The organism is Streptomyces sp. NPDC050164, from assembly GCF_044459945.1.
Lineage (GTDB): Bacteria > Actinomycetota > Actinomycetes > Streptomycetales > Streptomycetaceae > Streptomyces > Streptomyces coeruleorubidus_A.
In genome coordinates this window covers 1-57,671 of record NZ_JBITJK010000033.1, presented here as the reverse complement: position 1 = coordinate 57,671, position 57,671 = coordinate 1, and the positions used below count along the sequence as shown (strand labels likewise).

Sequence of the window (57,671 nt, the reverse complement as noted above, 5' to 3'; positions counted from 1 at the left end):
CGACTTCTACACGGTCATGGCACGCACCGGCGAGGAGGGCCCGCGCGGTATCACCGCGTTCCTGGTGCCCGGCGACGCGCCGGGGCTGAGTGCCGCGCCGCCCGAGAAGAAGATGGGCATGAAGGGCTCGCCCACCGCCCAGGTCCACTTCGACGGCGTGCGCGTCTCCGACGACCGGCGTATCGGCGAGGAGGGGCAAGGCCTCGCGATCGCCCTGACCGCGCTCGACTCGGGGCGGCTCGGCATCGCGGCATGCGCGATCGGCGTGGCGCAGGCGGCGCTCGATCAGGCGCTGGCGTACGCGACCGAGAGGCGCCAGTTCGGCAAGGCGATCGCCGACTTCCAGGGGCTGCGCTTCATGCTTGCCGACATGGCGACGCAGATCGAGGCGGGCCGGGCGCTCTATCTGGCGGCGGCGCGACTGCGGGACGCGGGCCGGCCGTTCGCCATGCAGGCGGCCATGGCCAAGCTGCACTGCACCGACACGGCGATGCGGGTCACCACCGACGCCGTGCAGATCCTCGGCGGCTACGGCTACACCGCGGACTTCCCGGCGGAGCGCTACATGCGCGAGGCGAAGGTGCTCCAGATCGTCGAGGGCACCAATCAGATCCAGCGGATGGTCATCGCCCGCCATCTCGTGGGTCCAGAGGGACGCTGAACTGGTCGAGGCCCCGCCAGGGCGCCGCGAGCCGCATCCACTCCGGGTCGTGTCGGCCCGGGAGTGTGCGGCCGCCCTCGGCCCAGGCCCGCATCAGGTCGCGGTAGATCGGCGGGTCCTGGTAGCGCGGTGCGGTCGGCCGAACCGATTCTGCGGGCGGCGGGACGAACAGGAGGCGTTGACGCCCGGTCGCTGAGGAGATGGGGGTCATACCAGGGCAACGCGGAAGAGGCCGGACAGGTCACCCGCGGACGGAATCGGGCGTGCGTTCAGGGGTGTTGGGGTGTCCGCTTCCGCGTCCGGGTTCCGGCCTGGATCCGGACGCACTGATCCCGCACCACGGCGGACTGCGAGCCGTGGTGCGGGGCAGTCACGGGGATGGAGCGAGCGGGCGAGGAAGGCCCGCGCTCAGGCCGCTTGGCGGCGCATGACGGGGACCCTGATGGGGCGTGAGCCCGGCCCGCCGACGTGCGAGAAGGGCTGGGTCCGCCAGTCGAGCCCCTGAGGGAGCGTCAACAGCAGGGCGGTGTCCTGCTCCTGAGGGTCGACGGACTCGTCCGCGGGACGGGCGTCCGCGGCCCTGCGGCCGGTGCCGGCACAGACCGTGAGTCCGAACGGGTTCCACGGCGAGGCGCACAGCGCGTGCTCCGGCAGGACCTCCTCGTCCGCCAGCAGGGCGATTGGTTGTGCGCAGTCCGGGCAGACGACCCGGTACATCTCGAAGGTGTCGTAGGCGTCGAGCTCGTCGTCGAAGGTGTCGGGTTCGACGCCCTCCGGCTCGGGCTCGACGACGGGCTGCTGTCGCTTGGGTGCGGTGCGACCTGGGCGCTTAAGACTCTGCATTGGGTTCTCCCCCTCGGGCTGGGCCGTATCAGGCACTGCGGCCTCGACCACAGCAAGCACTTCCCGTCCCCCTTGGGCGGTAATCACGAGAACATTACGGAGACTGTTCGAGCCCTGTGGCGTTCGTCACATGCCGCGCGCAGGTGCCCACTGCGGTGGGTTTGTCCCCCTGATGGCTGGCAGTCGCCCGCCGGCCAGATCACGAACCGGCCATGGCCTGGGCCGTTCAGGTATCCGAGGAGATCAACCGCACTGTAGGTTCTTGCGCCATGGAGGAGCTGGACCGACAGATCGTGCAGCTGCTCGTCAAGGACGGGCGGATGAGCTACACCGACCTGGGCAAGGCCACGGGCCTGTCCACGTCGGCCGTGCATCAGCGGGTGCGCCGGCTGGAACAGCGTGGCGTCATCCGCGGCTATGCCGCGGTCGTCGACCCGGAGGCCGTCGGTCTGCCCATGACCGCGTTCATCTCGGTCAAGCCCTTCGATCCCAGCGCGCCCGACGACATCGCGGACCGCCTTGCGGACGTGCCCGAGATCGAGGCGTGCCACAGCGTCGCGGGCGACGAGAACTACATCCTCAAGGTGCGGGTCGCGACGCCGCACGAGCTGGAGGAACTGCTGGCGCGGGTGCGGTCGTTGGCGGGGGTGTCCACGCGGACGACGGTGGTGCTGTCCACGCCGTACGAGGCGCGGCCGCCCAGGATCTGACCGCCGGTTCTTCGGCTGCGGGTTGTTCGTGTCCGGTCTGTGCCCACGCGGCGGAGGCGCACATCGATACAGCCCCGCGCCCCTTTTTAGGGCGTTGAGGTGAGGCCTGTGAGACTGTGCTCCATGAGTGAGTCCACCGCCCCGCCGAAGACCGTCCTGCTCCGTCGTGGAGAGGTGCACAGCCCCGCCGATCCGTTCGCGACCGCCATGGTCGTGGAGCGGGGGCAGGTCGCCTGGGTCGGTTCGGAGGGGGCCGCCGATGCCTTCGCGGACGGCGTCGACGAGGTGATCGACCTGGACGGGGCGCTGGTCACTCCGGCGTTCACGGACGCCCATGTGCACACCACCGCCACCGGCCTGGCTCTCACCGGCCTCGACCTGTCCGCCGCCCCCTCCCTCGAGGCCGCACTGGCCCTCGTACGGGACTTCGCCACCGCGCGGCCGGACGACCCCGTGCTGCTCGGGCACGGCTGGGACGCCGCCCGCTGGCCCGGCGGCCGTCCTCCGACGCGAGCCGAACTCGACGAGGCCACCGGCCACCGGCCCCTCTACCTCAGCCGGATCGACGTCCACTCGGCGGTCGTCACGACGGCCCTGCTCGACCTGGTCCCCGGCGTCCCCCGCGAGGACGGACCGCTCACCGCCGATGCCCACCACGCCGTCCGCGCCGCCGCGTTCGCGGCCGTGACGCCCCGGCAGCGCACCGACGCCCAGCGATCCGCCCTCGCGCACGCCGCCTCGCTCGGCATCGGCACGGTCCACGAGTGCGCCGGCCCCGAGATCTCCTCCGAGGACGACTTCACCGGCCTGCTGCGCCTCGCCGCCGAGGAGCCCGGTCCCCGCGTCGTCGGCTACTGGGCCGAGCAGGACGTCGCCAAGGCCCGGCAGCTGGGCGCGATCGGCGCCGCGGGCGACCTGTTCGTCGACGGCGCCCTCGGCTCGCACACGGCCTGCCTGCACGAGCCGTACGCCGACGCCGGTCACACCGGGACGGCCTACCTGGACGCCGCCGCGGTCGCCGCCCACGTCGTTGCCTGCACCGAGGCGGGTCTCCAGGCCGGGTTCCACGCCATCGGCGACGCGGCGGTGGACGCCGTGGTCGAGGGCGTACGCGCCGTGGCCGAGAAGCTGGGCCTCGCCCGGGTCCGGGCCGCCCGGCACCGGGTCGAGCACGCCGAGATGCTCACGCCCGAGACCGTCGCGGCCTTCGCCGAGCTGGGTCTCACCGCCTCCGTGCAGCCCGCCTTCGACGCCCTGTGGGGTGGCGAGGACGGCATGTACGCGCAGCGACTGGGGATCGAGCGGGCGCGTGCGCTGAACCCCTACGCGGCGCTGCTGCGTGCCGGTGTGCCGCTCGCATTCGGCTCCGACAGCCCCGTCACACCCCTCGACCCCTGGGGCACGGTCCGGGCCGCCGCCTTCCACCGCACGCCGGAGCACCGCGTCTCCGTGCGCGCCGCGTTCACGGCGCACACGCGCGGCGGCTGGCGGGCCGTCGGACGGGACGACGCGGGCGTCCTGGCGCCGGGCGCGCCCGCCGACTACGCGGTGTGGCGCACCGGCGAACTCGTGGTCCAGGCCCCGGACGACCGGGTCGCCCGCTGGTCGACGGACCCCCGCTCGGGCACCCCCGGCCTGCCCGATCTGACCCCGGGCCGTGACCTGCCCGTCTGTCTGCGCACCGTGGTGGGCGGACGCACGGTCTTCGTACGGCCGGGCGAGTGATCTACGGGGGTGGCGCGCATGCGATCGTGCGCCGCGCCCCCGTCGCGCGACCTGCGCATCCTCCGCACTGACCAGGGCTTTGCCGGTATATGCACAGGTCAAACGGCTGTTGACAGGCGGCCGCAGGGGGCCGGTAGGTTCTGCCGAGTCCACCACCGGACGCCCGAGGCGGGGAACGTCCGCGCACTCGCCGCAGCGCCGCCGGGTCAGGGACGGTGTGCCGCACCGGGGCACCGCCACTGGGAGCCAGGCTCAGGCCGGCGCGGCGCCGAGGCAGCGTTCCGGCCGGTCGGGGAGGTGTGACCCGGGTGGGGCCCGGGCGCTCAGTAGACAACGGCTTTCGGTTGATCCGCAGCCAGCGGATCCCAGGTCGGCCCGAAGGGCGCCGGGCCCCCATCCGCCGTACGCTCTCAGCCGAAGGCGCATTCTTACCCGCGTCTTGCTGATTCGACACCACGATTCGAACGTCCTGTCACGTCATCGCAGGCCGGGCCCACTATGGTGGACCCCTGCGTACGGACATGAAGGGGCATCAGTGAACGACGGCGACGGAACCCTCGTGGCAGGAGCCCAGGGGAGGAAGTTCGGCCCGCTCGGCACGGCCTTGGTGATCATCCCGACCTACAACGAGGCGGAGAACATCAAGAGCATCGTCGGCCGGGTGCGCGAGGCCGTCCCCGAGGCGCACGTACTCGTGGCCGACGACAACAGCCCGGACGGCACGGGGAAGCTGGCCGACGAGCTGACCGTCGACGACGACCACGTCCACGTGCTGCACCGCAAGGGCAAGGAGGGCCTGGGCGCCGCCTACCTCGCAGGCTTCCGCTGGGGGCTGGAGCGCGGCTACGGCGTGCTGGTCGAGATGGACGCCGACGGCTCCCACCAGCCCGAGGAACTGCCCCGTCTGCTCACCGCCCTGAAGAGCGCCGACCTGGTGCTCGGCTCGCGCTGGGTGCCCGGCGGCCGGGTGGTGAACTGGCCGAAGTCCCGCGAGGTGATCTCCCGGGGCGGCAGCCTCTACTCCCGGCTGGCGCTCGACCTGCCGCTGCGCGACATCACCGGCGGCTACCGCGCCTTCCGCCGCGAGACCCTGGAGGGCCTCGGCCTCGACGAGGTCGCCTCCCAGGGCTACTGCTTCCAGGTCGACCTCGCCCGCCGCGCGGTCAAGGCCGGCTACCACGTCGTCGAGGTGCCCATCACCTTCGTCGAGCGCGAACACGGCGACTCCAAGATGAGCCGCGACATCCTCGTCGAGGCGCTGTGGCGGGTCACGGCGTGGGGCGTGGGGGAGCGGGTCGGCAAGGTCACGGGCCGCGGCGGCAAGCCGTCGAAGCCGTAGCCGCAGGCCGGGCAGCTGCCCGGCCCGGCCGCTCACAGGAACAGCTGATCGTGGCCTTATCCCGTGCTGAGCCGGGGCCAGGCACACTGGAGGCATGACGACTGGCGCTCAGACTCCCAGGTCCCCCGCCCGGCCCCGGCGCTCCCGGCTGCGCACGTTCCTGCCGTTGGGCATCGCCGCCTGGCTCGTGCTGGAGATCTGGCTGCTGACACTGGTCGCGGGGGCGTCGAGCGGACTGGCGGTCTTCCTCGTCCTGCTGGCGGGCTTCATCCTCGGCTCGGTCGTCATCAAGCGGGCCGGCCGGCGGGCCTTCCGCAACCTCTCCGAGGCGGTGCAACAGCAGCAGAGCGGCGTGATGCCCGCGGCGGCCCGGCCGAACAGCGAGGGCAACGGCCTGATGATGCTCGGCGGACTGCTGCTCATGATCCCCGGCCTGGTGTCGGACGCGGTGGGCCTGCTCCTGCTGCTGCCCCCGGTCCAGAAGGCCGTGAGCCGCTCCGCCGAGCGCACCTTCGAGCGCAAGCTCCGCGAGGCCGATCCGGGCACCCTGGGCGGCGCCTTCCAGCAGGCCCGTATGTACCGGCCCGACGGCAAGGTCGTCCAGGGCGAGGTCATCAGGGACGAGCCGGGCGACACGCCGCAGGAGCCGCGCCCGCCGCTGACCCACTGAGCGTCCCGGCGTCCGGGCGCATTCGGCAGGAGCCGCAAGAGCGCGTGCACGACAAAAACCGCGGGCGCCGTACTTCACGTACGGCGCCCGCGGTCCTTGACGCGCTGTAACTTCGGCCAGGCCCCGGAGGGACTTACGCCGACTTGCGGCTGTCTCGCGGATGAACCGCGATGTTCATCGCACCGGAGCGCAGAACCGCCAGGCGCTCCTCGAGGACCTCTTCGAGTTCCTCACGGGTGCGCCGCTCCATCAGCATGTCCCAATGCGTACGCGCGGGCTTGGCCTTCTTCTCTTCCGGGCCATCGCCGTCCACGAGGAGTGCCTGGGCCCCGCAGACCTTGCACTCCCACTCCGGCGGGATCTCCGCCTCGACCGAGAAGGGCATCTCAAACCGGTGCCCCTTCTCGCATGCGTACTCCACGGCCTGGCGCGGGGCCAGGTCGATGCCGCGGTCCGTCTCGTAGCTGGTCACCACGAGGCGCGTGCCGCGAAGAGCTCGCTCACTCATGAATCGTGCCTCCCGGGCTTGTCGCCCACAGGACAGGTGTCGCTGTCGTCGTCATCCGGTCAACGTCCGGTCGGCGGTAAAGATTCCCGTTCCGAGTCCCGTTCCGGGTCATGCGTCGCCGTCGTAGCCGCCCTTGTTGTACCCACCAGCGCCCGGTTTGTCACATCTACTAGCAGATGTAACCCAGCGTTTCGGCATCTTTGACGCGCAGTAACGGTACGCCTGGCAGGCCAAACGCGTACACTACAGCCCTTTCGCGCCGGATACTAAATCCTGTCGGGAACCGGGTTCCCCGCTTCTTCGATCGCACGCCGCACCGGAACCCGCGCCAGCAGGGCGAACCCGATGACGAAGAAGCTCACCAGCGAGATGATCGCGTCCCGGTAGCTCCCGGTCAGCTGATAGGTGAGCCCGAACAGCAGCGGCCCGAGCCAGCTCATTGCGCGGTCGCTCATCTCGTACGCGGAGAAGTATTCGGCCTCCTTGCCGGGCGGGACGAGATGGGAGAACAGGGACCGGGACAGCGCCTGGCTGCCGCCGAGGACCAGGCCGATGCCGGCGGCCAGGACGAAGAACCACACCGGCGCCCCGGGCGGCAGGAAGTACCCGGCGGCCAGCGTCACCGTCCACGCGACCAGCGAGCCGAGGATCGTGCGCTTGGCCCCGTAGGTCCGGGCCAGCCGGCCCATCGTCAGCGCGCCCGCCACCGCCAGCACCTGCACGAGCAGGATGGCGCCGATCAGGGTGGACTGCCCGAGGCCGAGTTCCTTGGAGCCGTAGACCGAGGCCTGGGAGATCACCGTCTGGATGCCGTCGTTGTAGACGAGGTACGCGAGCAGGAAGGCGAGGGTCAGCGGGTGGCGGCGCATGTCGCGGACGGTCGCCGCGAGCTGCCGGAACCCCGGGAGGGCCGCCCCCCGCGCGGCGGACCTGCGATCGCGCAGCCGTGTCAGCGGGATGAGGGCGAAGGCGCCCCACCACAGGCCGGCCGACGCCAGGCAGATGCGGACCGCCGTGCTCTCGGAGACACCGAAGCTGTCGTGCCCGGTGTACAGGACCAGGTTGGCGACGAGGACCAGCGACCCGGCCGCGTAGCCGAAGGCCCAGCCGCGGGAGGAGACCGCGTCCCGTTGCTCGGGCGGGGCGATCTGCGGCAGGTAGGAGTTGTAGAGCATCATCGCCACGGACTGCGCGGCGTTCGCGACGATCAGGAGCGCCCCGCCGAGCAGGTAGCGGTCACCGTCCAGGAAGAACATGGCCGTCGTGGCCGTGGCTCCCAGGTAGGCGGCGGCCGCGAGGAGGGGTTTCTTGCGGCCGGTGCGGTCGGCGGCGGCGCCCACCAGGGGCATCACCAGTACGGCCACGATCACCGACAGGGACACCGAGTACGCGAAGAAGGACCCGGCGCGCACCGGGATCCCGAGGGGGTGGACGTACCCGTCGGCGTCGGCCGCCGACTCGGCGACCGACGTCAGATACGGGCCCAGGAACACGGTGAGCACGCTCGTCGAGTAGACGGAGCACGCCCAGTCGTAGAAGTACCAGCCGCGCTGCTGGCGTCTGAGCTCAGCTGCCCCGTCGGCCGGCGGTGTCCGCGCGGTGTCGGTACCCACCCGTGCCCTCGCTTCCCCGTGGAGGCGCGGAGGCGCAGGTGCCGGGTCTCAGACCCAGACGCCGCGGTCCTCCATGACCTTGCGCAACGTGTCGATGTGATCGGTCATGATGCCATCCACGCCGAGGTCCAGAAGCCGGTGCATGCTCTCGGGGTCGTTGACGGTCCACACGTGCACCTGGAGCCCGCGCGCGTGGGCGACGTGGAGGAAACGCCGGTCCACGACCTGGATGCCGGACTGGATCTCGGGAACCTGGGCGGCGACCGCCGAGCGGCGCACCGCCGCCGGCAGCCCCCAGGAGCGCAGCCGCAGGTTGAGCACCCCCCGGGTGCCGTACGAGGTGGCCAGGCGCGGGCCGGCCAGCCGCTGGGCGCGCACCACGCGGGCCTCGGAGAACGAGCCGAGACAGATCCGGTCCCAGGAGTTCGTCCGGCCGACCAGGTCGAGGAAGGGCGGCAGGGCGGCCTCGGCCTTGACGTCGACGTTCCAGCGCACGTCGGGGAAGGTCTCCAGGAGCTCCTCGAAGAGCGGCACCGGTTCCTCGCCCGCCACGCGCGCGTGGCGCACCTCCTGCCACGGCAGGTCGGCGATCCGGCCCGCCCCGTCCGTCACGGGGTCCAGGGTCGCGTCGTGGAAGGCGACGAGTTTGCCGTCCCGGGTGGCGTGGACGTCGGTCTCGATGTACCGGTAGCCCGCCTCGACGGCGCACCGGAACTGCCGCGCGGTGTTCTCCAGGCCGGCCGCGGCCCCGCCCCGGTGAGCGAAGGCGATCGGGCCGGGATGGTCGAGGTAGGGGTGGCGTATCCGCGGGGTCACGGACGCAGTATCGCTCCTCGGGGTTGACCGGTGGCAACGACCGCGCTGCCGCCGGATGCCGAGGGGACGGCGAACACGCGCAGGAACAGCTGGGCGAGCGGGCCGATCGCCACCGCGTACAGGAGGGTGCCGATGCCGACGGTGCCGCCCAGGACGAAGCCGGTCGCCACGACCGTGAACTCGATGACCGTGCGCACCAGGCGGATCGAGACCCCCGTGCGCTGGTGCAGTCCCGTCATCAGGCCGTCGCGCGGCCCCGGGCCGAAGCGCGCCGCGATGTACAGCCCGGTCGCGGCGCCGTTCAGGACGATTCCCGCCACCAGCAGTGTCCCGCGCACGGCCAGGCCGTGCGCGTCGGGCACCAGGGCGAGCGTCGCGTCCATCGCCACGCCGATGACCAGCACGTTGGAGATCGTGCCCAGGCCCGGCCGCTGGCGCAGCGGGATCCACGCGAGCAGCACCGCGGCGCCCACGATGGTCAGCACGACGCCGATCGACAGTCCCGTCAGCTCGGCGAGACCCTGGTGCAGCACGTTCCACGGCTCCAGCCCGAAACCCGACCTGACGAGCAGCGCCGAACTCGCGCCGTACAGCGCGAGACCGGCGTAGAGCTGTGTCAGCCGCCGGGCGAGCCGCCGCCGCGTGGCCATGATGTGCCCCCCTGTGGTGTCAGTGGACTGCTGCATGACACCCTGTGGCTTGGATGGAGAGGTCATCCATGGCCAATCCGGGGAAGGTGGACTGATTCTCATGGCGCAGTGGACCTCGGCCGTGGGTGCGGCGCAGCTCGCACGGCTGCTCAACTCCCAGCAGGACCGCCCGGCAGGGCCCGGCACGCGCCGGCCGCCCGCCTACCGCGCGCTCGCCGACGGCGTCCGCCTGCTGGTGCTCGAAGGGCGGGTCCCGGTGGCCGCCCGGCTGCCCGCCGAGCGGGAACTCGCGCTCTCCCTGTCCGTCAGCCGTACGACGGTCGCCGCCGCGTACGAGGCGCTGCGCAGTGAGGGGTTCCTGGAGTCCCGGCGCGGCGCGGGCAGTTGGACCGCCGTACCGGCCGGGAACCCGCTGCCCGCGCGTGGGCTGGAACCCCTGCCGCCCGAGGCCCTCGGCTCGATGATCGACCTGGGCTGTGCGGCGCTTCCGGCCCCCGAGCCGTGGCTGACCCGGGCCGTGCGGGGCGCGCTGGAGGAACTGCCGCCGTACGCGCACACGCACGGCGACTATCCCGCGGGGCTGCCCGCGCTGCGGTCGATGATCGCCGAGCGCTACACCGCGCGCGGGATCCCGACCATGCCCGAGCAGATCATGGTGACGACCGGGGCGATGGGGGCGATCGACGCGATCTGTCATCTGTTCGCCGGGCGGGGCGAGCGCATCGCCGTCGAGTCGCCCTCGTACGCCAACATCCTTCAACTGATGCGGGAGGCTGGGGCCCGGCTCGTGCCCGTGGCGATGGCCGAGGGGCTCACCGGGTGGGACATGGACCGCTGGCGGCAGGTCCTGCGGGACGCCGCGCCCCGGATCGCGTACGTCGTCGCCGACTTCCACAACCCGACCGGTGCGCTCGCCGACGAGGACCAGCGACGGCAGCTGGTCGACGCGGCCAGGTCCGCGGGGACCGTGCTGATCGCCGACGAGACGATGACCGAGCTGTGGCTCGACCCGGACGTGCGGATGCCGCGGCCGGTGTGTGCCTTCGACCCGGCCGGGTCGACGGTGATCACCGTGGGGTCGGCGAGCAAGGCCTTCTGGGCCGGGATGCGCATCGGCTGGGTGCGGGCCGCGCCGGACGTGATCCGCAGCCTGGTCGCGGCGCGGGCGTACGCCGACCTCGGCACGCCCGTACTGGAGCAGCTGGCCGTCAACTGGCTGTTGGGTACGGGGGGTTGGGAGCAGGCCGTGGAGCTGAGGCGCGAGCAGGCGCGGGAGAACCGGGACGAGATCGTGGCGGCGGTGCGGCGGGAGCTGCCCGAGTGGGAGTTCGAGGTGCCGCGGGGCGGGCTGACGCTGTGGGTGCGGACGGGCGGTCTGTCCGGGTCGCGGCTCGCCGAGGCCGGGGAGCGGGTGGGCGTGCGGGTGCCGTCCGGGCCGCGGTTCGGGGTGGACGGGGCGTTCGAGGGGTATGTGCGGTTGCCGTTCACCGTGGGGGGTGCGGTGGCTGAGGAGGCGGCTGTGCGGTTGGCCGCGGCGGCGCGGATCGTGGAGGACGGGGGTGTGGGAGCGGGCGAGTCGCCGCGTACGTTCGTGGCGTAGCGCCCGCAACTGCGGCGATGGGACTGGCCTGACCGACCGCGGCTAGGGCGCCTTTGAGGGTTTCGTCAGTACGGGTACCGGCTTTCGTTCTGCCGGTTCAGTCGGTTCCGTCAGTACCGGTACTGGCTCGGGTTCCGCCGGCTCGGGCTCCGGCACCGTCTCCGGTTCGACCGGCTCCGGTTCTCCCTGCGTCGGATCCGGATCGGGCACCGTCTCCCCGTCCGCCGGTGTCGTGCGGGGCGGGAGGAGGTCCAGTACCGCCTGGCGGTGGGCGTCGGACGTGGCGTCGTCGTAGGGGTTGGGGGTCGCCGGGACCTGGAGGCGGTGGACCGGGCCCGTGCCCAGGCGGGCGTAGCCGCGGCCGGGTGGGACCTGGTCGACGGGGGTGGTGTGCGGGGGTGCGCCCAGGACGGACTCGACCTGGGCGGCCGTCGCCGGGCCGAGGACCACACGCGCGCGGGTGTGCTGCCGTACGGCGTCGGTGAGCGTGTCGACGCTGTCGAGCTGGTCGGCCACCACCACCGTCACGTTCGCCGGGCGGCCGTGCCGCAGGGGGACCTGGAGGAGGGACTGCGGGTCCTTGCGGTCGTCGGCGGCGGCCAGGTGGGTGAACGCCGTCGGGCGGTCCAGGAGGATCCACACAGGACGCTTGGTGTCCTCGGGCGGCGGGTGGCCCGCCTGATGGGCACGGTTGGCGGCGATGAGGCGGCGCTCGGTCTCGTGCGCGGCCCACTCCAGGCTGGCCAGCGCCCCGGTGAGCCCGCACTCGACGGCCAGGACGCCGTCCCGTCCGGTCAGGCAGGCGTACTCGCCGGTGCCGCCGCCGTCGACGATCACCACGTCGCCGTGCTGGAGGGCCTGCAGGGCGATGGACCGCAGCAGGGTCGAGGTGCCGCTGCCCGGCTGACCGAGGGCGAGCAGATGGGGCTCGGTCGAGCGCAGGCCCGTGCGCCAGACGACCGGGGGCACGTCCCGTTGCTGCTCGCCGTGGGTGAGGGGGAGCGTGCGCCGGACCTGCGTGGGGTCGGTGAAGCCGAGGACCGTCTCGCCGGGAGTGGTGACGAAACGCTGGGCGGCGATGTCGACGGGCAGCGGCAGGAGCACGCTGACCGTCAACTGGTTGCCCTCCTCGTCCCACGTGAAGTGGTATTCGCGGCCACGGCCCGACTTGGCCGCGAGCAGGTGCTCGATCCGCGCGCGGGCCTCGGCCTCACCGTCGGTGAAGTACGCCGGGTAGCGGACCACCAGGTGCGAGATCCGGCCGCCGCTGTCGAACGCGTAGGTCGGGAAGGCCTTGTCCCACGCACTGCCGTGGGCGTAGAGCGGCTCGGGGTCCTCGGCAGTGGAGAAGTACGGCACGAGGGCCTCGTAGAGCGCCTTGAGGCGTTCTGTCTGCGACTCGTCGGGTCCGTCGGATGCCGTCGGGGTACGCTCCCGGCCCTTCCAGGCCGCAGCCGCCATCAGGGTGACGGCGGCGAGCAGCGGTCCGTACGGCAGCAGCGCCACGACCAGCATCACGGAGGCCACGAGGAACAGCAGCGCCGAGCGTTTCTCCTTGGGGGTCTCGATCCATCTGCGCCGCCCGGCCGCTGCCAGCCGGCGCAGACCCCGGGTGATCGTGATCAACGGGTGGAGGACGTCGGTGGCGCTGTCGGCCGCCGTCCGGGCCAGCTCCCGGCTCCGGGCGAGCTGCGCGCCGCCGTTGCTCAGAATGCGGGGGAGGGGGCGCCGAGCCACTGCTGCCTCCAGAGAGTGCGTACGGGCGGGATGCGTACGGGGAGTGGGATCGTCAGAACCTGATTCCGCCCAGGAGGCTCGCCAGGCTCTCGCCGCCCGCCTTGATGCTCGGGGCGATGGCCGTGCTCGCCAGATAGAAGCCGAACAGCATCGCGACCACCGCGTGCGACGCCTTCAGGCCGTCCTTGCGGAGAAAGATGAAGACGACGATGCCGAGCAGGACCACGCCTGAGATGGAGAGGATCATTTGAGTTCTCCTGGTTCGCGGGGACAGTCACCATGAGTACTTCCAGGCTCACAGGATGTATCCATACGATAAAAGGTGCAACTGGGTTAAATTCGGACTATTTCCCCCGACTGGTGGAGTGGTCCCCGGCTCGGTCGCGCTGGGCGGTTGCGCTCGGCGAGGTCTGCGGTGATCTTTACCTCGGGCACATCGGGTCATGTGCCGCGCGAGCCAGTACCCTGGCGATTCACTCGTACGGCTGCACCGCTGGCAGGCGTACGCACCCGACGTGACGTGTGACGTGAGAGGCGGTCCGGCCGATGACCGAAGCCCCCGACCCCGAGGTCGTGGAGCTGGCGACCAAGATCTTCGATCTGGCCCGGCGGGGACAGACCGAGGCGCTCGTGGCGTACGTCGACGCGGGCGTTCCGGCCAACCTCACCAACGACCGCGGTGACTCCCTCGTGATGCTCGCCGCCTACCACGGCCACGCCGAGGCGGTACGCGCGCTGCTGGCCCGCGGTGCCGAGGCCGACCGGGTGAACGACCGAGGCCAGACCCCGCTCGCGGGAGCGGCCTTCAAGGGCGAGACGGACGTCATCAAGGCCCTCCTGGAGGGCGGCGCCGATCCGTCCGCCGGCACCCCCTCGGCGGTCGACACCGCCCGGATGTTCGGCCGGACGGAATTGCTCGAACTGTTCGGTGAGCGCTGAGCCGGCCAGTCTGACCTGGAACGACAACGAAAACGGGGGAGGCGGGACGGGGCCGCCGAAATTTCGGTCGCGGCAGACGGAAGTGCCGAGTCATCATGACGACGTGGTTCACGGACGTGATGGTTGGGCAGGTGTTGCCGCACCGCGCGGGCCGTGACGCGGTCCGCAAGGGCCACCGACGAGAGGCAGAGGAAGATGGTCTACAGCAAGCAGGAAACGGCGGGCACTCCGACGTGTTGTCGCGCGGCCAGGTAGTACACGTCCCCGGTTGCGTCGACGCTTGATGTGAGGCTGTTTCCCATGTTCGATCCGGTCATAGCGCCCAGCGGTACGCTGCTCGGCCTGCTCCAGCGGGGCCGCGGCGACGGCACGCTGCACGCGCTCACCGCCCCGCGCCCCGAGGCGCTCACGGCGTTGAACCACTGCGTGCTGCGCGATCCCCGCAACGACTGGCAGGTGGAGAACCGCTCCCTCTACTACGCCCGCCTCTACCTCGACCTGAACGGCGAGCTGGACGCGGTCGAGGCCCATCTCTTCGACGCCGAGGACGTCCTCGACACCGACGAGTCGCGCACCGGGCTCGCCCTCGCCGTCCTCGGGCACCTCGCCTCCTACGGCAGGCGGGACGCGCTCGAACTGCTGCGCAGGTACGCCGCCCACGGCTCCAACTGGGCCTGGGCCCTCGACGAACTGGCCCTCAGGGACGACGACGCCGGCCTGCGCGCCCTCGCCGCACCCGTCCTCGCGCGGTTCCCCGCCGATCCGGAGGGCGACGCCGAGCTGGCGGCGACCGTCCGGGACGCCTTCGAACCGCGGCCGTGGCGGCTGTGGGCCGAGGATCCGCGCGAATCCATCGCCACACGCGTGCGTGCCGCCCATGAGACGGGCTGTTTCGACCGCTGGCAGCGACAGATGCGGCCGACCGGTCCCCGCCCCGGGTGGAGCGTGCAGGCCGTCTTCGAATGGGCCCAGCAGGGCCTCGAACGAGGCGCGGCACTCCATGTCCCGGCCGCCCGATGTCTCACCGCCGTGGCGGGGCCCGAGGACCGGGCCGAGGTCATCCAGGCGGCCAAGGACGGCAGTGACGGAGCCCGGTGCACCGCCCTGCGCTACCTCGCCGACGGCAACGATCCCGACGCCCTCGTCCTGATCGAGGACGCCGTGGCCACCGGCTCGACGGTCGTCGTGGACGCCGCCGTCGACGCCTTCGAACGCATGCGTTCGCTCGCCGCCGTGGACCGGGCCCGCGGCTGGGCCCGGCGGCCGGACGCGCTGGGCGCCGCCGCCGGACGCGTCCTCGCCTGCCGGGGCGGGGCGCAGGACCGCGACCTGGTCCTCGCGGCACTACGCGAAGCCGTACGGGGTGAAGGCCCCGACGCACCGACCCTGTGGACCCTGGTCGACGGCGCCGGGCGGCTCGGCATCGCCTGCGCCGCACCCGTGCTCCGCCACGTCTACCGCGAGACCGCCTCCTCCCATCTGCGCGGCCGGGCCGCCCGTGCCCTCGCCGCCACCGACCCCTCCTTCGCCACCGGCTTCGCCGTCGAGTGCCTGTGGGACTGCGAGGAGACCACCCGCGAGATCGCCGCCCGGCACGCCGAGACCGGAGACGCCCGTGTCGTCGAGCGACTGCGCCGGCTCGCCGCCGACCCGGCCGAGGAGGCCGAGGTCCAGACGGCCGTACGCAGCCGGATCGGTCCCGAGGAGACCGCTGTGTGACCCCGCTCCGTGTGAGCGTGTGACTCCCTTCGTGCAAGGACGCCAGGGCGGAATCAGGCCGCCCGGGTGAACGGGGGATGACTCGCGGGTCAGGGGCGTATGGACAGGGCCTGACCTGCGCGGGTGCGCCTCAGAACGCTCATAGGACGTTCCACGGCCGGAAAGATCCACGTTGACGCGGCCACGTCCGGCACGGCGAGAACACGGGTATGCGTGTCGTCATCGTGACCGAATCCTTTCCCCCCGATGTGAACGGCGTGGCCCACTGCGCGCTCCAGACCGCCCGGCACCTCGTCGATCGCGGTCACGCCCCCGTCGTCGTCGCCCCGGCCCCCGCGCCAGGGCACAAGCCCGACACCAGCGCGCCGTGCCCCGTCGTCCACGTTCCCTCCCTCCCGCTCCCCGGCTACCCCCAGGTCCGCGTCGCCCTCCCCAGCCGCCGCCTGGCCGCCACCCTCATCGAGCACCGTGCCGATGTCGTCCACCTCGCCAGCCCCTTCGTCCTCGGCGTGCGCGGCATGGCAGCCGCCGCCCGCCTCGGCACCCCGGCCGTCGCCGTCTACCAGACCGACCTGGCCGGATACGCCCGTACGTACATGGGTGCCGGAGAGGCCGCCGCCTGGCGGCGGATCCGCTCCGTGCACGGCGCCGCCGACCTCACCCTCGCCCCGTCCAGCGCGGCCCTGCGCGACCTGGAGACGCACGGTGTGCCCCGGGTCGAGCTGTGGCCGCGCGGCGTCGACACCGAACGTTTCCGGCCCGACCGCCGTGACGAGGCCCTGCGTCGTGAACTCGCCCCGAACGGTGAGCTGATCGTCGGCTACGTCGGCCGGCTCGCCCCCGAGAAGCAGGTCGAACTCCTCGCCGGTGCCTGCGGCCTGCAGGGCGTCCGGGTCGTGGTCGTCGGCGACGGCCCGAGCCGGCCCGGCCTGGAGCAGGCGCTGCCCGGCGCGGTCTTCCTCGGCCGCCGCACCGGTGACGACCTCGCCCGGGTCTTCGCCTCGTTCGACGTCTTCGCGCACACGGGCCCCTTCGAGACCTTCTGCCAGACGGTCCAGGAGGCCATGGCCAGCGGCCTGCCCGTCGTGGCGCCCGCCGCGGGCGGTCCGCTGGACCTGGTCGCCCACGGGCACACCGGCCTGCTGGTGCCGCCGCGTGACGCGACCGCCGTCCGGGACGCGGTGCGGTCCCTGGCCGCCGACGCCGGGCTGCGGGCCGCCTTCGGCGCCGCCGGGCGCGCGACCGTGGAGGGCCGCACCTGGGCGGCCGTCGGGGACCAGTTGATCGGGCACTATGCGAACGTGCTCGCCGCGCGCCGGACGGCGGTGGCGGCATGAGCGACTCGCGTCCGGGCAACAGCAGCCGCCAGTCGCTTCGGATCGTGCGGCTCGCCAACTTCGTCGCGCCCGCGTCCGGCGGGCTGCGCACCGCCCTGCATGAACTCGGCAAGGGCTTCAAGGCGGCGGGGCACGAGCCCGTCCTCGTGGTCCCCGACGTGCGGATGACCGACCGGGAGACCGAGCAGGGGCGGGTGATCACGCTCCCCGGGCCGCTGCTGCCCGGCACCGGCGGCTACCGCGTGCTCGCCGACAAGCGGCGGGTGGCCCGGCTCCTGGAGGAACTCGCGCCGGACCGGCTGGAGGTGTCCGACCGTACGACCCTCAGGTGGACCGGCAGGTGGGCGCGGCGCGCCCGGGTCCCGGCCGTGATGGTCTCCCACGAGACCGCCGACGGCGTGCTGCGCACCTGGGGCCTGCCCGAGGGGGCCGCCCGGCGTGCCGCCGACGCCCTCAACGTCCGTACGGCCCACACGTACGCGCGCGTGGTGTGCACCACCGAGTTCGCCGAGCGGGAGTTCGTGCGGATCGGGGCACGCAACGTCGTCCGGGCCCCGCTGGGCGTCGACCTGGTGCAGCGGCACCCCGCGCTGCGTGACCCGGAGCTGCGGGCGCGGCACGCGCGCGTGGACGAGACGCTGCTGGTGATGTGCTCGCGGCTGTCCGTGGAGAAGCGGCCCGGCACGGCGCTGGACGCCCTGGAGGCGCTGCGGCGGCGCGGGCGCCGGGCGGTGCTGGTGGTGGCCGGGGACGGGCCGTTGCGCGCCCGGCTCGAACAGCGGGTGCGCGAGAGCGCCCTGCCGGTCACCTTCCTCGGGCACGTCTCCGACCGCGGGCTGCTCGGCGCGCTCCAGGCGTCCGCCGACGTGGCCCTGGCGCCGGGGCCCGCCGAGACGTTCGGGCTCGCCGCGCTGGAGGCCATGGCGTGCGGCACGCCCGTGGTGGCGAGCGCGTCGTCCGCGCTGCCGGAGGTGATCGGCTCCGCCGGGGCCGTCGCGGCGGACCACGGGGAGGCCTTCGCGGACGCCGTGGACCTGGTGCTGGAACGCCTGGAGGCGGACCGGCGCGAGGGGGCACGCGCGCGTGCGGAGTGCTTCGGGTGGGACGCGGCGGTCGACGCGTTCCTCGCCGCGCATGACGCGGCCGTTCCCGTACGCCCGTACGTGCCCGGGGGCGTGGCATGAGACCCGTGCGGTTCGGGGGGTCTACGCGGTTCGAGGGGCCCCCGCGGTTCGTGGCCCTCGGTGACTCGCTGACCGAGGGAGTGGGCGATCCCGTCGGCGACGGGGAGTGGCGCGGCTGGGCCGCGTTGCTCGCCGCCGGGCTCACCGAGGGACCCGTCGGTGTCGCCGAGGGACCGGCCGGGCTTGCCGAGGGACCCGCCTGGTTCACCAACCTCGCGGTGAGCGGGGCGCAGACCCGGGATGTGCTGGAGAGGCAGTTGCCCGCCGCGCTGGAGCTGCGGCCCGACCTCGTGTCCGTCGTGATCGGCGTCAACGACACCCTGCGCTGCACCTTCGACATCCAGGCCGTGGCGGCCCGGCTCGACCAGGTGTACGCGGCCTTCGCCGAGCAGGGCGCGGTCCTGCTCACCGCCTGCCTGCCCGACCCGGGCACGATGCTCGGGTTGCCGGGGGCACTGGCCCACCCGCTGGCGCGGCGGCAGCGGGTCGTGAACACGGTCGTCCACGCGCTGTCCGACCGGTACGGAGCTCTGCACCTGCACGCGTGCGAGGGCGACTGGACCACGGACCGCGCCATGTGGAGCGCGGACCGGCTGCACCCCGGGGAGCGCGGACACCGGCAGCTGGCCCTGCGCTTCCACACGCTGCTCGCGGAACACGGCCTCGCGACCGGGCCCGCGCCCTCGCCCGAGCCCGAGTTCCCCGGCCCGACCAGGTCGGCGAGCCTGTGGTGGCTGGCCACGGCCGGTACCGGCTGGGTGGCCCGCCGGTGCACCGACCTGCTGCCCCAGCTCCTGACACTCGCCGCCGACGAACTCCGGCACCGGGCCCGGGGCACGAGCGCCCGGCTCGATCTGCGGGCCTCCGCGGCCGTGTCGGCCGCGCTCGCCGCCCTGTCGGTGGCGGAGCAGCCGGACGCGGCCTGACGGGGCGGCAACGACGGACGTGGCCCGGCCGGTTCAGCGGCGCCGTACGGCCACGAAGCGGACCGGCGTGCCCGGAACCGACTGGGCGGCTGCCGCGAGGTCGGCGGCGCGGACCACCCCGATCACCGGATAGCCCCCGGTGGTCGGGTGGTCGGCGAGGAACACCACCGGCCTGCCGTCGGGCGGGACCTGGACCGCGCCCAGCACCATGCCCTCGCTGGGGAGTTCCCCGGGCCGGGCCCGCTCCAGGGCGGGCCCCTCCGTGCGCAGCCCGATGCGGTTGCTCGCGGGGGAGACCCGGTAGGGACGCGAGACGAAAGTGCGCAGGGCCTCCGGCGTGAACCAGCCGTCGCGCGGACCGAGTGTCACCCGCAGGACCAGCTCGGCCGGTGGCGCCGGCTGCGGGGCGACGTCCACGCGTGCGTGCGCGCCCGCCGGCCGGCCAAGGGGCAGCACCGTGCCGTCCGTGAGAGGGGGCGGGCCGAGCCCCGACAGCAGGTCCGTCGAGCGGCTGCCGAGCACCGGCTCGACGGCGATGCCCCCGCAGACGCCCACATAGCTGCGTACGCCCGACACGGCAGGTCCGACGTCCAGCAGCGCCCCGGCGGGCACGCGCACCGGCGCGCCCCAGGCGACGGGCCGTCCGTCCACCGTGACCCGGCAGGTGGCGCCCGCCACGGCCACGGTGACGGTCGAACGAGGGCGTACGGCACAGCCGTTGAGGGTCGTCTCCAGCACGGCCGCCGCGGGCGGATTGCCGGCCAGCCGGTTGACGAGGTCCGCCGCGGGCCGGTCCAGCGCCCCGGAGCGTGGCACCCCGAGGTGGGCGTGCCCGGGGCGCCCCAGGTCCTGCACGGTGGTCAGGGCCCCGGCCCGGACGACGGCGAGCGCACGGTCGGTCACGAGTGCCCCACCTGCTCGACGGGGACGAACCGCACGCGCGTGCCCGGCGACAGCAGCGCGGCCGGCACGCGCGCGTGGTCCCACAGGACGGCGTCCGTCGTGCCGATCAGCTGCCAGCCGCCCGGCGACGAGCGCGGGTACACGCCCGTGTACGGGCCCGCCAGCGCCACCGAACCGGCCGGGACGGCCGTGCGCGGGGTGGCCCGGCGCGGCACGTCGCAGCGCGGCGGCAGGCCGGTGAGGTAGCCGAAGCCGGGGGCGAAGCCGCAGAAGGCGACCCGGAATTCCGTCCGCGAGTGGAGACGGGCGACCTCCCGCTCGGCCACGCCCCAGTGCGCGGCGACGTCGGCCAGGTCCGGGCCGTCGTAGCGCACCGGGATCTCGACCACCGCACGCGCGCGTGGAGGAGCGGGCGGCAGCTCCGCGGCGGTCAGTTCGGCGGTCAGCCGGGCGGGGGAGTCCAGGCCGTCGAGGAGGACCGTGCGGGCCGCGGGCACGATCTCGCGGGCCGACAGCGAGCCCTCCGCGCGGCGGCGCAGCAGCTCGGCGTGCAGGGCCTGGGCCTCGTCGCCCGAGGAGACCTCGACGAGCAGGGCGTCCTCGCCGACCGGCAGGACCTTCATGCGAAGGCCTCCACCCGGACCCCCGAGGCCTCCAGCCGCTCCCGCACCCGGCGCGCCAGCTCCACCGCGCCGGGCGTGTCGCCGTGCAGGCACAGGGAACGCGCGCGTACCTCGATCCGGGTCCCCGAGTGGGAGACGACCTCGCCGGAGCGGGCCAGGCTCAGCGACCGCTCCACGACGGTGTCGGGGTCGGTGACCACGGCGCCCTCCACAGTGCGCGGCACGAGCGTGCCCGCGTCGGTGTACGCCCGGTCCGCGAACGCCTCCGTGACGACCGGCAGCCCGGCCTTCCCGGCCAGCTCAAGCAGGCGCGAGCCGGGCAGGCCCAGCACCGGCAGCGTGGCGTCCGCGAGGAGCACGCCGTCGACGACCGCGGCGGCCTGCTCCTCGTCGCGCACGACCCGGTTGTAGAGCGCGCCGTGCGGTTTCATATAGGCCACGCGGGCGCCCGCCGCGCGGGCGAAGACCTCCAGGGCGCCGATCTGGTAGGCCACCTCGGCCGCCAGCTCGGCGGGCGGCACGTCCATCGCGCGCCGCCCGAACCCGGCCAGGTCCCGGTAGGACACCTGGGCGCCGATCCGGACGCCGCGCTCGGCCGCCAGCTCGCACACCCGGCGCATGGTGACCGCGTCGCCGGCGTGGAAGCCGCACGCCACGTTGGCGCTGGTGACGACCGACAGCAGCCGTTCGTCGTCGGTGAGCCGCCAGCGGCCGAAGCCCTCGCCGAGGTCGGCGTTCAGGTCGATGGAGGTCATAGCCGTGTCGATTCTCCTGTCATCTGCTGTCAGGCCACGCGGTACTGCTCGTCGCGGGCGTCGGTGAGGAACATCTGCCCCGGGGCGTGCGTGAGGGCGAACGGCGGGCGCGAGGCCATCACGGCCGCCTGCGGGGTCACTCCGCAGGCCCAGAACACCGGGATGTCGTCGGGCTCGGCGTCCACCGCGTCGCCGAAGTCGGGGCGGCCGAGGTCGTCGATGCCGAGCCCCGAGGGATCGCCGCAGTGTACGGGGCTGCCGTGCACCGCCGGCAGCAGACTGCTCTCCCGGATCGCCGCCGCCAGGTGCTCCGGCGGCACCGGCCGCATGGACACCACCAGGGGCCCGTGCAGTCGCCCCGCCGGACGGCACTGCCGCCCGGTCACGTACATCGGGACGTTGCGGCCCTGCTCGACGTGGCGGATCGGAACGCCCGCCTCGCCCAGTGCCCACTCGAAGGTGAAGCTGCACCCGATCAGGAACGACACCAGGTCGTCCCGCCAGTACGCGCGCACGTCCGTCGGCTCGTCCACCAGCTCGCCGTCCCGCCACACCCGGTAGCGCGGCAGGTCGGTGCGCAGGTCCGCGCCCTGCGCGAGCACGGTGGTCCAGGATCCCGCGTCCGTGACGTCGAGGACCGGGCACGGCTTGGGGTTGCGCTGGCAGAACAGCAGCATGTCGTAGGCCCAGTCGGCGGGCACCGAGATCAGGTTGACCTGGGTGTGGCCCGCCGCGACCCCTGCCGTGGGGCCCGTCAGGCCCTTCCGGAAGCGGGCGCGGGCCGTTTCCGGGCTCCACGCGCGCGCGTGCTCGTCGACGAGGAGGACAGGACGGTCCCCGGTCTCGGTGCTCGTGCGGTTCACGTGAGCTCCTTCCCGCGCGTCTCCGGCAGCCCGAGCAGCGCCAGTGCCGCCAGGCCGTAGCCGATCGCCCCGAAGACCAGCGCGCCGCCCACGCCCCAGCTGTCGGCCAGGAAACCGACCGCCGTCGGGAAGACGGCACCCACGGCGCGCCCGGTGTTGTATGTGAAGCCCTGCCCCGTGCCGCGCACCGCCGTCGGGTACAGCTCGCTCAGGTAGGAGCCGAAGCCGCTGAAGATCGCCGACATGCAGAACCCGAGCGGGAAACCGAGCACCAGGAGCAGGGTGTTGGCGCCGCTCGGGATGTTCGCGTACGCCAGGATGCAGATCGCCGACAGCAGGGCGAAGAGCCAGATGTTGCGCCGCCGGCCCAGCTTGTCGGTGAGGTAACCGCCCGTCAGATAGCCGATGAAGGCGCCCGATATCAGGAACGTCAGATAGCCGCCGGTGCCGACGACCGACAGGTCGCGCTCGGACTTGAGGTAGGTCGGCACCCAGGTGGCCAGCGTGTAGTAGCCGCCCTGGACACCGGTCGAGAGCAGCACCGCGAAGGCCGTCGTCCGCAGCAGGCCGGGCTTGAAGATCGCCGTGAACGAGCCTTTCTCCGCGCTCTGTTCACGCGCCGCCGCCGCCTCGGGCGCGTCGTGCACACTGCGCCGCAGCCAGATGACCAGCAGGGCGGGCAGGGCCCCGGTCCAGAACATGATGCGCCAGGCAAGGTCGTCACCGGCCACCGAGAAGATGACGGTGTAGGCGATCACGGCCATGCCCCAGCCCACGGCCCAGGAGCTCTGGATAGCGCCGAGCGTGCGGCCCCGGTGCTTGGCGCTCGCGTACTCGGCGACCAGGATCGCGCCGACGGCCCACTCGCCGCCGAATCCGAGGCCCTGCAGGGCGCGGAAGACCAGCAGCGTCTCGTAGTTGGGCGCGAAGCCGCAGGCGACGGTGAACACCGCGTAGGTGATCACCGTGACCATGAGCGCCTTCACCCGGCCGACGCGGTCGGCGAGCACGCCCGCGAGGGCGCCGCCGATCGCGGAGACCACCAGCGTGACCGTCGTGAAGAGGCCGGTCTGGCCGCTGTTCAGGCCGAAGTAGGCGGACAGCGCGACCATGCTCAGCGGCAGTGTGAAGTAGTCGTACGAGTCCAGGGCGTAGCCGCCGAAGGCACCGGCGAACGCGCGGCGGCCGCGCGGGCCCAGGGCCCGCAGCCAGCCGAACGCCCCGTCGTCGTCGGTGTGTTCGGCCGCCGCGGGGCGCGTGTCGTCGGTCAGGGCCTGTGGTGGTGGAGTCGTGCTCATGGGCACCTCGCAGAGGGGGACGGAGGGTGCTTCGGGCTGAGCCTTGGGTGCTTTGCGGGTGAGCTTGGCCGCCTCGTGCGGCGGGCCGTGCGTAGCACCGTAGAGGATTGTTCAACGATCCCTCAATACCCATGTTGTTTCGTTCTTGTAATCTGCGATTGAATTCCGGCATGGCAGAGCAGCTGAGGGATCTCTCCGACGACCGGGCACTTCTGGGGCGCACCAGCACCGCCGAACGCGTCTCGGACATCCTCAGAAGCCGGATCGCCGAGGGCTACTTCCCGCCCGGGGCCCGGCTGTCGGAGGACAGCATCGGCGGCGCGCTCGGCGTCTCCCGCAACACCCTGCGCGAGGCGTTCCGGCTGCTCACGCATGAGCGCCTGCTCGTCCACGAGCTGAACCGGGGTGTCTTCGTCCGGGTCCTGACCGTCGAGGACGTCGAGGACATCTACCGCACCCGGCGGCTCGTCGAATGCGCCGTGGTGCGGGGTCTCGGCGAGCCGCCGTACGGCCTCGACGGGCTCGCCGGTGCCGTGGAGGAAGGGCGGCGGGCGGCGCGGGAAGGTGACTGGAAGGGGGTGGGTACGGCCAACATCCACTTCCACCGGGAACTGGTCGCTCTCGCCGCGAGCGAGCGCACCGACGAGTTGATGCGGAGTGTTTTTGCCGAACTGCGCCTGGCCTTCCACGTGGTGGACGAGCCGCAGCGGCTGCACGAACCGTATATTGCGCGAAATGTCGCAATCTTTGAGGCTCTTCAGGTGGGGGACCGAAGGAAAGCCGAGGGACTGCTCGCCGGTTACCTCGACGACTCGCTGGAGCGGGTCGTCGAGGTGTACCGGCGGCGGGTCGGCGAGGACGGCTGAGGGGACCGAGCGGCCTCGGAGAGCCACCCTGCCGCCGGGGCGTATCCGCGTCGTTTGGGTCGTTGTCAGACCCAGGACCTAGTCTGTGCACCGTGACTTCGCCTGCATCGACGGACAGCGTTCCGCCCCAGCTCAGCGCGGGGCCGCGCCCCGCCCTGGGGCCGGCCGCCGACGAGGGCCTGGCGCGGCGCCTGCGCGCGCTCGCCTGCACCGCGCCGCTGCACGACCTCGACGCGCGCAAGGCCAACCTCGCCGGTGAGTACTCGGTATACGGCATGGCGGAGGTCGCCCTCGCGGCCATCGACCTCGTCACCCTGAACATGGACTTCGACACGGGCGCGGACCACGACCAGATCGTCGCCCGCCTCATCCCGCGCATCGCCGCCCAGGCACCGCGGCGGCCCGCCGCCGAGCACGAGCGGGTGGCCCGCTGGGTCCTGGAGAACCTGATCAACGTCGGCAGCGTCGACCGCGGCTTCCGCGCGGTGTACGGCACGTTCGGGGCGGACGGCACCTATGTGCGCCGTGACTACGACTTCAAGCTGATCGAGGAGGTCCCGGGCCCGGGCGGCACGGTCTACCTGCGCACGACGGACGAGGCGGTCAACGTCCTCGTCGGCGCCCTCGACACGGACGTCACCAGCGCGCAGATCGCCGCCGAGGTCAAGCTGGAGGTGCTGATCAGCCGCGGCCGGCTCGCCGACGCCCAGCTCGCGGCCGAACAGGCCCGCTACCGCACCGTGCAGTACTCGGAGACCCTGCGCCGCGCCCTGGACGCGACCCGGCGCAATGTGCGCGCGGTGGACTGGCTCACCACCGTGCCCGACATGATCGCCGAGGCCCTGGAGCACGTGGCCGACCGCTATCGCCACGAGAACGCGATCCTCACCAACATCCGCAAGGCCCGCGACGAGTCCGAGGACCCGGAGCACAAGCGCCGCGCCGCCGAGCTCGTCGACATCGTCAAGGACTGCATCCGGCGGCACACGCAGTTGCAGTCCCGGCTGCTCGAGGCCGGACCGCTGTTCCGCGCCGAGCAGGACCGGCAGGCCTTCGCCACGCCGATGACCACGTCGGGGATCGACCTGTACGGGCATCTCGTCTCGCCCGTTCTGCCGCTGCCGCTGGAGCAGGCCGTCCGCGTCACGGACGCCTTCTTCGGGCGGGGTACGGGGCTGCGTACGCCGGTGTCCGTCCGGGTCGGGGACCTCGTCGACATACTGCTGACGCCGCCGGTGGAGCGGGAGCACCTGGGTGCGGAGATGCCCGAGCCGGATCTCATCGCCACGCCCGACGACAGCCGGTTCAGCGAGGAGCAGATGGCGGCCGCGCAGGAGCTGCTCGACCTGCCGGCGGATGCGCCGCGCCGGTTGTCCGGACTGCTGGCCGAGGCGCGGCGGCAGGACCCCGAGCTGCCGTATCTGGTGGCCCTGCTGGCGGTCCATGCGGCCAGCCCGCCGGTCGGGACCGCTTATCGGCAGGGGGAGCAGAAGCTCTTGTTCGCCGTGGACGACGGGACGGAGCTCGATGATCCGGAGTTCGGTGGAGCGGACCTGATCGTCGGCACCGCGCTGCTGGATGCGGTGGGGATGGCGGCGGACCGGACGGAAGCAGCATGAGTCAGTACGAGTGGCACAAGGAGACCCGACCGTGAGTGAGCACGTCGAGTGGAGTGAGTCGGAAGGCCCGGCCCCGACGGCCTCGGCCGCCGTCACGCCCGCCGACGCCGCCGACGCGGCTCGGCTCGTGTCCTTCGGTTTGCAGCCCAAGCTTCAGCCCGCTCGCGACCAGGAGTACGCGGACCTGCTGCGGCGCTACCGCGAGGACCCGACGTTCGCGCGGCTCGCCGACGCGGTGGCGACCGGCCTGGGGCTGATCGTGCTGGAGGTGTCCCCGCGCGCGGGCATGGCCGTGACCGCCGCCGAGGACTCGGTGTTCGCCGTCCGCATGGGCGACTACGCGCGTCGTACGTCCGCCGACGGCGGAGACCGGTTCCTGCACGGGCTCGCCCATCTCGCCGTCGCCGCCATGGCGTTCCCGCGCCCGGAGGACCTCGCCGACGACGGCTACATCGGCCGCGTCACGGTCAACGGCGTCGACGCCTTCGTCCGCCAGGCCTGCCGCCGCCTGGAGGAGCGCGCCGCCGAACAGGGCGAGAACACCGACCCGGCCACCGAGGCGCCCGGCCTGGAGGCCGCCTGGCGGATCTGGGTGCGGCGCAGCTCGACCGGGGCCACCAAGGACGCGCGCCGGCTCGCCGGTTCGACCACCGGCATCGTCGCGAAGGCCGTCGCGTTCCTCACCGACTCCGGTTTCCTCCAGCGCACCGGCGACGACAACGGCGGCACGTACCGCACGACCGCCCGCTACCAGCTCCAGGTCCGCGACATGGCCGGCAGCGCCGCCCTGGCCGAGCTGCTGGAGCTGGGCGTCGTCCCGGTCACCGACGGCACGCCGACGCTGCTGCCCCCCGAGGAGAGCGACGACCTGGAGCTGGTCGCCGACGCCGGGCTGCCGTTCCACTCCTCCTGAACTCCCCATCTCACGAAGACTTACGAGAGTCCGCCATGTACGAGCTGTCCCGGGTCCGCCTCTACTCCATCGGGCCGGCCGGTGCGCGCTACGCCGACACCGTGCTCGACCTGCGCGGTGTGGGCGAGATCGTGCCCGACCCCGCGCCCACACAGGCGGAGTTCTTCGAGGAGGACCCCGTCGGCCCGCCGCGCCGGCCCGCGCCCGCGGGCGTGCTCTTCCTGGAGAACGGCGGCGGCAAGTCGGTGCTGCTCAAGCTGATCTTCTCCGTGATGCTGCCCGGCCACCGGAACACCCTCGGCGGCGCCAGCTCCGGCGTGCTGCGCAAGTTCCTGCTCGCCGACGACTGCGGGCACGTCGCGCTGGAGTGGCAGCACGTGCTGACCGGCGAGTGCGTCGTCGTCGGCAAGGTGAGTGAGTGGCGCGGGCGGCAGGTCTCCAACGACCCGCGCAAGTTCGCCGAGGCCTGGTACTCCTTCCGCCCCGGGCCCGGACTGAGCCTCGACAGCCTCCCCGTGGCCGAGTCCACCGCCGTACGCGCCCCGGTCGAGGGCCAGTCGGGCGCACGCGGCCGGCGTCGCACCATGAAGGGCTTCCGCGACGCCCTCACGGAGGCGGGAAAGACGTACCCGCACCTGGAGGTGCACTGGGAGGAGATCCACGACCGCTGGATCGAGCACCTGGGCGACCTCGGGCTCGACCCCGAACTCTTCCGCTACCAACGGGAGATGAACGCCGACGAGGGCGAGGCCGCCGGTCTCTTCGCGGTCAAGAAGGACGCCGACTTCACCGATCTGCTGCTGCGCGCCGTCACCGACACGCGCGACACCGACGGGCTCGCCGACCTGGTCAGCGGCTTCGGCAACAAGCTGGGCCGGCGCGCCGAGCTGATCGCCGAACGCGACTTCACCGCCGGGTCCGTCGACCTGCTCGGGCGGATCGTCGAGGCCGCCGAGGCCCGCTCCCGCGCGCGTGACATCCACGCCGGAGCCGAGCGCCGTACGCGGACCCTGGCGCGCAGACTGTCCGCGCGCGGCGTGCAGGAGCGGGCCCGGGCCGCCGACCTGGCCCAGCGGGTCACCGCCGCCGCGTACGCCGTCACGCACGCCGAGGCCGCTCGCGAGCGCAGCGCGCTGGTCTCCGCCGAACTGGCCTACCGGCACGCCTCGCTGGCGCTCGCCGCGGCCGAAAAGTCCGCCGCCGCGCAGAAGCGCGAACTCGCCGACGCCCGCACGCTGTACTCCGCGTGGCAGGCCGCCGAGGCCGTACTGCGCCACCGCGCCGCCGCCGACCGCGTCGCCCGTGTGTCCGCCGCGATCCAGGAAGCGGAGCGCGACGCCGCGCCCGCGCTGGCCGCCCGCTCCAGGGCCGCCGTCGACCTCGTACGGGCCCTGCACGCGGCCGCGGAGAAGGCGGAGAACCACGCCAACGAGGAGGAGGAGCGCTCCGCCGCCCTCCAGGAGGTCAGCGACGCGGCCTACCGGGACTCCACCGCCGCCGCCACGCAGGCGCAGCGGGCCCGCAGCGAGGTCGGGCACCTCAAGCAGCGCCTCGCCGAGGTCGAGCAGGAGACCGCCGAGGCGGTCCGGGCCGGCTGGCTCGACGACAGCGCGCCCGACGCCGACCCGGCCCGTGCGGCCCTCGCCGCGAGCGACGCCGAGAAGACCGCCGTCGCGGCCTGGGACTCGGCCCGCGAAGCGTCCCGCCGGGCCACCGAGCACGCGCGCGAGGCAGCCGCCGCCGAGACCCGCGCGGAACTGACCGCGGCCCGCGCGGCGGACGCGGCGACGGCGGCCGAGCGGTCGTACGAGGCCGAGCGCCGCACCGCCGAGGCGCTGGCGGGGGAGGAGCGGCTGGCGGAACTGCTCAGCCTGACCTCCGAGACCAGCCCGGGCATCCCGCAGCCCCGCCACGGCACGGACAGCGAGCCGGCCACCCGGCCCGCCTCGGGCGAGCAGGGGCTCAGCCCCGAGGAGCTCGACCGCTTCGCCGACGACCTGCGCGAACTGCTCGACGACGCCGTCACCTCCGCCGAACGGCAGCTGTTCGAACTGCGTACGGCCGCGGCCGACGACTCCCGGATCCTCGGCGCGCTCGGCGACGGCGGGCTGCTGCCGCCCGGCCCGGACGTGCTGGCCACGGTCGAGTTCCTCGGCGAGCACGGCATCCCCGCGCTGCCCGGATGGCGCTATCTCGCCCAGGCCGTCGACCCGGCCGACCACGCGCGCGTGCTGGCCGCCCGGCCCGAACTGGTCGACGGCGTGATCATCACCGACCCGGACTCCCACGCACGCGCCCGGGAGGCGCTGGGCGACGCGGCGCTGCTGCCTCGTTCCGCCGTGGCCGTCGGCACCGCCGCCGCCCTGCTCGCCCCGACCCCCGCCCCGGACACCGACAGCGGTGACGTGTTCCTCGTCCCGCCGAACCCGGCCATGCACGACGAGCACGCCGCCGACGAGGAGAGGCAGGCACTGCGCGCCCGGGCGACCGAGCGCGACGAGGAGATCCGCACGCTCGCCGCCCGGCTCGGCAAGGACCGCGAGCTGGCCGCCCGGCTCGCCTCCTGGCGCACCGGCTGCCCGGCCGGCCGGCTCGCCGAACTGGCCCGGGCGGCACACGACACCCGCACGTTCGCCGAGGAGTCGGAGGCCGAGCTGGCCGAGGCGCGCACGGTGCGGGCCGAGGCCGACGAGGCCGCCGCCGAGGCCGCGCGCGTCCGGGACGAGCGGCAGGAGGCCGCCCAGAAGGCCCGCCGCTCCGCCGACGCCCTCGCCGGGCTCGCCTTCCGGCTGCGCGAGCGGGCCGGCTGGCAGGTCAAGCTGCGCGAACTGGCCGACGAGGCGGCCGAGGCCGAGGCGGGCGCCCAGGCCTGCCTGGAGCGGGCCCGGGCCGCCGACGAGGACCGGCGGGCCGCCCAGCGCGCCGCCGACGACGCCCGCCGCACCGCCCGCGCACTGCGCGCCGAGCGCTCCGAGATCGCCGGCGCCCCCGACGACGTACCCGAGGACGACGCCCAGACCCCGAAGGCCTCCCTGCCCGCCCTGCGCGAGGCTTACCGGGCGGCGTCACAGCTGTACGAGAAGGTCGGCGTCGGCGCCGACCTGCGGGCCGAGCAGGCCCGTGCGGAGAGCGACGAGAGCGCGGCCCGCGCGGAGCTGGACCGGCTGAGCAACAAGGTCCGTACGCGTGCCGAGCAGCTCCTGGAATCCCCCGACGGCTCCGACGGACCCAGCCGCCAGGCCGCCGCCGCCCGTGCCGAGGAGCTGGTGCAGCTCCTGGAGACCCGTATGTCGAGTGCGAGCGAGCAGCTCGGGCGGCTGCGCGGCGAGGCCGAACGGCACGCGCCCGAGGACGGCGAGGCCCACACCGACCTCCCCGAGGACCTCCAGCCGCGCGACGCCGAGCACGCGCAGACGCTGCTGCGCACCGCCACGGCCGAACTCGCCTCCCACACCGAGGCACTGAACCAGGCACGCGAGGCGCACGCCGAGCTCCTCGACGCCCACCGCGCCGCCGAGGACGCGGCGAGCGGCTTCGACGAGATCGCCGCCATGCTCCGCGACCTGCTGCGCGAGCACACCACCGAGGAGGAGCAGGAGGAGACCGAGCCGTACCCCGGCAGCCCGGAGGAGGCCCGGCAGGCTGCCGCCGAGGCCCGCCGCTCCCTGCGCGGCTGCGCCGCCGACCTGTCCGCCGCCGAGGCCGCCGTCCGCGAGGCCAGCGACATCCTCGTACGGCACGCCAACTCCACGCGCTACGAGCAGGTCCGTACCCCGGCACGGCAGCAGATCCGCGAACTGCCCGCCTCCGCGCTGCCCGAGCACGCCCAGAAGTGGGCCGACGCCTTCGCGCCCCGGCTCCGGGTCCTGACGGACGAGCTGGAGCAGCTGGAGCGCAACCGCGACTCGATCGTGGACCGCCTGCGCGGCCTGGTCGAGTCGGCCCTGGCCACCCTGCGCTCCGCCCAGCGGCTCTCCCGTCTCCCGGAAGGCCTCGGCGAGTGGTCGGGGCAGGAGTTCCTCCGCATCCGCTTCGAGGAGCCCGACCAGGCCACGCTCACCGAGCGGCTGGGCGAGGTCATCGACGAGGCCACCCGGGCCGCCGTCAAGAAGAACTCGGACCTGCGGCGGGACGGCATGTCCCTGCTGCTGCGGGGCGTCGCCGCGGCCCTGCAGCCCAAGGGCGTCGCCGTCGAGATCCTCAAGCCCGACGCGGTGCTGCGCGCCGAGCGCGTCCCCGTCGGGCAGATGGGCGACGTCTTCTCCGGCGGCCAGCTCCTCACCGCCGCGATCGCCCTGTACTGCACGATGGCCGCGCTGCGGAGCAACGACCGGGGCCGTGACAAGCACCGGCACGCCGGCACACTGTTCCTCGACAACCCCATCGGCCGCGCCAACGCCACGTACCTGCTGGAACTCCAGCGGGCGGTGTCCGACGCCCTGGGCGTCCAGCTCCTGTACACCACGGGCCTGTTCGACACGACCGCGCTGGCCGAGTTCCCCCTGGTCATCCGCATGCGCAACGACGCCGACCTGAGGGCCGGCCTCAAGTACATCAGCGTCGAGGAACACCTCCGCCCGGGGCTGCCGCAGCAGCCCCAGGCGGGGGAGGCGGTGCACAGCGAGATCACGGCTACCAGGATGTACAAACGCCCGGTGTCCTAGGCTCGGGCGTCCTCCCGGAGGAGGTCCGCACACTTCTCGCCGACATGGGTCCTCCTTCAGCCGGCCGCCGGGGTGGCGACGGGAGCGGTGGCCGTGGCGTCCGAGCGGTGCTCGGCGAGCACGCCGGTCTTGTGCCGCTGGACGAACCAGTAGTAGGCGAAGCCGCCGCCCGCGATGACGGCGACGAAGAGCACCGCGCCCCAGGTGCACCGGCCGAGGGCGGCTTCCCCGCCGGTACGAGCAGGACGGCCGTACGACCGCCGTGCTGGTCGTGGACCGCCCCCCGCCCGTTCATGCGGGCGAGACGCGAACTCGCCCGGAACACCGGGGAGGAGGCGCAGTCGGTCGTACGGTGAGGGGTACGGGCTCGGCTATCGGCCGCATGGGCCGGATCCCGCCGAGCGTCCGGCCGGTACCCGGTCGCCTCGCCGGCGCCCCGTCGTCACTGCTTACGAGTGGGACAACTGCCCAGCCCCGCCCCGTCGGCGTATTCGCTCCTGCGCCCGCTCGGCGGCGCGCGCCTGCCGTCGGGCCCGGCGCCGCTCGCGTCGCAGGGCGCGTGCCGTGCTGCTCGGTATGGACACCACGCCGTGTCGCTGGTTCCAGACCTGACGCGTCACCCACACGTCGAGCGCTCCCCAGGTCGCCACGATCGTGCTCACCACGCTGCTGATCACCATGGGAAACGCAAGCCAGGACCCGGCCATCGTGCACAGGAAGGCCACCATGGCCTGGATCAGCGTCACAGCGATGAGGAGTACCGACCGCACGGCGGCCGTCCGTACCGGATCCGGCAACCGGCGCCGCCGCGCCGGCTCCTCGACCCACAGGGGCCGGTAGTACTGCTGCTCGCGCATGTCACGGCCCACCTCGTGAGCCGGAACCCCGGCCTCTCGAGCCGTGACCTCCGCCTCGCGGGCCGGACTGTCCAGATCAGTCGCTTCGGCATCCTGATGCGCCGTCATTTGCACCCCACCCGCCCTGGGCGCCCCGCGCCGCTCCGCCGTGCCCATCACCGTGTCACTCCCCACCGCCGGCAGACTGCTCACTCGCATCCGAAGACCCGTGTTCCTCAGTGGCTGCCCGGCTTGCGCTGCTTTACGCCGCCCAGTTGCGGGATGCGGCTCCTGTGGCCGATTCCGCCCCCATTTCCCGTAGAGAAGGACGAACAACTCGCCATGAAGATTCCCGGAAACCGAAAAATTTCAGCCAACCGCCAGGCCACATCACGGGCGTTGTCCCGTGCGTCCACCATCGGTTTAGGGCAGACAACTCCCGCAATGCCCGGACAACTCCACATGCCTCGTGGCTGGCGCGGAAGTTCAGCTTCCGGACCGGTCTTCGAGTTCCCTGGGCGTCGGTAGTAGGCTCGCGCCGTTTGTTGACGCACATATGTACCCCCGGTAGTCCGGGGGCCCGAGCTGGGGGAGGCCATGCGCTTTCGCGGGAAGTCCATCCGCCGGAAGATCGTGGCGCTGCTCCTCGTGCCGCTGGTGTCCCTGACCGCGATCTGGGCCTTCGCCACGGTGCTCACGGGACGTGAGGCGGGCGACCTGTTCAACGTGTCGTCCGTGGTGGAGAAGATCGGCTACCCCATCGAGGACACCGTCCGGGTCCTCCAGGAGGAACGCCGCCAGACCCTCGTCTATCTCGCCGACCCCCGTGCCTCCGACGGGCTCGCCGCGCTCCGGCGCAGCCGGACCGCCACCGACGATGCCGTCGGCGGCATCCGCGAGAACGCCCGGAATCCTGACGTGCGCGACGCGATGGGGGCGGACACCGACGAGCGGCTGACCGCGGTCCTGGACGCCTTCGAAGGCATCGAGTCGCTGCGCCGCAGCGTCGAGGACGGCACCGTCAACCGCTCACAAGCCCTCGACCTCTACAACCGGCTGGTCGACCCGTGCTACGTCCTGCTAGCCAACCTCCACGTCGTCGACAACGTGGAACTGGACAAGCAGTACCGCGCGCTGGTCAATCTGGCCCGCGCCCGCGAACTGCTCTCCCGCGAGGACGCCCTCCTCGGCTCCGCCCTGATCGTCGGCCAGATCTCCCACTCCGAAGAGCGCGACATCTCCGACCTCGTGGCCCAGCGCACCCTGATGTACGACACCAACCTCCCGCTGCTGCCCGTCTCGGAACGCGACCGCTACCAGAGCTTCTGGAAGAACGCCTCCACCGCTCCGCTGCGCGTGGCCGAGGAAGCGGCCGTCTCCGCCACCGACGGAACACCGCGCGGCGTCACCGCGAAGAGCTGGGACAGCGCCGCCGGCAATGTGCTCGACGAACTCGGTACGCTCAACGACCAGGCCAACGACCGCTACCAGAACCGCGTCGAACCGGTGGCCATGGGCGTCATCGCCAAGGCGGTCATCGCCGGCGTACTGGGTCTGCTCGCTTTCCTGCTCTCCCTCTTCCTGTCCGTGCGCGTCGGCCGCACCCTCATCCGTGATCTGCGGCAGCTGCGTCTGGAGGCCCACGAGGCGTCCGGTGTGCGGCTGCCCAGCGTGATGCGCCGACTGTCGGCGGGCGAGCAGGTCGACGTGGAGACCGAGGTCCCGCGCCTGGAGTACGACAAGAACGAGATGGGCGAGGTCGGTCAGGCCCTCAACACCCTCCAGCGCGCGGCCGTCGAAGCCGCGGTCAAGCAGGCCGAGTTGCGCGCCGGCGTCTCCGAGGTCTTCGTCAACCTCGCGCGCCGCAGCCAGGTCCTGCTCCACAAGCAGCTCACCCTGCTCGACGCCATGGAGCGCCGGACCGAGGACACCGAGGAACTCGCCGACCTGTTCCGACTCGACCACCTGACCACCCGCATGCGCCGGCACGCCGAGGGCCTCGTGATCCTCTCCGGCGCCGCGCCCTCCCGCCAGTGGCGCAAGCCCGTCCAGCTCATGGACGTCGTACGCGCCGCCGTCGCCGAGGTCGAGGACTACGAGCGCATCGAGGTCCGCCGCCTTCCGCGGATCGCCGTCACCGGCCCGGCCGTCGCCGACATCACGCATCTCGTGGCGGAACTCCTGGAGAACGCCACGGTCTTCTCCCCGCCGCACACCGCCGTCCAGGTCCTGGGCGAGCGGGTCGCCAACGGCTTCACCCTGGAGATCCACGACCGCGGCCTCGGCATGGCCGCCGAAGCGCTCCTGGACGCCAACCTCCGGCTCGCCGAGACCCCGGAGTTCGAGCTGTCCGACACCGACCGGCTCGGTCTGTTCGTGGTCAGCCGTCTCGCCCAGCGGCAGAACGTCCGCGTCTCCCTGCAGCCCTCCCCGTACGGCGGCACGACCGCCGTCGTCTTCATCCCGGACGCCCTGCTGACGGACGACGTCCCGGACACGAACGGCATCGGGTTCCGGCTCGACCGCCCCCAGCTCGCCAAGGAGAGCGAGCCGCAGGACAGCCGCCGCGCCGCGCTGTCCCAGGGGTCCGCGCAACGGCCCGGCCTGCCGGCCTCTCTCCTGGACGGACCGGTCGAACTGGAGGCCCCCGTCGACCTGGACGCCGTCGGCGACTTCCCTGGCGCTCTCGAGGACGAGGACAGCGAACACGGCGGCCTGTTCCGCCCCCGCCCCTCCCTCACCCGCGCCCAGGACGAGACCGCCGGCCGCCGACCCGATCCGCACCAGGCCGCCGACGCCCACAGCGCACACGGCCGGACCGACACCGAGGACGAGCCGAGCGCCCCGGTCCAGCTGCCGCGCCGCCACACTCCGAAACTGGTCAGCTCGCACGGGCGCCCGGTCACCGAGCAGCGCCCCCGGCGGGGCAAGACGGACGAGGAGACCACCACGGGCGCCGGCCGAGCGGAGCCGGGCGGCACCTCCCCGCTCCCTTCGCGTCGCCGGGGCGACGACTCCGTGAGCGGCGGGGCCACGGGCCGGTCCGGGCCGGAGCCCTCGTCCGAGCTTCCGGCCCGCCGCCGCACCGATGGCTCCTCGACCGGCAGCGGGCGAGGCGAAACCGAGCCGGAAACGCCGCCGCCCCTGCCGGCCCGCCGTCGGGGTGCGGAGTCCGGTCGCCGGGGCATCGGCGCGGCCGGCCGCGCCGACGACCGCACCGCATCACCGACCTCGTCCGGCACCGGGGCTCAGCCGCCCACCCTGCCCACGCGGACACGCCGCGCGGAGATCGCCTCGAGCGGCCCGGACGGCCCCGACCGTCGCTCCGGCCTCACGCCGGGGACGACCGACGGTGCCACGCGCCAGGTGACCGGCTCTGGCGCCACACCCCAGGAGGCCGGCTCGGCTCCCGGCTCCGGACGACGGGGACAGGCCCCCGGCTCCGCACCGCACCAGTCCGGCTCCGGCACCGCGCCGCTTCCCCGGCGCGTCCGCCAGGCCAACCTGGCTCCGCAGCTGAAGCGAGGGTCCGAGCCGCGTACGGAGGACAGAGCCGAGCCCGTCGAACGCGACGCCGATGAAGTACGCAGCCGTATGGCCTCGCTCCAGCGCGGCTGGCAGCGCGGCCGCGAGGAGAACGCAACGGGCGATGCCGCCCACCGCGGCACAGCACGACAAGGAACGACAGAGGGGGACGGTCGATGACCGCACCGAAGGCCACCGGCCACACCGCAGTCAACAAGGGCGAGCTGAACTGGCTCCTCGACGACCTGGTGGACCGCGTCGCGAGCATCCGCAAGGCCCTCGTGCTTTCCGGCGACGGTTTGCCGACGGGAGTATCCAGGGATCTGACCAGGGAGGACAGCGAGCACCTGGCCGCCGTCGCCTCCGGCTTCCACAGCCTCGCCAAGGGCGTGGGACGCCACTTCGAGGCCGGCAACGTCCGCCAGACGGTCGTCGAGCTCGACGACGCCTTCCTGTTCGTGACGGCCGCCGGCGACGGCAGCTGCCTCGCCGTCCTCTCGGACGCCGACTCGGACGTCGGCCAGGTCGCCTACGAGATGACGCTCCTCGTGAAGCGAGTGGGTGTGCATCTGGGCGCCGCTCCGCGCACCGATCTGCCCGCAGGCGGGTAGTGGGATGGCATGAGCGCTGACGGTCAGGGAAGAAGCCACTGGTTCGACGACGAGGCCGGACCGGTCGTCCGTCCGTACGCCATGACGCGCGGCCGCACCAGCAGCCAGGGTCAGCACCGCCTGGACCTGATCGCGGTCGTGGTCACGGAACCGCACGCGGACGATCCGGAAGCCGACCACATGCTCTCCCCGGAGCATGTGGACATCGTCGATCTGTGTCGTGACGTCCCGCAGTCGGTCGCCGAACTCGCGGCGGAACTCGACCTGCCGATCGGGGTGGTACGGGTCCTTGTAGGAGACCTCGTGGACGCGGAATTCGTCCATGTGAACCGGCCCGTACCCCCTGCCGAACTGCCGGACGAGAGTATTCTGCGCGACGTGATCAACGGCCTCCGGGCGCTGTGAGCAGCGCGGAAGTGGGGTACTGACGTGACTGGCTGGCAGTTCTGGGTCGACCGAGGCGGCACCTTCACCGACATCGTCGCGCGTCGCCCGGACGGCCGGCTGCTCACGCACAAGCTGCTGTCGGACAGCCCCGCCCGCTACGCCGACGCGGCGGTCGAGGGCGTCCGCGTCCTGCTGGCCGGCTCCGGCGACGCCGTCGACACCGTGCGCATGGGCACGACGGTCGCCACCAACGCCCTCCTGGAGCGCAAGGGCGAGCACACGCTGCTGGTCATCACCCGCGGCTTCCGCGACGCCCTGCGCATCGCCTACCAGAACCGCCCGAGCATCTTCGCCCGCCGCATCGAACTGCCCGAGCTGCTGTACGAACGGGTCGTCGAGGTCGACGAGCGCATCGCCGCCGACGGCACCGTCCTGCTCGCGCCCGACCTGGACGCCCTCGCCGGGCGCCTCCAGGCGGCGTACGACGACGGGATCCGGGCCGTCGCCGTGGTCTGCATGCACAGCCACCTGCACCCCGCCCACGAACAGGCCGTCGGGGAACTCGCCGCCCGCATCGGCTTCCCGCAGATCTCGCTCTCCAGCGAGGCCAGCCCCCTGATGAAACTCGTCCCCCGCGGGGACACCGCCGTCGTCGACGCCTACCTCTGTCCTGTCCTGCGCCGCTACGTCCGGCACGTCGCCGACGTCCTGGAAGGCGTACGGCTGATGTTCATGCAGTCCAACGGCGGCCTCACCGAGGCCGGGCAGTTCCGCGGCAAGGACGCCATCCTGTCCGGGCCGGCCGGTGGCATCGTCGGCATGGCCCGCATGTCGCAGCTCGCCGGCTTCGACCGCGTCATCGGCTTCGACATGGGCGGCACCTCCACCGACGTCTCCCACTTCGCGGGCGAGTACGAACGTGTCTTCGACAGCCGGATCGCCGGCGTCCGGCTGCGCGCCCCCATGCTGGACATCCACACCGTCGCCGCCGGCGGCGGCTCGGTCCTCCACTTCGACGGCTCCCGCTACCGCGTAGGGCCTGACTCGGCGGGCGCGGACCCGGGGCCCGCCTGCTACCGCGGCGGCGGTCCGCTCGCCGTCACCGACGCCAACGTCATGCTCGGCCGCGTCCAGCCCGCCCACTTCCCGAAGGTGTTCGGCGCGAACGGCGACGAGCCCCTGGACGACGCGCTCGTCCGGGACCGGTTCACCGCCCTCGCGCGCGAGATCCGCGAGCAGACCGGCGACGACCGCACGCCCGAACAGGTCGCCGAGGGCTACCTGCAGATCGCCGTCGCCAACATCGCGTCCGCCGTGAAGCGGATCTCCGTCCAGAAGGGCCACGACGTCACCCGCTACGCCCTCACCACCTTCGGCGGCGCCGGCGGCCAGCACGCCTGCCTGGTCGCCGACTCGCTCGGCATCCGCACCGTCCTCGTGCCGCCCATGGCCGGTGTCCTCTCCGCACTCGGCATTGGCCTCGCCGACACCACCGCCATGCGCGAACAGTCCGTCGAGGCACCCCTGGAACCCGCCTCCATGCCCGGCGTCCTCAAGACCGCCGAAGACCTGGAAGCCGCGGCACGCGCCGAACTCCTCGCCGAGGACGTCCCCGAGGAGCACATCGAGATCACCCGCCGCTCGCAGCTCCGCTACGACGGCACCGACACCACCCTCACCGTCGAGCTGACCGAGCCCAGCGCGATGCGGCAGGCTTTCGAAGAACGTCATCGCGCCACGTACTCCTTCACGCTCGACCGCCCGATCGTCGTCGAAGCCCTCTCCGTCGAAGCCACCGGCATCACCGAACCCCCCGATCTCTCCGCTCTCGCCCCCTACGAAGCCACCGCCGACGGCAGCCCCGCGGCGCCCCAGTCCGTCCGCCTCCACACAGGCGGAGCCTGGCGCGACGTACCCCTCCATCGCCGCGAGGCCCTTCCCCCCGGCGACACCGTCACCGGTCCCGCGATCATCACCGAAGCCGGTGCGACGACCGTCGTCGACGACGGCTGGCGGGCCGTGGCGACCGACGACGGGCATCTGGTCATGGAACGCGCCGCGATTACGGAGAGTTCCGATCTCGACACGAAAGTCGACCCGGTCCTGCTTGAGGTCTTCAACAACCTCTTCATGTCCATCGCCGAACAGATGGGCGCCCGCCTCGAATCCACCGCCCAGTCCGTCAACATCAAGGAGCGCCTGGACTTCTCCTGCGCGCTCTTCGACCCGGACGGAAACCTGGTGGCCAACGCCCCGCACATCCCCGTCCACCTGGGCTCGATGGGCACGAGCGTCAAGGAGGTCATCCGGCGGCGCGGCTCCCGCATGCGCCCGGGCGACACCTACGCCGTCAACGACCCCTACCACGGCGGCACCCATCTGCCCGACGTCACCGTGATCACCCCGGTCTTCGACACCACACCGTCGGACGGCACGGAGAGTGACCCCGAGATCCTCTTCTACGTCGCCTCACGCGGCCACCACGCCGAGATCGGCGGCATCGCCCCCGGCTCCATGCCCGCGAACAGCCGCAGCATCGAGGAGGAGGGCGTCCTCTTCGACAACTGGCTGCTCGCCGAGAACGGCCGCTTCCGCGAGGACGAGACCCTCCGCCTCCTCACCGAGGCCCCGTACCCCTCCCGCAACCCGAAGACCAACCTCGCCGACCTGCGCGCCCAGATCGCCGCCAACCAGAAGGGCGTCGATGAGGTCGGCCGCATGATCGAGGACTTCGGCCTCGACGTCGTCCAGGCCTACATGAGGCACGTTCAGGACAACGCGGAAGAGGCCGTACGCCGCGTCATCGACGCCCTCGACGACGGCGACTACGCCTATGAGACCGACTCGGGAGCCGTCATCCGCGTGAGCGTGCGCGTGGACCGCGACAACCGCGCTGCGACCATCGACTTCACCGGCACGTCGGCGCAGTTGCCGACCAACTTCAACGCTCCCTTCGCGGTCGTCAACGCGGCTGTCCTGTATGTCTTCCGCACCCTCGTCGCCGACGACATCCCCCTCAACGACGGCTGCCTGCGCCCCCTGGACATCGTCGTACCGCCCGGCTCCCTGCTCTCACCCGAGCCGCCGGCCGCCGTCGTCGCCGGCAACGTGGAGACCTCCCAGGCCATCACCGGTGCCCTCTACGCGGCGCTCGGCGTCCAGGCGGAGGGCTCCGGGACGATGAACAACGTCACCTTCGGGAACGAACGCCACCAGTACTACGAGACCGTCGCCTCCGGATCCGGCGCGGGCGACGGCTTCCCCGGCGCCCCGGCCGTCCAGACCCACATGACCAACTCCCGCCTCACCGACCCCGAGGTCCTGGAATGGCGACTGCCCGTGCGCCTCGAGGAATTCGCGGTCCGGCGCGGCAGCGGCGGAGCCGGCCGGTGGCGCGGCGGCGACGGTGCCGTGCGTCGTATCCGGTTCCTGGAGCCCATGACCGTCTCCACGCTGTCCCAGCACCGCCGTGTCCCCCCGTACGGTATGGCGGGCGGCGAGCCGGGCGCTCTCGGTGCCAACCGGGTGGAACACGCCGACGGCACCGTGACCGAACTCGGCGGCAGCGACTCCGCGGACGTCGTCACCGGCGACGTACTCGTCATCGAAACCCCAGGTGGCGGAGGCTACGGCCCGCCGTCGCCCGACCCCCATCAAGCAGGAGAAGAGATCGATGATCTTCGGGCGTTCTGAGCGCGGCAAGCCTCCGGTCGAGCCCGTCACGCTCAAGATCCTGGTGGCCGGCGGCTTCGGCGTGGGCAAGACCACGCTCGTCGGCGCGGTCAGCGAGATCCGGCCGCTGCGCACCGAGGAACTGCTCACCGAGGCCGGGCGCCCGGTCGACGACATCAGCGGTGTGGAGGGCAAGCACACCACGACCGTGGCCATGGACTTCGGCCGCATCACGCTCCGCGAGGACCTGGTGCTGTATCTCTTCGGCACGCCCGGCCAGGAGCGGTTCTGGTTCATGTGGGACGAGCTCTCCGAGGGGGCGCTCGGTGCCGTCGTCCTCGCCGACACCCGCCGCCTGGAGGACTGCTTCGCCGCCGTCGACTACTTCGAAAGGCGCGCCATACCGTTCCTCGTCGGCGTCAACTGCTTCGAGGGCGCCCCGCGTTACCCGGTCGAGGACGTGCGCCAGGCCCTCGACCTCGACGACGGCGTACCGCTCCTGATGTGCGACGCCCGCGACCGCGAGTCGGTCAAGGAGGCACTCATCGGCGTCGTCCAGCACGCCATGGCGTACGCGGCCGACCGCCGCCAGACGGTCACCAGCTGACGCTCGGCCGACCGGCGGGCGCGGACCGTACGCCCGCCGACAGGGATACGGTCCGCAGTCCGGAAACGCCGCTCCACGCGCGCGTGGTCCGAATCAAGCTCCACGCGCGTGTGGCTAGCTGTCGCCGTCCTCCTCCCAGCCGAAGCTCCGCTCCACGGCCTTGCGCCAGTTGTGGTGCTCGCGGTCCCGTACCGACGCCTCCATGGACGGCGTCCACTCGACGTCCTTCTGCCAGTGCGCCTTGAGCTCGTCCAGGTCGTTCCACACACCGGTGGCCAGACCGGCCGCGTACGCGGCGCCCAGGCAGGTCGTCTCGGAGACCTTGGGCCGCACCACCGGCACGTCGAGCACGTCCGCCTGGTGCTGCATGAGCAGGTTGTTCTTCGTCATGCCGCCGTCGACCTTCAGGGTGGTGATGTGCACCCCGGAGTCCTGGTACATGGCGTCCACGACCTCGCGTGTCTGCCAGCTCGTCGCCTCCAGCACCGCGCGCGCGAGGTGCGCCTTGGTGACGTACCGGGTCAGCCCGGTGACCACGCCACGCGCGTCGGAGCGCCAGTACGGTGCGAACAGGCCCGAGAACGCCGGCACGATGTACGCGCCGCCGTTGTCCTCCACGCTCGCGGCCAGGGGCTCGATCTCGTCGGCGGTACGGATGATGCCGAGCTGGTCGCGGAACCACTGGACCAGCGCGCCCGTTATGGCTATCGACCCCTCCAGGCAGTAGACCGGCGCCTCGCTCCCGATCTTGTACCCCATGGTCGTCAGCAGACCGCTCTTCGACGACACCGGGCGGTTGCCGGTGTTGAGCAGCAGGAAGCTTCCCGTGCCGTACGTGTTCTTCGCGGTGCCCACGTCGTAGCAGGCCTGTCCGAACACGGCGGCCTGCTGGTCGCCCAGCGCGGAGGCCACGGGCACACCGGCGAGCTGGCCGAAGGCGGTGCCGTACACCTCGGCGGAGGACCGGATCTCGGGCAGCATGGCCTCGGGGATGTTCATCGCCGAGAGGATCGAGGAGTCCCACTGCAGGGTCTCCAGGTTCATCAGCATGGTGCGCCCGGCGTTGGTCACGTCGGTGACGTGCTGCCCGCCGTCCGTGCCGCCCGTGAGGTTCCAGATCAGCCAGGAGTCCATCGTTCCGAAGGCGATCTCACCGCGCTCGGCACGCGCCCGGAGATCCGGCACATTGTCGAGCAGCCAGGCCGCCTTGGGCCCGGAGAAGTAGGTGGCCAGCGGCAGACCCGTCTGCTCGCGGAAACGGTCCTGCCCTTCCGAGCCGCCCAGCTGGTTGCACAGCGCCGCCGTCCGCGTGTCCTGCCACACGATGGCGTTGTGCACCGGCTTCCCCGTCGCGCGGTCCCACAGGAGGGTCGTCTCGCGCTGGTTCGTGATCCCCATCGCGCTCAGCTGGTCGGCACGCAGCCCGGCCTTGGCGAGCGCCCCGGCGACCACCGCCTGCACCTTGGACCAGATCTCGGTGGCGTCGTGCTCCACCCACCCGGGTTTCGGGAAGATCTGGCGGTGCTCGCGCTGGTCCACGGCGACGATGGCGCCGTCCTGATTGAAGACGATGCAGCGGCTTGAGGTGGTGCCCTGGTCGATCGCTGCTACGAATTTCTCGGAGTTGTCCGTCATGGCTACCTCTTGATCGCTTGGTCAGAAGGCTGCGTTGTAGATGAGGGCCCCGAGAATTCCGCCGACCGCGGGCCCCACCACCGGGATCCAGGCGTACCCCCAGTCGGACGTTCCCTTGTTCGGGATCGGGAGGAACTGGTGCACGATGCGCGGACCCAGGTCACGTGCGGGGTTGATCGCGTAGCCGGTGGGCCCACCGAGCGAGAGGCCGATCCCGACGACCAGCAGGGACACCAGAAGGATCGAGATGCCGGAGCCATAGATTCCGGTTTCTTCGCCCGGGATCGGTCCGATGCCGACACCCTTGACGAACCTGTCATTGCCGACCAGCGCGAGGATGGGAAGCACCAGGGCGATGGTCGCGAGGATCTCCGTCATCAGGTTGGCGATCGGGTTCCTGATCTCAGGGATGGTGGAGAAGATGCCGAGCGTCGGCACCGGCTCGTCCACCGTGCCGTCCGTGGTGCCCGTCTGCCGTACGTTGGCCCGGAACTGGGCGAAGTAGAGCAGGTACGCCAGGACGGCACCCAGCATCGCCCCCACGATCTGCCCGAGCAGGTAAACCCAGACCTTGCTCCACACGCCGGTGTCGACGGCCACGCCGAGAGTGACCGCGGGGTTGATGTGGCCGCCCGACAGCGGGGCGGCGGTGTACGCGCCGGCCAGGACACCGAATCCCCAGCCGAACGCGATGACGATCCAGCCCGACGCCCTTGCCTTCGAGAATCTCAGGGTGACGGCGGCGCAGACGCCCGCGCCGAAAAGGATCAGGATCGCCGTGCCGATGATCTCGCCGACGAAGATGTCTACGTTGCTCATGGCGGCTCCTAGGCCAAGGCCCGGGGACGATCCGCCCCGGTCCTCATGTGCAGGGTGCGTTTCCCATGGCTACTTCAGCCGAAGGCAGGGAGATCCCGCGCCCCGCCCGGCATCCGTGACGAGCGTGCCGTCGCAGCCGAATCGCCCGTGGGGGAAAGGGCCTTGGCGCAGGCGCGCCAGCGCGCCGCAGTGCCGGATACGCCGAGTATGTACGGCGATGTCGACTGACACCGGAAGTGTTCACCGGCGCCCAGGGGGCGTCAAGGTCGCCGACCGCAACGGTTGACGGCCATGTGACGGCGGTCGGGCTCCTGGCGGGCCGGGTGGCCGGTTGCACGGCCCTGGCGGCGCCCGGTCGGGTCGTTGTTCGGATCTGGTCGGTGCCTACGCGGTCCTTGGCGAGCCGCGCGAGGCCTTGCTGGTGGTGTCGTCCGGCCTTCGCTGAGCCCCGCCGCAGGCGACCGCCCAGCCGCACCTGACTCTCGCTTGCTAGCCACCAGCATCCACCTGACCAGGCGGTCTCTCAACCGGACGAGTTGCGCCCCGGTCCCGGCCCCGTTCAGGGCCCTGCGGGCGGGGCGCAGCCGTGCCCAGGCGCCCGCCCTCGACAGCGCCACAACCCCACCGGCGTCCGTACGACCCCCATACCCCCCGATGGCCTCAGCCCGCCCCAGGAGCCCGGCACACCCCTCTCAGCCGCCGCCCGGCTCCGCCACTCCACACCGCGCCGGTGCCGGCGTCGGCTCGCCGCCACGGCGGGTCTCATGCCCGGGCCTGCCCGCTCGGCCCAGCACCCAACTCGCCCCGTGCAACGCCTTCGCCGCCTTCTTCAGCGGCGCGAGACAAGCAGCCGCCTGCCGGTGGTCGGTCACGCTGCCCGGTGCGCACAGCACCGTGGCGAGCGACAGCGTGACCGGCCGACCGCCCGCCGACCACGGGGCGTCCAGCACGGAGGCGGCCAGCGGATCGAGGCCTTCCGGTTCGGCGAGTACCAGGAAGTCGTCGCCGCCGATGTGTCCCACGCGGGTGCCGTCGGTCGCGGCCTGCTGCAGCGCTCGCCCCACCGCCCGGATCAGCTCGTCGCCCGCCGCGAACCCGGCTCCGTCGTTGACCTGCTTGAAGTGGTCGACGTCCAGCCAGCTCAGCGCGAAGGCCCGCCCGGACGCGATCCGCCGGTCCACCTCACCGGTGATCGTGTCAGAGCCGGGCAGACGCGTCAGCGGATTGAGCCCCGCCGCCTCCTCCACCCGCGTCTCGGCCAGTGCGCGCACGAGATCCGCGAGCCGTACGACGCCCACACACCGCCCGTACTCGTCGACGACGGCGACGTCGTCCGAGGTACGGTCCCGTTCGCCGACCGCCACGACGTCCAGCACCTCCCAGGCGGTGGCGTCGACACCCACCGTCCGCGGTGGATCACCGAGCTTGGCCGCGGGCCGGTCGGCGTACAGGGCATGCCCGTAGCGCCCCGACATCGACAACAGGAAGCGGGACCGGTGCACCGACCGGACCGGCACTCCGGCGGTGTCCACGAGCAGCACACCGGACACGTCCGGCGACCCGGTCAGCAGCGCCCGCACCTGCCCCGCGGACGCCGTGGCGGGCAGCAGCGCGGCGGGTCGTACGAACTCCCGCACCGACGGCCCGGACCGCGGCACGGCCACATCGGCGGGGGAGCGGGGCGGAACGTAGACGTCCGCGGCGGGCAGCCGGGCCGGCGGGGCGAACAGCTCGCCCTGCGCCAGCTGTGCCCCGGCCGCCAGCGCCGCCGCGCACTGTCCCTCGGTCTCCACGCCCTCGACAGCGAGCAGAGCCCCCAACTCGTCGCACAGTGTCCGCATCGACCGCACCACCGCCGGCCGCGCCAGCAGCGACGCGTCCAGCTTCACCAGGTCGGGCGTGATGTCCGACAGGAGCCGCAAGGGCACGTCCCCGTCCCCGACACCGTCCGCGCAGATCCGGAAGCCCTGACCGCGCAGCCTGGACACCGCCTCCAGCAGTGCCCGCTGCGGCACGTGCGTGTACGTCGGACAGACGTCGATCGTCACCTCCCACGGAAGCCGCCCCGCCTCGCGCACGGCGTCGTGCAGCGAAGGGAGCCCGCCGAGGTCGGCGAGGGTACCGGCGAACACGTTGACGAAGAGCGGCAGCAGGGTCTCCTTGCGCACCGCCGCGCGGACCGCCGACACCGCCAGCCGGCTGTCGAGCTCGGGATCCCGGCGGGCCTCGGCCAGGATGTCGCCGGTCTCCGGGCGGGCGAGTATCTCCAGTCCCGCGACCGCTCCGGTCGTCAGATTGACCACCGGTTGGAAGGCGAAGCGGAGAGTGTCCGTCCAGGAGTGCACGGGAGCATGATGACTCCATCGGCGCACGCCCAAGCGCAGTTCATGAGACGTTCACGCAGGATTCCGGAGCGGTCACACAGTGTATGCCAAGACCCGCCCGCAGCCGCCCCACCAGCGCCCGTACCACCCGCCTAGGCGCCGGCACCGCCCCGCGCCATTCTCGGCACCCCCCTGTAACACCGTCCCGGCCCGGCCCTTGTCGCGTCCCAGCACCGCCCCATGCCGTGACCGGCCCGCCCCATGCCGTGACCGGCACAGCCCGTGCCACGTACGCCCCTCTCGGTTCATCGCACCGCGATCACCGCCGATCCATGCCCGAACAACCCCTGGTTCGCACTGATGCCCACGCGGGCTCCCGCGACCTGCCGGTCACCTGCGTCACCCCGCAACTGCCAGGCGAGCTCGCACACCTGGGCTATCGCCTGCGCCGGAACCGCCTCGCCGAAGGAGGCCAGCCCACCGCTGGCGTTCACCGGTATTCGCCCGCCCAGGGCCGTCTCCCCGTCCCGCAGCAGCTTCACGCCCTCGCCCCCACCGCACAGCCCCAGGTCCTCGTACCACTGCAACTCGAGCGCCGTGGACAGGTCGTAGACCTCGGCCAGCGACAGGTCCTCCGGCCCGATTCCCGCCTCCTCGTAGGCCGCCCGGGCGATCGACATCCGGAACGTCTCGGCCGGCGGATCGACGGCCACCGCGGAGTCCGTGGCGATGTCCGGCAGGTCCAGCACGGTGTTCGGGTAACGCGGCGTCACCGTGGACACGGCCCGGATCCGCACCGGATCCGCATGGCCGTGCCGGCGCGCGAACTCCAAGCTGGAGAGCACCACCGCCGCGCCGCCGTCGGAGGTCGCGCAGATGTCGAGCAACCGCAGCGGATCGGCGACGACGGCGGAGGCGGCGACCTCCTCGGCGGTGACCCGCTTGCGGTAGCGCGCGTTGGGATTCAGCGTTCCCATCGCGGCGTTCTTCACCTTCACCTGTGCGAAGTCTTCAGGAGTGTCACCGTGTATGGCCATGCGCCTGCGGGCGTACAACCCGAAGTACACGGGATTGGCCGCCCCGAGAATCCGGAACCGCAGCCAGTCGGGATCGTCGGGCCGGTCGCCGCCCGCAGGGCGGAAGAACCCCTTGGGAGCGGCATCGGCTCCCACCACGAGCACCACATCGGCGAGCCCGGAGAGGATCTGGGCCCGCGCGGCGTCCACGGCCTGGGCCCCGGACGCGCACGCCGCATACACGCTCGCGACCCGGGCCCCTTGCCAGCCCAGTGCTTTCGCGAACGTAGCTCCGGCGACATACCCGGGATAGCCGCCGCGGACGGTGTCCGCGCCGATGATCGAGCCGATGTCCCGCCAGTTCAGCCGGGCGTCGGTCAGCGCCGCGCGGGCGGCTGCGACGCCGTACTCGACGAAGTTCCGTCCCCACTTGCCCCATGGGTGCATGCCCGCGCCCAGCACCGCCACCTCGCCCGTCACGCCTTCACCCCCGTCGGCCGCCAGTGCCACGTCGTCCAGGTCGTTTCCGCGTCCTCGTGGAGCACGCCGGGCACGACCTCCACCTCCATGCCCACCGTCAGATCCTCGACGGTGACTCCGGGAGCCGCCTGTCCCAGCACCACGATCCGCTCGGCCTCCAGCTCCACAGCGATCAACGCGCACGGCTCCCACGAAAGTTCCGGATCGCTCACGTAGGGTGACGGCGGCCGATACCGGCTGTCCGTGTACGACCAGACACGGCCACGCCGCGACAGCGGGACCTCCGTCAACTCTCCGCCCGCGCAGGCGGGGTTGCGGCAGCGATGGTCCTCGCGGGGGAAGAAGACCGAGGCGCACGCCGCACAACACGTTCCGAGCAGCCGGAAACCGTCCCCCTCCCCGGCGAACCACCCCGCCGCCACGGGCGTTCGTGTACGCGCCACAGTGCCTCCCCGCAGACCGGATCTGACGGAACGTCAGAAGTCTGCCACGGCCTTCCGGATTTCGGCATCCCTTCCCCGGCGGGACCGTCTCCTGATAGACGCAGGAGCCATGACACGACTCACCACCGTGGCACGCGGCCTGATCACCGCCTTCGCCGCCGTGCTGGCAGCGACCGCCCCCACCGCCACCGCCCAGGCCGAGACCGGGCCCCAGGCGCCCAGGGACCTCGTGGCCCTGAGAAGCGTGGACCCCACGATCGTCCAGGAGATCCGCTACTTCACCCCGCACAACTTCGTCGGCGAGCGCATCGACGGCTACGCCCAGCCGATCTGCGTCCTGACCCGCCCTGCAGCCCAAGCCCTCCACAGGGCCCAGACGAAGCTGCTGCGACAGGGCTACACGCTCAAGGTGTATGACTGCTACCGGCCGCAGCGCGCGGTGGACCACTTCGTCCGCTGGGCCAAGGACCTCGACGACCAGGCCATGAAGGGCGAGTTCTACCCGAACGTCGACAAAACCCGGCTGTTCGCCGACGGCTACATCGCCGAGAAGTCCGGCCACAGCCGCGGATCGACCCTGGACGTCACCCTCGTGAAACTGCCGGCGAAGCCGACCCGGCCGTACCACCCCGGAGAGCCCCTCGTGCCGTGCTTCGCACCCAAGGAGGAGCGGTTCCCCGACAACTCCGTCGACATGGGCACCGGCTTCGACTGCTTCGACACCCTCTCGCACACCCTCGACCCACGCGTCCAGGGCGAACAGCGCGCCAACCGGCTGCTGCTCAAGAGCACCCTCGAAGGCCTCGGCTTCGTGAACCTGGCAGAGGAGTGGTGGCACTACACCTACAAGCCCGAGCCCTACCCGAACACCTACTTCGACTTCCCCGTGTCCAAGAAGGCGCTCACCAGCGCTCACTGAGCCGCCCGCCCGAGACGCCCTCTCCGTGATCGGCTACAGTCCGCCGCGTGTCCGAAACTCAGCACTCCAGTTCCAACTCCGCGCCGGACTCCCACTGTTCGAGCTGCGGCGCGCCCTACGGAGAGGGCGTCTCCGGCTGGCCCCGCACCTGCCCGGCGTGCGGCAGCGTGGCCTACCGCAATCCACTCCCGGTCGCGGTGGCCCTCCAGCCCGTGTACGACACCAAGGGCACCGCCCTGGTCGTCATCACCCGAACCGTCGCTCCCGCGCGCGGGGGCACGGCCCTGCCCGGTGGCTACATCGACGACCGGGAGGACTGGCGGCACGCCGTCGTACGCGAACTCAAAGAGGAAACCGGCATCGACGCTGCCGGCCGCGACGTACGCCTCGTCGACGCGATGAGCTCGCCCGACGGACACCTGCTGCTGTTCGGCCTCCTCCCGGAACGCCCTGTCGAGAGCCTGCCGCCCTCCGCCGCCACGGACGAGACGGAGGGCTGGCACCTCCTGCGCAGGGTGGAGGAACTCGCCTTCCCCCTGCACAGCGTGGCCGTACGGGCCTGGTTCGAGGGCCGCTACATCTGAGCTCAGCGCTCCCCGGCCCCACGGACGCGCACCGGGTGGGACGGCTCGCCCCCGCCGTCCTCACCCTCCCGCTCGACGACCACCCGCCAGCCCATCCACCGAGCGGTGTAGCGCTCGATCTCCGGCTCGTCCCACCCCTCGCCCCCGTCCGGCACGACCAGCCCGCCCCCGGTCCGCCCCGGGGCGGGCGCCCACACCTCCAGCTCCAGCCCGCCGTCCTCGCCGCGTACGGGAAGCACCGCACCCGCGCGTGCGAACACCGGGATCCGCGACAGAGGTGCGTCGACGAGCACCTGCGCCGGCCCCTCGTACGCCCGCTCCGTCGCCGTGTCGTACCAGCGACCCCGCGGCAGCTGCACGGCACGCCGGTCCGCGCCCGGGTCGAGCACCGGCGCCACCAGCAGGCTGTCGCCCAGCAGGAAGGCGTCCCCGTAGTCACGCAGCGCCCGCTCCTCCGGCGCCGCCCACCACAGGGGCCGCACATAGGGCGCTCCGGTACGCCGCGCCAGATGCGCCAGCGTCATGAAGTACGGCAGCAGCCGCCGGCGTTCGACGAGCGCCACGCGCGCGTGCTCCAGCACCTCGGCACCGAACTCCCACGGCTCCCTGCGCCCCGCCCGCAGACTCGCGTGCGTACGGAACAGCGGCAGATACGCGCCCAGCTGGAACCACCGCAGGAACAGCTCGGGCGAGGGATCCCCGTCGAAGCCCCCGATGTCCGGCCCGGAGTACGGCACACCGCAGAGCCCGAGCCCCATCACCAGCGCCAAGGACGCCCGCAGTCCCGGCCAGCCGGTGGCCACGTCCCCCGACCAGGTCCCGCCGTAGCGCTGCATGCCGGCCCATCCGGAGCGGGAGAACAGGAACGGCCGCTCCTCGGACGTGAGTTTCCGCAGCCCCTCGAAGCCGGCCCTGGCCATGCACAGCGCGTACACGTTGTGCGCCTCACGATGGTCACCGCCCCGCCCCTCCATGGAGTGCCGCGCCGAACGCGGCAGCGTCGACTCCCCGAAGGCGGCGAACGACGTGGGCTCGTTCATGTCGTGCCAGAACCCCGAGAACCCCTGCGCGAGCCGCTCCTCGTAGAGACCGCCCCACCACTCCCGCACGCGCGGGTGCGTGAAATCGGGGAACACCGCCTCCCCGGGCCACACGACACCCTGCACGACCTGCCCCGAGGCGTCCCGGACGAACGCGTCCTCGGCCGTCCCACCGTCGTACACGGCATTGCCGGGCAGGGCCTTCACGGCCGGGTCGACGATCGACACCAGCCGGATGCCGTCCCGCCGGAGTTCCTCGGCCAGCACAGGCAGCTTCGGGAAGCGGTCCTGGTCGACGGTGAACACCTGATGCGCGTCGAAATGGTCGATGTCCAGGTGCACGGCGTCGAGCGGCAGACCGTGCTCCAGGTAACCCGCGACGATCCGCCGCACCTCCTGCTCGCTGCCGAACCCCCACCGCGCGTGATGGTGCCCGAGCGCCCACGCGGGCGGCAGCGCGGGCGCGCCGGTGAGCGACGCCCAGGCGAGCAGCACGCGCGCGGGGGTACCCACCATCACCCAGCAGCGAAGTGGACCGCCGTCCATCCGCAGCTCGCTCGTCCCGGCCCGGTCGTGCCCGGAACCCTCGCCCTCCTCGCCCTCCCGCAGCGTCACCGTGCCGTCCCACGAGCTGTCGTGGAACACCAGATGCGTACCGCCGTCGGACACGACCATCTGCACCGGCATCGTGATGTACAGCGGGTCGTCACCAGGCGCGAAGGCGAACCCGGGGTCGGTGTTCCAGAGCCGGTACGTCCCGTCCGGCAGCCGAGGACCCGACGCACGACCACCGAGACCGAAGAACCGCGCGTCGGCAGCCACCTCCGACCGCTGCATCCACCGCGCCGGGCCGCCGCCGACCGGCTCCCACCACCGCGGGGGCAGATCACGGCGCAGGGTCACGCCACCGGGCGTGCGCACCTCCACCGCGCCATGCCGCGACACGACGACCGTCACCCGCTCGGCCACCACCCGCCAGCCGCCGTCCTTGTCCGGCTCCAGCACCGCCCGGGGATCCGCCTCCGGACACCGGCCGGCCAGCGCGTACGACGGCTCGGGCTCCGCCCCGTCCCAGCCCCAGAAGACGGCACCGTTCACGGCGACCAGAATCCGCAGCTCCGACCGGCTGAACCGGACGACACCGCCGCCCGGCCCCGGCTCCACCTCCTGCACGGCTCCGGGCACCCGGGCACGCTCCGCCCCCCGAGACGGAAGCCCGGTGGCGTCGGCCCGCCGCCTGCGCCACGCTGCTCGTACGGTACGCACACCCTGCGCCGCGCCCACCGAGCCCACCGCTATCACCGAACGCACCAGGTCACGACCGTTCATGCTGCTCACCCTGCCACTGACCGCCCCACGCGCGCGTGTCGTTCAACTGCCGTTCACCCGTGCCGGGACCACATCTTCACGACATGGACTATGTGGGGCGCGCCCTGGTGCCGAAGTCGATCACATGGCATTGTCCGTGCCAGCCGCGTCACGCGCACACCCAGCCCGTGCGCGGAGGGACGCACACGACGCGCACAGTCCGGGAGCCGACCATGTCAACCGCTAGTCCTCTCTGGCAGCCAGACCCCGAGCGCATCACCCGGGCACGGATCACGAGGTTCCAGGCCTGGGCCGCCGAGCATCACGGCGCCCCCGCCGAGGGCGGCTACGCGGCCCTCCAGCGTTGGTCCGTCGACGAGCTGGACACCTTCTGGAAAGCCGTCACGGAGTGGTTCGACGTCCGTTTTTCGACGCCCTACGCGCGCGTGCTCGGCGACCGCTCGATGCCGGGCGCCCAGTGGTTCCCCGGGGCAACCCTGAACTACGCCGAACACGCCCTCCGCGCGGCCGACACCCGCGCTGACGAACCGGCTCTCCTGTACGTCGACGAGACGCACGAACCAAGCCCCGTCACCTGGGCCGAGCTGCGCCGCCAGGTCGGCTCCCTGGCCGCCGAGCTGCGCGCCCTCGGCGTACGCCCCGGAGACCGCGTCAGCGGCTATCTCCCCAACGTCCCGCAGGCCGTGACCGCCCTCCTCGCCACAGCCGCCGTGGGCGCCGTCTGGACGTCCTGCGCACCCGACTTCGGCGCCCGCAGCGTCCTCGACCGCTTCCAGCAGGTCGAACCCGTCCTGTTGTTCACGGTCGACGGGTACCGCTACGGGGGCAAGGAGCACGACCGGCGCGAGACCGTCGCCGAACTGCGCCGCGAACTGCCCACTCTGCGTGCCGTCGTCCACATCCCCCTCCTCGGCACCGAGGCCCCCGAGGGCGCCCTGGACTGGTCGGCCCTCACCTCCGCCGACACGGACCCCGTCTTCGAGCAGGTGCCCTTCGACCACCCCCTGTGGGTGCTCTACTCCTCCGGCACGACCGGCTTGCCCAAGGCCATCGTCCAGTCCCAGGGCGGCATCCTGGTCGAGCACCTCAAGCAACTCGGCCTGCACTGCGACCTGGGCCCCGAGGACCGCTTCTTCTGGTACACGTCGACCGGCTGGATGATGTGGAACTTCCTCGTCTCCGGCCTGCTCACCGGCACCACGATCGTCCTCTACGACGGCAGCCCCGGCTACCCGGACACCGGCGCCCAGTGGCGCATCGCCGAGCGCACCAAAGCCACCCTCTACGGCACCTCGGCCGCCTACGTCATGGCCTGCCGCAAGGCGGGCGTACACCCGTCCCGCGAGTTCGACCTCTCCTCCGTCCAGTGCGTCGCCACAACGGGCTCACCCCTGCCCCCCGACGGCTTCCGCTGGCTCCACGACGAGGTCCGCGACGACCTGTGGATCGCCTCCGTCAGCGGCGGCACGGACGTGTGCTCCTGCTTCGCCGGAGCGGTACCGACCCTCCCGGTCCACGTCGGCGAGCTCCAGGCCCCCTGCCTCGGCACCGACCTCCAGTCATGGGACCCGAGCGGCACCCCCATGATCGACGAGGTCGGCGAACTCGTCGTAACCAACCCCATGCCGTCGATGCCCATCCACTTCTGGAACGACCCCGACGGCAGCCGCTACCACGACAGCTACTTCGACACGTACCCCGGCGTATGGCGGCACGGCGACTGGATCACCGTCACCTCCCGCGGATCCGTCGTCATCCACGGACGCTCCGACTCCACGCTCAACCGCCAGGGCGTACGGATGGGATCCGCCGACATCTACGAGGCCGTGGAGCGTCTCCCCGAGATCAGGGAATCCCTCGTCATCGGCATCGAACAGCCCGACGGCGGCTACTGGATGCCCCTCTTCGTCCACCTGGCCCCCGGAGCCGTCCTCGACGAGGCCCTGCTGAACCGCATCAAGCAGACCATCCGCGAACAACTCTCACCGCGCCACGTCCCCGATGAGATCATCGAAGTGCCCGGCGTCCCCCACACCCTGACCGGCAAGCGCATCGAGGTCCCGGTCAAACGCCTCCTCCAGGGAACCCCGCTGGAGAAGGCGGTCAACCCGGGCTCCATCGACAACCTCGACCTGCTGAGCTTTTACGAGGACCTGGCCCGTAAACGCGCCTGACCGGCACCACGCTCGGACTCACCGGAGACGACGGTGAGTCCGAGGCCTCACGTCAGACCACTCGTCGTCACCATGACCGTCGACGCGACCAGATTGGCTACCTAGTCGCCGACCTGCGGTTTTCTTCGTCAGCCGCATGCGACTCCCTTGCCCAGGGCCCGATTGTCAGTGCCTCCGATTACTGTGAGTGAGCATTGATCGACCGTGCACAGGGGGAACAATGACGCACACCGACAGCCGGACCATGCGACGTGTCCTGCGCCGCGAAATCGCCGGCACCATCGGCCTGCTCACCGACGAGCACGACTTCCGGGCCATGCGGCGCTACCGCAGCTTCACCTTCGACGACCACGCGGCCTACCTCAAGCATGTGGAGGGCCTCCTCAGGACACGTGCCCTACAAGGCAGCCACACCACGGTGGCCCTCTTCGACCCCGAGGAGTACGCCGAGTTCTGCACGCAAGAAGGCCTCGACCCCGACAGCCCGTCGAGCCGCACACGCTTCACAGCACGACTCGCGGTCACAGGCCCGACCCTTCCGTACGACGGCCAGCCACTGTCCGATCTGCTCCCGGACCTCGTCGACGAGGCAGTGCGACAGGCCACCTGGGAGTACGCGACCACACTCCTCGCTCGCCTGGGCGCCTGCACGTCCTGCGGCGAAGACATCGGACGCGCAGCCTTCGCCCGGGCCGCGGATCTTCTCGTCCGCATCCTCGACACGGCCCCATCCGGCAATCGGCACCTCGTATGCAGCGTCACCGGACCGCCCGAGACGCTCGTCGCCGCCCTCCACGTCGCCGACACCTGCGACGCCGTCGAACTGGACGAGACCGAAGCCCTCGAGTTCACCACGGTCCTGGCCCTCGGCCTGGCCACCGGAAGCCCCGGAGGCCTCGTCATCCGCGTCAGCGCCCCAGGCAGCCCCGACCGCGTCTACGGCTGGCGCCTGCGCGCGTACGGACTCGAGCCCCTCACCGCGGGAGAGGTCTTCGACGCCTACTGCACCGACGTCGAATCCGGCGACCTGATCTCCCCCGAATCCAACGTCGACTACTGCGAGCCGCCCGACCTGGGAGAGGTGAAACCGGCACAGGGACACAACCACTGAAAACGCGCGGGGCGCCCCACCTCAGTGGAGCGCCCCGCCCGGGCAGCCATCGGCCGGCCATGCCCGGCTCACTCGCCCGACAACACCGCCTGCGCCGCGCTGCGCGCATCCTCGGCGCTGTCCGAGGCCCGCGCCGCAGCAGCAGCCCGCTCGCACTGCGCCAGCGTGTACTTCGCCAGTGTGGCCCGGACATAGGGAATCGACGCCGCGCCCATCGAAAGAGAGGTGACGCCCAGACCAGCCAGCACACAGGCGAGCAGCGGGTCGGACGCGGCCTCACCACAGACGCCACAGCTCTTGCCCTCGGCCTTCGCCGCCTCGGCGGACAGCGCCACCAGGTCCAGCAGCGCGGGCTGCCACGGATCCTGCAGGCGGGAGACCGCACCCACCTGACGGTCGGCGGCGAAGGTGTACTGCGCCAGGTCGTTCGTCCCCAGCGACAGGAACTCGACCTCCTGGAGAATCGAGCGCGCCCGCAGCGCGGCCGACGGGATCTCGACCATCGCGCCGAACTTCGCCCGTAGCCCAGCCTCTCGGCATGCGTCAGCAAAGGCCCGGGCGTCGGTGCGGTCCGCGACCATCGGGGCCATGACCTCGAGGTAGACCGGCAGCCCTTCCGCGGCCTTCGCGAGGGCCGTCAGCTGGGTACGCAGGACATCGGGGTGATCCAACAGGGTCCGCAGGCCCCGCACACCGAGTGCCGGGTTCGGCTCGTCGGTCGGCGTCAGGAAGTCGAGCGGCTTGTCCGCGCCCGCGTCCAGCACCCGCACCACGACGCGCCCCTCGGGGAACGCCTCCAGCACCTGCCGGTACGCAGCGACCTGCTTCTCCTCGGACGGCGCCTGCTTGCTGTCGTCCAGGAAGAGGAACTCGGTACGGAAGAGACCGACACCCTCGGCACCGGCCTCGACAGCTGCCTCCACATCCGCAGGGCCGCCGATGTTGGCGAGCAGCGGCACTTTGTGACCGTCCGCGGTGGCACCGGGACCCGCCGAGGCCGCCAGCGCCGCCCTGCGCTCGGCGGCCGCGGCCTCGAGCTGAGCCTTCTTCTCATCGCTCGGGTCCACGAAGATCTCGCCGGTGCTGCCGTCGACGGCGATCATCGTGCCCTCGGCGAGCTCACCGGCGCCCGGAAGCGCGACCACGGCCGGCACCCCGAGAGCCCGCGCCAGAATCGCGCTGTGACTGGTCGGACCGCCCTCCTCGGTGACGAAGCCGAGGACCAGAGTCGGGTCCAGCAGCGCGGTGTCGGCAGGCGCGAGGTCACGGGCGACAAGGACATAGGGCTCGTCGCTGTCGGGCACACCCGGCATCGGCACCCCCAGCAGACGGGCGACGATACGATTCCGCACGTCGTCGAGGTCGGCCACGCGACCGGCGAGGTACTCACCGGCACCCGCGAGGAGCTCGCGGTACGAGGCGAACGCGTCGTACACCCCGCGCTCGGCCGTGCTGCCGACGGCGATCCGCCGCTCCACGTCCGCCATCAGCTCGGGATCCTGGGCCATCATGGCCTGCGCCTCGAGCACCGCCTGGGCTTCACCCCCCGCCAGGTTGCCCCGTGCCATCAAGTCGGCCGCCACAGCCTCCACGGCCTTGCGGGCGCGCCCCTGTTCACGCTCCGCCTCTTCCGCGGGGATCTGCTTCGCAGGCGGCTCCAGCACCGCCGTTCCCATATGCCGAACCTCGCCGATAGCCACACCGTGGCTCACGCCGACGCCTCGCAGCGTTGTGTCCATCTCACCCGTCTCCGATAGTGCGGCGGATCCAACCGCCGCGTTGGTTCTCCTGCAAGCCGCCCTACGACGGCACTGACGTCACTTCCAGAGGAAGAGACTGTCGCCGGCCTTCACATCGCCGTCGTCACGAAGATCGGAGAGCGCTTCGGCCGTGGCCTCCAGTGCCACGATCGGGCAGACCGCGGACTTGCCGGCGGCCTCGACGGCTGCCGGGTTCCAGCGCACGATGCCCTGACCGCGCCTGACGGTGTCACCCTTGTTCACGAGCAGCTCAAATCCCTCGCCGTTGAGCTGCACGGTGTCGATACCGAGGTGGGTGAGCACGCCGTGACCGTTCTCGTCGACGACGACGAACGCGTGCGGGTGCAGGGAGACGATGACGCCATCCACGGGCGAGACGGCCTCGGAGGGCTCACGTACGGGGTCGATCGCTGTGCCCGGGCCGACCATGGCCCCGGAGAAGACCGGATCCGGCACGGCTGCCAGTCCGATGGCACGTCCTGCGAGTGGGGACGTCACGGTGGTCATGGGAAGCCTCCCAGGGGTGGAGATCGATATGGGCCGTCCCTGCCGGTACCGGACGGCACACTGTTCAGCAGGGTATGCCACCTGAAGTGTCGGTTCCGCGTGGGCACTCCAGAGTGGTCTAGACCATACCCCAAATCGATTTGCTCCGGCTCCACGGCCGCGTGTACAGTCGTACTCTTGCTTGGGGCTGAGCGACGCAACCACGGGTCCTCGCCGGGCAGCACCCAACTCGTAAGATCCTATCTCGGGGTCACTTTCTGCATGCCTGCAGGACGGTGGTCAGAGGGCCGGAAAAACACTGGTAGAGTTGGAAACACGAAGGGAAGCGCCCGGAGGAAAGCCCGAGAGGGTGAGTACAAAGGAAGCGACCGTTCCTTGAGAACTCAACAGCGTGCCAAAAGTCAACGCCAG

General features: G+C 72.1%; 46 protein-coding genes (1 of these 46 running past the window's edge). 24 read left to right on the top strand and 22 right to left on the bottom strand.

The features are described 5' to 3' along the window. On the top strand, positions 1–661 hold the 3' portion of the coding sequence (locus tag ACIBNA_RS33185; protein ID WP_399168887.1) for an acyl-CoA dehydrogenase family protein. Its footprint begins 512 nt before the window's first position; the window shows 661 of its 1,173 coding nt (coding positions 513–1,173); the start codon falls outside the window, past its left edge; its stop codon occupies positions 659–661. Between the two features lie 408 nt (positions 662–1,069). On the opposite strand, the gene ACIBNA_RS33180 is transcribed toward ACIBNA_RS33185, so the two are convergent. Beyond that, positions 1,070–1,504, bottom strand: a complete 435-nt coding sequence (locus ACIBNA_RS33180; RefSeq protein ID WP_399168886.1) for a hypothetical protein — start codon at positions 1,502–1,504, stop codon at positions 1,070–1,072. 269 nt (positions 1,505–1,773) lie between these two features. Here ACIBNA_RS33180 and ACIBNA_RS33175 point away from each other — a divergent pair, with 269 nt between their 5' ends. The 4 genes from ACIBNA_RS33175 to fxsA all read left to right on the top strand — a co-directional run bounded on the left by ACIBNA_RS33175 (position 1,774) and on the right by fxsA (position 5,948). After that, positions 1,774–2,214, top strand: coding sequence for an Lrp/AsnC family transcriptional regulator (locus ACIBNA_RS33175; protein WP_010046337.1), 441 nt, complete (start codon positions 1,774–1,776; stop codon positions 2,212–2,214). 123 nt (positions 2,215–2,337) lie between these two features. Continuing rightward, positions 2,338–3,939 carry an amidohydrolase gene (locus ACIBNA_RS33170; RefSeq protein ID WP_399168885.1) on the top strand — a complete coding sequence of 534 codons (1,602 nt, stop codon included), beginning with the start codon at positions 2,338–2,340 and terminating at the stop codon, positions 3,937–3,939. A gap of 535 nt (positions 3,940–4,474) precedes the next feature. Then, entirely contained in the window at positions 4,475–5,278 is an 804-nt protein-coding gene (locus tag ACIBNA_RS33165; protein WP_399168884.1) for a polyprenol monophosphomannose synthase, read from the top strand. Positions 5,279–5,372: 94 nt separating this feature from the next. Beyond that, complete coding sequence (fxsA, locus tag ACIBNA_RS33160; RefSeq protein WP_399168883.1) at positions 5,373–5,948, top strand: FxsA family membrane protein; 576 nt, start codon at positions 5,373–5,375, stop codon at positions 5,946–5,948. 133 nt (positions 5,949–6,081) lie between these two features. Here the strand turns inward: fxsA and ACIBNA_RS33155 are convergent, their stop codons facing one another. The 4 genes from ACIBNA_RS33155 to ACIBNA_RS33140 all read right to left on the bottom strand — a co-directional run bounded on the left by ACIBNA_RS33155 (position 6,082) and on the right by ACIBNA_RS33140 (position 9,535). Continuing rightward, a complete protein-coding gene (locus ACIBNA_RS33155) occupies positions 6,082–6,456 on the bottom strand; it encodes an RNA polymerase-binding protein RbpA (RefSeq protein WP_003977404.1) in 375 nt (124 codons plus the stop codon). Between the two features lie 266 nt (positions 6,457–6,722). Then, positions 6,723–8,069: an MFS transporter gene (locus ACIBNA_RS33150; protein ID WP_399168882.1), complete on the bottom strand. Its 1,347-nt coding sequence runs from the start codon at positions 8,067–8,069 to the stop codon at positions 6,723–6,725. Between the two features lie 48 nt (positions 8,070–8,117). Further along, positions 8,118–8,885: a glycerophosphodiester phosphodiesterase gene (locus tag ACIBNA_RS33145; RefSeq protein ID WP_399168881.1), complete on the bottom strand. Its 768-nt coding sequence runs from the start codon at positions 8,883–8,885 to the stop codon at positions 8,118–8,120. After that, a complete protein-coding gene (locus ACIBNA_RS33140; protein WP_399168929.1) occupies positions 8,882–9,535 on the bottom strand; it encodes a YitT family protein in 654 nt (217 codons plus the stop codon). The genes ACIBNA_RS33145 and ACIBNA_RS33140 overlap by 4 nt, the downstream gene beginning before the upstream one ends. Positions 9,536–9,635: 100 nt before the next feature. Here ACIBNA_RS33140 and ACIBNA_RS33135 point away from each other — a divergent pair, with 100 nt between their 5' ends. Then, positions 9,636–11,135, top strand: a complete 1,500-nt coding sequence (locus ACIBNA_RS33135) for a PLP-dependent aminotransferase family protein (protein WP_399168880.1) — start codon at positions 9,636–9,638, stop codon at positions 11,133–11,135. 42 nt (positions 11,136–11,177) lie between these two features. On the opposite strand, the gene ACIBNA_RS33130 is transcribed toward ACIBNA_RS33135, so the two are convergent. Next, positions 11,178–12,872: a hypothetical protein gene (locus ACIBNA_RS33130; protein WP_399168879.1), complete on the bottom strand. Its 1,695-nt coding sequence runs from the start codon at positions 12,870–12,872 to the stop codon at positions 11,178–11,180. A gap of 52 nt (positions 12,873–12,924) precedes the next feature. Beyond that, positions 12,925–13,119: a hypothetical protein gene (locus ACIBNA_RS33125; RefSeq protein ID WP_190051902.1), complete on the bottom strand. Its 195-nt coding sequence runs from the start codon at positions 13,117–13,119 to the stop codon at positions 12,925–12,927. Between the two features lie 299 nt (positions 13,120–13,418). On the opposite strand from ACIBNA_RS33125, the gene ACIBNA_RS33120 reads away from it, so the two are divergent. From ACIBNA_RS33120 to ACIBNA_RS33100, 5 genes are all read left to right on the top strand, one after another. Then, positions 13,419–13,811: an ankyrin repeat domain-containing protein gene (locus ACIBNA_RS33120; RefSeq protein WP_399168878.1), complete on the top strand. Its 393-nt coding sequence runs from the start codon at positions 13,419–13,421 to the stop codon at positions 13,809–13,811. 300 nt (positions 13,812–14,111) lie between these two features. Next, the gene (locus tag ACIBNA_RS33115; protein ID WP_399168877.1) at positions 14,112–15,530 is read left to right on the top strand and encodes a HEAT repeat domain-containing protein; all 1,419 of its coding nucleotides are present in this window, start codon (positions 14,112–14,114) and stop codon (positions 15,528–15,530) included. 209 nt (positions 15,531–15,739) lie between these two features. Beyond that, positions 15,740–16,867: a glycosyltransferase family 4 protein gene (locus ACIBNA_RS33110; protein ID WP_399168876.1), complete on the top strand. Its 1,128-nt coding sequence runs from the start codon at positions 15,740–15,742 to the stop codon at positions 16,865–16,867. Beyond that, entirely contained in the window at positions 16,864–18,051 is a 1,188-nt protein-coding gene (locus ACIBNA_RS33105; protein WP_399168875.1) for a glycosyltransferase, read from the top strand. Before ACIBNA_RS33110 ends, ACIBNA_RS33105 begins: the two co-directional genes overlap by 4 nt. Further along, positions 18,048–18,977: an SGNH/GDSL hydrolase family protein gene (locus ACIBNA_RS33100; protein WP_399168874.1), complete on the top strand. Its 930-nt coding sequence runs from the start codon at positions 18,048–18,050 to the stop codon at positions 18,975–18,977. Before ACIBNA_RS33105 ends, ACIBNA_RS33100 begins: the two co-directional genes overlap by 4 nt. Positions 18,978–19,010: 33 nt before the next feature. Here the strand turns inward: ACIBNA_RS33100 and ACIBNA_RS33095 are convergent, their stop codons facing one another. From ACIBNA_RS33095 to ACIBNA_RS33075, 5 genes are read right to left on the bottom strand one after another with little or no spacing between them, the layout of a single operon-like run. Beyond that, entirely contained in the window at positions 19,011–19,880 is an 870-nt protein-coding gene (locus ACIBNA_RS33095; protein ID WP_399168873.1) for a biotin-dependent carboxyltransferase family protein, read from the bottom strand. Further along, the gene (gene pxpB, locus ACIBNA_RS33090) at positions 19,877–20,503 is read right to left on the bottom strand and encodes a 5-oxoprolinase subunit PxpB (RefSeq protein WP_399168872.1); all 627 of its coding nucleotides are present in this window, start codon (positions 20,501–20,503) and stop codon (positions 19,877–19,879) included. Before pxpB ends, ACIBNA_RS33095 begins: the two co-directional genes overlap by 4 nt. Then, on the bottom strand, positions 20,500–21,258 hold the full coding sequence (locus ACIBNA_RS33085) for a LamB/YcsF family protein (RefSeq protein WP_399168871.1): 759 nt from the start codon (positions 21,256–21,258) through the stop codon (positions 20,500–20,502). The genes pxpB and ACIBNA_RS33085 overlap by 4 nt, the downstream gene beginning before the upstream one ends. Before the next feature lie 29 nt (positions 21,259–21,287). Beyond that, entirely contained in the window at positions 21,288–22,121 is an 834-nt protein-coding gene (locus ACIBNA_RS33080) for a putative hydro-lyase (RefSeq protein ID WP_399168870.1), read from the bottom strand. Further along, positions 22,118–23,419, bottom strand: a complete 1,302-nt coding sequence (locus ACIBNA_RS33075) for an MFS transporter (RefSeq protein ID WP_399168869.1) — start codon at positions 23,417–23,419, stop codon at positions 22,118–22,120. Before ACIBNA_RS33075 ends, ACIBNA_RS33080 begins: the two co-directional genes overlap by 4 nt. A gap of 170 nt (positions 23,420–23,589) precedes the next feature. Between ACIBNA_RS33075 and ACIBNA_RS33070 the strand changes: the two genes are divergently transcribed. The 4 genes from ACIBNA_RS33070 to ACIBNA_RS33055 all read left to right on the top strand — a co-directional run bounded on the left by ACIBNA_RS33070 (position 23,590) and on the right by ACIBNA_RS33055 (position 31,481). Further along, positions 23,590–24,285 carry a GntR family transcriptional regulator gene (locus ACIBNA_RS33070; protein WP_399168868.1) on the top strand — a complete coding sequence of 232 codons (696 nt, stop codon included), beginning with the start codon at positions 23,590–23,592 and terminating at the stop codon, positions 24,283–24,285. Positions 24,286–24,377: 92 nt separating this feature from the next. Beyond that, on the top strand, positions 24,378–25,904 hold the full coding sequence (locus ACIBNA_RS33065) for a hypothetical protein (RefSeq protein ID WP_399168867.1): 1,527 nt from the start codon (positions 24,378–24,380) through the stop codon (positions 25,902–25,904). 31 nt (positions 25,905–25,935) lie between these two features. Further along, positions 25,936–26,817 (top strand): hypothetical protein, encoded by an 882-nt coding sequence (locus ACIBNA_RS33060; protein ID WP_399168866.1) that lies wholly within the window; start codon positions 25,936–25,938, stop codon positions 26,815–26,817. Between the two features lie 35 nt (positions 26,818–26,852). Then, on the top strand, positions 26,853–31,481 hold the full coding sequence (locus tag ACIBNA_RS33055) for a hypothetical protein (RefSeq protein ID WP_399168865.1): 4,629 nt from the start codon (positions 26,853–26,855) through the stop codon (positions 31,479–31,481). A gap of 56 nt (positions 31,482–31,537) precedes the next feature. Here ACIBNA_RS33055 and ACIBNA_RS33050 read toward each other — a convergent pair whose 3' ends face one another. Together ACIBNA_RS33050 and ACIBNA_RS33045 are read right to left on the bottom strand one after the other, a co-directional pair. Continuing rightward, on the bottom strand, positions 31,538–31,675 hold the full coding sequence (locus ACIBNA_RS33050; protein ID WP_399168864.1) for a hypothetical protein: 138 nt from the start codon (positions 31,673–31,675) through the stop codon (positions 31,538–31,540). 255 nt (positions 31,676–31,930) lie between these two features. Then, a complete protein-coding gene (locus ACIBNA_RS33045) occupies positions 31,931–32,494 on the bottom strand; it encodes a hypothetical protein (protein WP_399168928.1) in 564 nt (187 codons plus the stop codon). Positions 32,495–32,914: 420 nt separating this feature from the next. On the opposite strand from ACIBNA_RS33045, the gene ACIBNA_RS33040 reads away from it, so the two are divergent. The 5 genes from ACIBNA_RS33040 to ACIBNA_RS33020 are packed head-to-tail and all read left to right on the top strand — an operon-like array spanning position 32,915 to position 41,119. Further along, positions 32,915–36,022 (top strand): nitrate- and nitrite sensing domain-containing protein, encoded by a 3,108-nt coding sequence (locus ACIBNA_RS33040; RefSeq protein ID WP_399168863.1) that lies wholly within the window; start codon positions 32,915–32,917, stop codon positions 36,020–36,022. Beyond that, positions 36,019–36,453, top strand: coding sequence for a roadblock/LC7 domain-containing protein (locus tag ACIBNA_RS33035; RefSeq protein WP_399168862.1), 435 nt, complete (start codon positions 36,019–36,021; stop codon positions 36,451–36,453). The genes ACIBNA_RS33040 and ACIBNA_RS33035 overlap by 4 nt, the downstream gene beginning before the upstream one ends. Positions 36,454–36,462: 9 nt before the next feature. Next, entirely contained in the window at positions 36,463–36,858 is a 396-nt protein-coding gene (locus tag ACIBNA_RS33030) for a DUF742 domain-containing protein (protein ID WP_399168861.1), read from the top strand. Positions 36,859–36,882: 24 nt separating this feature from the next. Further along, positions 36,883–40,533 (top strand): hydantoinase B/oxoprolinase family protein, encoded by a 3,651-nt coding sequence (locus ACIBNA_RS33025; RefSeq protein ID WP_399168860.1) that lies wholly within the window; start codon positions 36,883–36,885, stop codon positions 40,531–40,533. Beyond that, positions 40,514–41,119, top strand: a complete 606-nt coding sequence (locus ACIBNA_RS33020; protein WP_399168859.1) for a GTP-binding protein — start codon at positions 40,514–40,516, stop codon at positions 41,117–41,119. Before ACIBNA_RS33025 ends, ACIBNA_RS33020 begins: the two co-directional genes overlap by 20 nt. 114 nt (positions 41,120–41,233) lie before the next feature. On the opposite strand, the gene glpK is transcribed toward ACIBNA_RS33020, so the two are convergent. From glpK to ACIBNA_RS32995, 5 genes are all read right to left on the bottom strand, one after another. Beyond that, positions 41,234–42,754: a glycerol kinase GlpK gene (gene glpK / locus ACIBNA_RS33015; protein WP_399168858.1), complete on the bottom strand. Its 1,521-nt coding sequence runs from the start codon at positions 42,752–42,754 to the stop codon at positions 41,234–41,236. 21 nt (positions 42,755–42,775) lie between these two features. After that, the gene (locus ACIBNA_RS33010) at positions 42,776–43,573 is read right to left on the bottom strand and encodes an MIP/aquaporin family protein (RefSeq protein ID WP_399168857.1); all 798 of its coding nucleotides are present in this window, start codon (positions 43,571–43,573) and stop codon (positions 42,776–42,778) included. A 692-nt stretch (positions 43,574–44,265) separates the two neighbouring features. Beyond that, complete coding sequence (locus ACIBNA_RS33005) at positions 44,266–45,918, bottom strand: EAL domain-containing protein (protein ID WP_399168856.1); 1,653 nt, start codon at positions 45,916–45,918, stop codon at positions 44,266–44,268. 284 nt (positions 45,919–46,202) lie between these two features. After that, positions 46,203–47,393: a lipid-transfer protein gene (locus ACIBNA_RS33000; protein ID WP_399168855.1), complete on the bottom strand. Its 1,191-nt coding sequence runs from the start codon at positions 47,391–47,393 to the stop codon at positions 46,203–46,205. Next, a complete protein-coding gene (locus ACIBNA_RS32995; protein WP_399168927.1) occupies positions 47,390–47,815 on the bottom strand; it encodes a Zn-ribbon domain-containing OB-fold protein in 426 nt (141 codons plus the stop codon). The genes ACIBNA_RS33000 and ACIBNA_RS32995 overlap by 4 nt, the downstream gene beginning before the upstream one ends. A gap of 130 nt (positions 47,816–47,945) precedes the next feature. Here ACIBNA_RS32995 and ACIBNA_RS32990 point away from each other — a divergent pair, with 130 nt between their 5' ends. After that, positions 47,946–48,755, top strand: a complete 810-nt coding sequence (locus ACIBNA_RS32990; protein ID WP_399168854.1) for a M15 family metallopeptidase — start codon at positions 47,946–47,948, stop codon at positions 48,753–48,755. Positions 48,756–48,802: 47 nt separating this feature from the next. Further along, positions 48,803–49,339: an NUDIX domain-containing protein gene (locus tag ACIBNA_RS32985; protein WP_399168853.1), complete on the top strand. Its 537-nt coding sequence runs from the start codon at positions 48,803–48,805 to the stop codon at positions 49,337–49,339. Between the two features lie 2 nt (positions 49,340–49,341). Here the strand turns inward: ACIBNA_RS32985 and ACIBNA_RS32980 are convergent, their stop codons facing one another. Beyond that, positions 49,342–51,708, bottom strand: coding sequence for a TIM-barrel domain-containing protein (locus ACIBNA_RS32980; protein ID WP_399168852.1), 2,367 nt, complete (start codon positions 51,706–51,708; stop codon positions 49,342–49,344). A 212-nt stretch (positions 51,709–51,920) separates the two neighbouring features. On the opposite strand from ACIBNA_RS32980, the gene ACIBNA_RS32975 reads away from it, so the two are divergent. Together ACIBNA_RS32975 and ACIBNA_RS32970 are read left to right on the top strand one after the other, a co-directional pair. Beyond that, on the top strand, positions 51,921–53,882 hold the full coding sequence (locus ACIBNA_RS32975) for an acetoacetate--CoA ligase (protein WP_399168851.1): 1,962 nt from the start codon (positions 51,921–51,923) through the stop codon (positions 53,880–53,882). Between the two features lie 220 nt (positions 53,883–54,102). After that, a complete protein-coding gene (locus tag ACIBNA_RS32970; RefSeq protein ID WP_399168850.1) occupies positions 54,103–54,993 on the top strand; it encodes a hypothetical protein in 891 nt (296 codons plus the stop codon). 68 nt (positions 54,994–55,061) lie between these two features. Here the strand turns inward: ACIBNA_RS32970 and ptsP are convergent, their stop codons facing one another. Both ptsP and ACIBNA_RS32960 read right to left on the bottom strand, forming a co-directional pair. Then, on the bottom strand, positions 55,062–56,732 hold the full coding sequence (ptsP, locus tag ACIBNA_RS32965) for a phosphoenolpyruvate--protein phosphotransferase (RefSeq protein ID WP_399168849.1): 1,671 nt from the start codon (positions 56,730–56,732) through the stop codon (positions 55,062–55,064). A gap of 78 nt (positions 56,733–56,810) precedes the next feature. Then, the gene (locus ACIBNA_RS32960; RefSeq protein ID WP_059416024.1) at positions 56,811–57,260 is read right to left on the bottom strand and encodes a PTS glucose transporter subunit IIA; all 450 of its coding nucleotides are present in this window, start codon (positions 57,258–57,260) and stop codon (positions 56,811–56,813) included. Positions 57,261–57,671: the final 411 nt, after the last annotated feature.

Bases quoted from the DNA above. Each gene is read 5' to 3' on its own strand.
- ACIBNA_RS33180 (WP_399168886.1), bottom strand. From the start codon at position 1,504: ATGCAGAGTCTTAAGCGCCCAGGTCGCACCGCACCCAAGCGACAGCAG.
- ACIBNA_RS33175 (WP_010046337.1), top strand. From the start codon at position 1,774: ATGGAGGAGCTGGACCGACAGATCGTGCAGCTGCTCGTCAAGGACGGG.
- ACIBNA_RS33170 (WP_399168885.1), top strand. From the start codon at position 2,338: ATGAGTGAGTCCACCGCCCCGCCGAAGACCGTCCTGCTCCGTCGTGGA.
- fxsA (WP_399168883.1), top strand. From the start codon at position 5,373: ATGACGACTGGCGCTCAGACTCCCAGGTCCCCCGCCCGGCCCCGGCGC.
- ACIBNA_RS33155 (WP_003977404.1), bottom strand. From the start codon at position 6,456: ATGAGTGAGCGAGCTCTTCGCGGCACGCGCCTCGTGGTGACCAGCTAC.
- ACIBNA_RS33140 (WP_399168929.1), bottom strand. From the start codon at position 9,535: ATGGCCACGCGGCGGCGGCTCGCCCGGCGGCTGACACAGCTCTACGCC.
- ACIBNA_RS33135 (WP_399168880.1), top strand. From the start codon at position 9,636: ATGGCGCAGTGGACCTCGGCCGTGGGTGCGGCGCAGCTCGCACGGCTG.
- ACIBNA_RS33125 (WP_190051902.1), bottom strand. From the start codon at position 13,119: ATGATCCTCTCCATCTCAGGCGTGGTCCTGCTCGGCATCGTCGTCTTC.
- ACIBNA_RS33120 (WP_399168878.1), top strand. From the start codon at position 13,419: ATGACCGAAGCCCCCGACCCCGAGGTCGTGGAGCTGGCGACCAAGATC.
- ACIBNA_RS33115 (WP_399168877.1), top strand. From the start codon at position 14,112: ATGTTCGATCCGGTCATAGCGCCCAGCGGTACGCTGCTCGGCCTGCTC.
- ACIBNA_RS33110 (WP_399168876.1), top strand. From the start codon at position 15,740: ATGCGTGTCGTCATCGTGACCGAATCCTTTCCCCCCGATGTGAACGGC.
- ACIBNA_RS33105 (WP_399168875.1), top strand. From the start codon at position 16,864: ATGAGCGACTCGCGTCCGGGCAACAGCAGCCGCCAGTCGCTTCGGATC.
- ACIBNA_RS33100 (WP_399168874.1), top strand. From the start codon at position 18,048: ATGAGACCCGTGCGGTTCGGGGGGTCTACGCGGTTCGAGGGGCCCCCG.
- pxpB (WP_399168872.1), bottom strand. From the start codon at position 20,503: ATGAAGGTCCTGCCGGTCGGCGAGGACGCCCTGCTCGTCGAGGTCTCC.
- ACIBNA_RS33085 (WP_399168871.1), bottom strand. From the start codon at position 21,258: ATGACCTCCATCGACCTGAACGCCGACCTCGGCGAGGGCTTCGGCCGC.
- ACIBNA_RS33075 (WP_399168869.1), bottom strand. From the start codon at position 23,419: ATGAGCACGACTCCACCACCACAGGCCCTGACCGACGACACGCGCCCC.
- ACIBNA_RS33070 (WP_399168868.1), top strand. From the start codon at position 23,590: ATGGCAGAGCAGCTGAGGGATCTCTCCGACGACCGGGCACTTCTGGGG.
- ACIBNA_RS33055 (WP_399168865.1), top strand. From the start codon at position 26,853: ATGTACGAGCTGTCCCGGGTCCGCCTCTACTCCATCGGGCCGGCCGGT.
- ACIBNA_RS33045 (WP_399168928.1), bottom strand. From the start codon at position 32,494: ATGGGCACGGCGGAGCGGCGCGGGGCGCCCAGGGCGGGTGGGGTGCAA.
- ACIBNA_RS33040 (WP_399168863.1), top strand. From the start codon at position 32,915: ATGCGCTTTCGCGGGAAGTCCATCCGCCGGAAGATCGTGGCGCTGCTC.
- ACIBNA_RS33035 (WP_399168862.1), top strand. From the start codon at position 36,019: ATGACCGCACCGAAGGCCACCGGCCACACCGCAGTCAACAAGGGCGAG.
- ACIBNA_RS33030 (WP_399168861.1), top strand. From the start codon at position 36,463: ATGAGCGCTGACGGTCAGGGAAGAAGCCACTGGTTCGACGACGAGGCC.
- ACIBNA_RS33020 (WP_399168859.1), top strand. From the start codon at position 40,514: ATGATCTTCGGGCGTTCTGAGCGCGGCAAGCCTCCGGTCGAGCCCGTC.
- glpK (WP_399168858.1), bottom strand. From the start codon at position 42,754: ATGACGGACAACTCCGAGAAATTCGTAGCAGCGATCGACCAGGGCACC.
- ACIBNA_RS33010 (WP_399168857.1), bottom strand. From the start codon at position 43,573: ATGAGCAACGTAGACATCTTCGTCGGCGAGATCATCGGCACGGCGATC.
- ACIBNA_RS32990 (WP_399168854.1), top strand. From the start codon at position 47,946: ATGACACGACTCACCACCGTGGCACGCGGCCTGATCACCGCCTTCGCC.
- ACIBNA_RS32980 (WP_399168852.1), bottom strand. From the start codon at position 51,708: ATGAACGGTCGTGACCTGGTGCGTTCGGTGATAGCGGTGGGCTCGGTG.
- ACIBNA_RS32975 (WP_399168851.1), top strand. From the start codon at position 51,921: ATGTCAACCGCTAGTCCTCTCTGGCAGCCAGACCCCGAGCGCATCACC.
- ACIBNA_RS32970 (WP_399168850.1), top strand. From the start codon at position 54,103: ATGACGCACACCGACAGCCGGACCATGCGACGTGTCCTGCGCCGCGAA.
- ptsP (WP_399168849.1), bottom strand. From the start codon at position 56,732: ATGGACACAACGCTGCGAGGCGTCGGCGTGAGCCACGGTGTGGCTATC.
- ACIBNA_RS32960 (WP_059416024.1), bottom strand. From the start codon at position 57,260: ATGACCACCGTGACGTCCCCACTCGCAGGACGTGCCATCGGACTGGCA.